The organism is Actinokineospora spheciospongiae, from assembly GCF_000564855.1.
Taxonomy (GTDB): domain Bacteria; phylum Actinomycetota; class Actinomycetes; order Mycobacteriales; family Pseudonocardiaceae; genus Actinokineospora; species Actinokineospora spheciospongiae.
In genome coordinates this window covers 1-57,671 of record NZ_AYXG01000016.1, presented here as the reverse complement: position 1 = coordinate 57,671, position 57,671 = coordinate 1, and the positions used below count along the sequence as shown (strand labels likewise).

48 protein-coding genes (1 of these 48 running past the window's edge) are annotated in these 57,671 nt (G+C 73.6%); 27 read left to right on the top strand and 21 right to left on the bottom strand.

Features of this window, described 5'->3' with window-relative positions; all coding sequences use genetic code 11:
* From UO65_RS02060 to UO65_RS01995, 15 genes are all read left to right on the top strand, one after another.
* Positions 1 to 793, top strand: the 3' portion of a protein-coding gene (locus tag UO65_RS02060; RefSeq protein ID WP_035278157.1) for a TauD/TfdA family dioxygenase. The gene continues 236 nt to the left of window position 1, outside the view; 793 of the gene's 1,029 nt are visible here — the last part of the coding sequence; its start codon lies beyond the left edge, outside the window; it ends in the stop codon at positions 791 to 793.
* A gap of 1 nt (position 794) precedes the next feature.
* Entirely contained in the window at positions 795 to 2,486 is a 1,692-nt protein-coding gene (locus UO65_RS02055) for a non-ribosomal peptide synthetase (RefSeq protein ID WP_052020485.1), read from the top strand.
* A 52-nt stretch (positions 2,487 to 2,538) separates the two neighbouring features.
* Positions 2,539 to 15,843: a non-ribosomal peptide synthetase gene (locus UO65_RS02050; RefSeq protein ID WP_052020483.1), complete on the top strand. Its 13,305-nt coding sequence runs from the start codon at positions 2,539 to 2,541 to the stop codon at positions 15,841 to 15,843.
* Between the two features lie 55 nt (positions 15,844 to 15,898).
* Entirely contained in the window at positions 15,899 to 16,105 is a 207-nt protein-coding gene (locus UO65_RS02045; RefSeq protein WP_035278156.1) for an MbtH family protein, read from the top strand.
* Positions 16,106 to 16,156: 51 nt separating this feature from the next.
* Positions 16,157 to 17,005, top strand: a complete 849-nt coding sequence (locus UO65_RS37810) for a GNAT family N-acetyltransferase (protein WP_052020481.1) — start codon at positions 16,157 to 16,159, stop codon at positions 17,003 to 17,005.
* Between the two features lie 5 nt (positions 17,006 to 17,010).
* Positions 17,011 to 17,514, top strand: a complete 504-nt coding sequence (locus tag UO65_RS02035) for a GNAT family N-acetyltransferase (protein WP_035278155.1) — start codon at positions 17,011 to 17,013, stop codon at positions 17,512 to 17,514.
* 54 nt (positions 17,515 to 17,568) lie between these two features.
* On the top strand, positions 17,569 to 17,988 hold the full coding sequence (locus UO65_RS02030) for a cobalamin B12-binding domain-containing protein (RefSeq protein WP_035278154.1): 420 nt from the start codon (positions 17,569 to 17,571) through the stop codon (positions 17,986 to 17,988).
* Positions 17,985 to 19,187 carry a methylaspartate mutase gene (locus UO65_RS02025; RefSeq protein ID WP_035278153.1) on the top strand — a complete coding sequence of 401 codons (1,203 nt, stop codon included), beginning with the start codon at positions 17,985 to 17,987 and terminating at the stop codon, positions 19,185 to 19,187. Before UO65_RS02030 ends, UO65_RS02025 begins: the two co-directional genes overlap by 4 nt.
* A 12-nt stretch (positions 19,188 to 19,199) precedes the next feature.
* A complete protein-coding gene (locus UO65_RS02020; RefSeq protein WP_035278151.1) occupies positions 19,200 to 20,186 on the top strand; it encodes an asparagine synthetase A in 987 nt (328 codons plus the stop codon).
* Entirely contained in the window at positions 20,183 to 21,451 is a 1,269-nt protein-coding gene (locus UO65_RS02015) for a glutamate synthase-related protein (protein WP_233427402.1), read from the top strand. Before UO65_RS02020 ends, UO65_RS02015 begins: the two co-directional genes overlap by 4 nt.
* Positions 21,452 to 21,461: 10 nt before the next feature.
* Positions 21,462 to 21,815, top strand: coding sequence for a hypothetical protein (locus UO65_RS02010; RefSeq protein ID WP_146241369.1), 354 nt, complete (start codon positions 21,462 to 21,464; stop codon positions 21,813 to 21,815).
* Between the two features lie 105 nt (positions 21,816 to 21,920).
* Entirely contained in the window at positions 21,921 to 22,064 is a 144-nt protein-coding gene (locus UO65_RS36495; protein WP_161784406.1) for a hypothetical protein, read from the top strand.
* A gap of 326 nt (positions 22,065 to 22,390) precedes the next feature.
* A complete protein-coding gene (locus UO65_RS02005; RefSeq protein WP_161784405.1) occupies positions 22,391 to 23,542 on the top strand; it encodes an MFS transporter in 1,152 nt (383 codons plus the stop codon).
* Between the two features lie 211 nt (positions 23,543 to 23,753).
* Complete coding sequence (locus UO65_RS02000) at positions 23,754 to 24,122, top strand: YciI family protein (RefSeq protein ID WP_035278147.1); 369 nt, start codon at positions 23,754 to 23,756, stop codon at positions 24,120 to 24,122.
* Positions 24,119 to 25,366 carry an RNA polymerase sigma factor gene (locus tag UO65_RS01995; protein ID WP_052020477.1) on the top strand — a complete coding sequence of 416 codons (1,248 nt, stop codon included), beginning with the start codon at positions 24,119 to 24,121 and terminating at the stop codon, positions 25,364 to 25,366. The genes UO65_RS02000 and UO65_RS01995 overlap by 4 nt, the downstream gene beginning before the upstream one ends.
* On the opposite strand, the gene UO65_RS01990 is transcribed toward UO65_RS01995, so the two are convergent.
* Positions 25,363 to 27,612 carry an MMPL family transporter gene (locus tag UO65_RS01990; RefSeq protein ID WP_084175230.1) on the bottom strand — a complete coding sequence of 750 codons (2,250 nt, stop codon included), beginning with the start codon at positions 27,610 to 27,612 and terminating at the stop codon, positions 25,363 to 25,365. The two genes, UO65_RS01995 and UO65_RS01990, sit on opposite strands and share 4 nt — an antisense overlap.
* A gap of 412 nt (positions 27,613 to 28,024) precedes the next feature.
* Between UO65_RS01990 and UO65_RS01985 the strand changes: the two genes are divergently transcribed.
* Both UO65_RS01985 and UO65_RS01980 read left to right on the top strand, forming a co-directional pair.
* Positions 28,025 to 28,648 carry a DUF6801 domain-containing protein gene (locus UO65_RS01985; RefSeq protein ID WP_035278146.1) on the top strand — a complete coding sequence of 208 codons (624 nt, stop codon included), beginning with the start codon at positions 28,025 to 28,027 and terminating at the stop codon, positions 28,646 to 28,648.
* 392 nt (positions 28,649 to 29,040) lie between these two features.
* On the top strand, positions 29,041 to 29,841 hold the full coding sequence (locus tag UO65_RS01980; protein ID WP_035278192.1) for an MOSC domain-containing protein: 801 nt from the start codon (positions 29,041 to 29,043) through the stop codon (positions 29,839 to 29,841).
* Here the strand turns inward: UO65_RS01980 and UO65_RS34170 are convergent.
* Positions 29,810 to 30,550, bottom strand: coding sequence for a carbonic anhydrase family protein (locus UO65_RS34170; protein WP_052020475.1), 741 nt, complete (start codon positions 30,548 to 30,550; stop codon positions 29,810 to 29,812). The genes UO65_RS01980 and UO65_RS34170 overlap by 32 nt on opposite strands.
* A gap of 123 nt (positions 30,551 to 30,673) precedes the next feature.
* On the opposite strand from UO65_RS34170, the gene UO65_RS35360 reads away from it, so the two are divergent.
* The 4 genes from UO65_RS35360 (at position 30,674) to UO65_RS01955 (ending at position 33,294) form a co-directional block, all read left to right on the top strand.
* On the top strand, positions 30,674 to 30,904 hold the full coding sequence (locus tag UO65_RS35360; RefSeq protein ID WP_035278144.1) for a DUF2630 family protein: 231 nt from the start codon (positions 30,674 to 30,676) through the stop codon (positions 30,902 to 30,904).
* A 110-nt stretch (positions 30,905 to 31,014) separates the two neighbouring features.
* Positions 31,015 to 31,881 carry an RNA polymerase sigma factor SigJ gene (gene sigJ / locus UO65_RS01965; RefSeq protein WP_200873277.1) on the top strand — a complete coding sequence of 289 codons (867 nt, stop codon included), beginning with the start codon at positions 31,015 to 31,017 and terminating at the stop codon, positions 31,879 to 31,881.
* Positions 31,878 to 32,336, top strand: coding sequence for a carboxymuconolactone decarboxylase family protein (locus UO65_RS01960; protein WP_233427401.1), 459 nt, complete (start codon positions 31,878 to 31,880; stop codon positions 32,334 to 32,336). Before sigJ ends, UO65_RS01960 begins: the two co-directional genes overlap by 4 nt.
* 46 nt (positions 32,337 to 32,382) lie before the next feature.
* Entirely contained in the window at positions 32,383 to 33,294 is a 912-nt protein-coding gene (locus UO65_RS01955) for a hypothetical protein (RefSeq protein ID WP_152551932.1), read from the top strand.
* A gap of 20 nt (positions 33,295 to 33,314) precedes the next feature.
* On the opposite strand, the gene UO65_RS01950 is transcribed toward UO65_RS01955, so the two are convergent.
* The 4 genes from UO65_RS01950 to UO65_RS01935 all read right to left on the bottom strand — a co-directional run bounded on the left by UO65_RS01950 (position 33,315) and on the right by UO65_RS01935 (position 36,534).
* Positions 33,315 to 33,905 (bottom strand): class I SAM-dependent methyltransferase, encoded by a 591-nt coding sequence (locus UO65_RS01950; protein WP_200873279.1) that lies wholly within the window; start codon positions 33,903 to 33,905, stop codon positions 33,315 to 33,317.
* Positions 33,906 to 34,026: 121 nt separating this feature from the next.
* Complete coding sequence (locus UO65_RS01945) at positions 34,027 to 35,661, bottom strand: adenylate/guanylate cyclase domain-containing protein (protein WP_035278136.1); 1,635 nt, start codon at positions 35,659 to 35,661, stop codon at positions 34,027 to 34,029.
* 70 nt (positions 35,662 to 35,731) lie between these two features.
* Positions 35,732 to 36,211, bottom strand: coding sequence for a DUF6328 family protein (locus UO65_RS01940; protein ID WP_052020473.1), 480 nt, complete (start codon positions 36,209 to 36,211; stop codon positions 35,732 to 35,734).
* Positions 36,212 to 36,282: 71 nt separating this feature from the next.
* Positions 36,283 to 36,534 carry a hypothetical protein gene (locus tag UO65_RS01935; RefSeq protein ID WP_035278134.1) on the bottom strand — a complete coding sequence of 84 codons (252 nt, stop codon included), beginning with the start codon at positions 36,532 to 36,534 and terminating at the stop codon, positions 36,283 to 36,285.
* A gap of 137 nt (positions 36,535 to 36,671) precedes the next feature.
* On the opposite strand from UO65_RS01935, the gene UO65_RS01930 reads away from it, so the two are divergent.
* Positions 36,672 to 37,940: a cation:proton antiporter gene (locus UO65_RS01930; RefSeq protein WP_035278132.1), complete on the top strand. Its 1,269-nt coding sequence runs from the start codon at positions 36,672 to 36,674 to the stop codon at positions 37,938 to 37,940.
* Positions 37,941 to 37,944: 4 nt separating this feature from the next.
* Here the strand turns inward: UO65_RS01930 and UO65_RS01925 are convergent, their stop codons facing one another.
* The 3 genes from UO65_RS01925 to UO65_RS01915 form a co-directional block, all read right to left on the bottom strand.
* The gene (locus UO65_RS01925) at positions 37,945 to 38,871 is read right to left on the bottom strand and encodes an NAD(P)/FAD-dependent oxidoreductase (RefSeq protein WP_035278131.1); all 927 of its coding nucleotides are present in this window, start codon (positions 38,869 to 38,871) and stop codon (positions 37,945 to 37,947) included.
* 14 nt (positions 38,872 to 38,885) lie between these two features.
* Positions 38,886 to 39,623: a maleylpyruvate isomerase family mycothiol-dependent enzyme gene (locus UO65_RS01920; protein ID WP_035278129.1), complete on the bottom strand. Its 738-nt coding sequence runs from the start codon at positions 39,621 to 39,623 to the stop codon at positions 38,886 to 38,888.
* A gap of 367 nt (positions 39,624 to 39,990) precedes the next feature.
* Entirely contained in the window at positions 39,991 to 40,641 is a 651-nt protein-coding gene (locus tag UO65_RS01915; RefSeq protein ID WP_052020471.1) for a helix-turn-helix transcriptional regulator, read from the bottom strand.
* Between the two features lie 123 nt (positions 40,642 to 40,764).
* Between UO65_RS01915 and UO65_RS01910 the strand changes: the two genes are divergently transcribed.
* Both UO65_RS01910 and UO65_RS01905 read left to right on the top strand, forming a co-directional pair.
* A complete protein-coding gene (locus UO65_RS01910) occupies positions 40,765 to 41,346 on the top strand; it encodes a TetR/AcrR family transcriptional regulator (protein ID WP_052020469.1) in 582 nt (193 codons plus the stop codon).
* Between the two features lie 63 nt (positions 41,347 to 41,409).
* Positions 41,410 to 41,919, top strand: a complete 510-nt coding sequence (locus tag UO65_RS01905; RefSeq protein ID WP_035278126.1) for a hypothetical protein — start codon at positions 41,410 to 41,412, stop codon at positions 41,917 to 41,919.
* Positions 41,920 to 41,967: 48 nt separating this feature from the next.
* Here UO65_RS01905 and UO65_RS01900 read toward each other — a convergent pair whose 3' ends face one another.
* The 3 genes from UO65_RS01900 to UO65_RS01890 form a co-directional block, all read right to left on the bottom strand.
* A complete protein-coding gene (locus UO65_RS01900; protein WP_035278123.1) occupies positions 41,968 to 42,318 on the bottom strand; it encodes a PRC-barrel domain-containing protein in 351 nt (116 codons plus the stop codon).
* 42 nt (positions 42,319 to 42,360) lie between these two features.
* Positions 42,361 to 42,714: an anti-sigma factor antagonist gene (locus UO65_RS01895; protein ID WP_052020466.1), complete on the bottom strand. Its 354-nt coding sequence runs from the start codon at positions 42,712 to 42,714 to the stop codon at positions 42,361 to 42,363.
* Between the two features lie 72 nt (positions 42,715 to 42,786).
* A complete protein-coding gene (locus UO65_RS01890; RefSeq protein ID WP_052020464.1) occupies positions 42,787 to 43,263 on the bottom strand; it encodes an ATP-binding protein in 477 nt (158 codons plus the stop codon).
* A gap of 256 nt (positions 43,264 to 43,519) precedes the next feature.
* Here UO65_RS01890 and UO65_RS01885 point away from each other — a divergent pair, with 256 nt between their 5' ends.
* Positions 43,520 to 45,520 carry an SEL1-like repeat protein gene (locus UO65_RS01885; protein ID WP_152551931.1) on the top strand — a complete coding sequence of 667 codons (2,001 nt, stop codon included), beginning with the start codon at positions 43,520 to 43,522 and terminating at the stop codon, positions 45,518 to 45,520.
* Positions 45,521 to 45,617: 97 nt separating this feature from the next.
* On the opposite strand, the gene UO65_RS01880 is transcribed toward UO65_RS01885, so the two are convergent.
* The 9 genes from UO65_RS01880 to UO65_RS01840 form a co-directional block, all read right to left on the bottom strand.
* Positions 45,618 to 46,220 (bottom strand): DUF6801 domain-containing protein, encoded by a 603-nt coding sequence (locus UO65_RS01880; protein ID WP_052020462.1) that lies wholly within the window; start codon positions 46,218 to 46,220, stop codon positions 45,618 to 45,620.
* A gap of 779 nt (positions 46,221 to 46,999) precedes the next feature.
* Positions 47,000 to 47,926, bottom strand: a complete 927-nt coding sequence (locus tag UO65_RS01875; protein WP_035278172.1) for an LLM class F420-dependent oxidoreductase — start codon at positions 47,924 to 47,926, stop codon at positions 47,000 to 47,002.
* 17 nt (positions 47,927 to 47,943) lie between these two features.
* Positions 47,944 to 48,333 carry a hypothetical protein gene (locus UO65_RS35355; protein ID WP_052020459.1) on the bottom strand — a complete coding sequence of 130 codons (390 nt, stop codon included), beginning with the start codon at positions 48,331 to 48,333 and terminating at the stop codon, positions 47,944 to 47,946.
* A gap of 2 nt (positions 48,334 to 48,335) precedes the next feature.
* A complete protein-coding gene (locus UO65_RS01865) occupies positions 48,336 to 48,671 on the bottom strand; it encodes a methyltransferase domain-containing protein (RefSeq protein ID WP_035278116.1) in 336 nt (111 codons plus the stop codon).
* Between the two features lie 212 nt (positions 48,672 to 48,883).
* The gene (locus UO65_RS01860; RefSeq protein ID WP_035278113.1) at positions 48,884 to 49,684 is read right to left on the bottom strand and encodes a TetR/AcrR family transcriptional regulator; all 801 of its coding nucleotides are present in this window, start codon (positions 49,682 to 49,684) and stop codon (positions 48,884 to 48,886) included.
* 143 nt (positions 49,685 to 49,827) lie between these two features.
* The gene (locus UO65_RS01855) at positions 49,828 to 50,484 is read right to left on the bottom strand and encodes a hypothetical protein (RefSeq protein WP_035278110.1); all 657 of its coding nucleotides are present in this window, start codon (positions 50,482 to 50,484) and stop codon (positions 49,828 to 49,830) included.
* 184 nt (positions 50,485 to 50,668) lie between these two features.
* Entirely contained in the window at positions 50,669 to 52,801 is a 2,133-nt protein-coding gene (locus UO65_RS01850; RefSeq protein WP_084175226.1) for a bifunctional diguanylate cyclase/phosphohydrolase, read from the bottom strand.
* Positions 52,802 to 53,252: 451 nt separating this feature from the next.
* Entirely contained in the window at positions 53,253 to 54,455 is a 1,203-nt protein-coding gene (locus UO65_RS01845; protein ID WP_035278108.1) for a DivIVA domain-containing protein, read from the bottom strand.
* A 199-nt stretch (positions 54,456 to 54,654) separates the two neighbouring features.
* Positions 54,655 to 55,536, bottom strand: a complete 882-nt coding sequence (locus tag UO65_RS01840; protein WP_035278105.1) for a glycoside hydrolase family 19 protein — start codon at positions 55,534 to 55,536, stop codon at positions 54,655 to 54,657.
* 233 nt (positions 55,537 to 55,769) lie between these two features.
* On the opposite strand from UO65_RS01840, the gene UO65_RS01835 reads away from it, so the two are divergent.
* On the top strand, positions 55,770 to 56,423 hold the full coding sequence (locus tag UO65_RS01835) for a thiaminase II/PqqC family protein (protein WP_035278102.1): 654 nt from the start codon (positions 55,770 to 55,772) through the stop codon (positions 56,421 to 56,423).
* Positions 56,424 to 57,375: 952 nt separating this feature from the next.
* The coding region (locus tag UO65_RS01830) for a histone-like nucleoid-structuring protein Lsr2 (protein ID WP_035278098.1) at positions 57,376 to 57,671 on the top strand (296 nt) is incomplete at its 3' end.

Genomic DNA, 57,671 nt, shown 5'->3' with positions numbered 1-57,671 from the left:
GGCCTCGTACAAGGAGAAGGCCACACCGCGCAGCGACTTCGGCGGCGGTGTCTTCTCCTCCACCGACCTCCCCGCGGTCCAGCCCATCCGGCTGCACAACGAGAACAGCTACACCCTGGACTTCCCGGGCGCGCTGCTCTTCGGTTGCCTGGTGGCCCCCGAGGAAGGCGGCGCCACCACCGTCGGCGACATGCGCCGGGTGCTGGCGCTGCTGCCCGAGGACCTGCGCGCCCGCTGCGAGGAGGCCGGGTGGCTGCTGGTGCGCAACTTCTCGGAGATGGCGGGCCTGCCGTGGCAGACCAGCTTCGCCACCGAGGACAAGGCCGTCGCCGAGGCCTACTGCGACGAGCACACCATCGGCTACGAGTGGCTGGACGAGGACTCGTTGCGCACCACCCAGCGCCGGTCCGCGATCGTCAGCCACCCGGTGACGGGTGAGCGGGTCTGGTTCAACCACATGGCGTTCTGGAACTCCTGGACGCTCGACCCGGACATCCGCGACGTGCTGGTGGAGACCTACGGCGCCGACGGCCTGCCCTTCGCCACCTACCTCGGCGACGGAGCCCCCCTCACCGAGGAGGAGGCCGCGACCCTCAACGCCGCCTACGACGAGGTCACCATGCGCGAGACCTACCAGGTGGGTGACCTCCTGCTGGTCGACAACATCCTGTGCGCGCACGGCCGGGAGGCGTTCTCCGGTGCCCGCAAGATCGTGGTGGGCATGGGCGACCCGGTGGAGCTGTCCGACTGCGCCCCCACCGCGCAGCCCTCGACCACCCCGTACGGGGCCTGACATGGACCTCATCACCCGCCTCGCCCAGCAGCCCGCCGACCGGCAGGCGCTCGTCGCCGGGGACCGCGAGCTGAGCTTCGGGGAACTGCGCGCCGAGGCCGCCAGGGTCGCCGCCGCCCTCACCGCCCGGGGGGTCGGCCCGGAGAGCCTGGTCGCGATCAGCCTGCCCCGGGGCGCTGACCTGGTCGTCGCCCTGCTGGGCACGCTCACCGCCGGGGTCGCGTACCTGCCGGTCGACCCGGCGCTGCCGGAGCAGCGCAGGCGGTACCTCGTCGAGGACGCCCGCGCCGAGCTGGTCATCGGCCAGTCCGCGACCGCCGCGGTGCGGACCGTGTCCGTCGAGGCGCTGACCGCGGGCGTGGTCGCCGACTTCGCCCCGGTGCCGGTCGAGCCGGACACGCTGGCCTACGTCATCTACACCTCCGGTTCCACCGGCCTGCCCAAGGGCGTGGAGATCACCCGGGGGAGCGCGGCGTTGCTGCTCGACGCGCTGGAGTCGGCCGGGATCGCCGCCACCACCGCGGGTCGGGTCGGCTGGAACGCGTCCGCCTCGTTCGACGCGTCGGTGCAGCAGTGGACCCGGCTGTGCCGCGGGGACACCGTGGTCGTGCTCGACGACGCCACCCGGGCCGACCCGGCGTTGATGGCCGAGCTGGTCGTCGACCAGCGGCTGACCGACCTGGACCTGACCCCCTCGCACGCCGACCCGCTGCTGCCGCACCTGGCGGAGATCGCGTGGCCGCTGACGCTGCTGGTCGGTGGTGAACCGATCAGCCCGTCGCTGTGGCAGCGGATGGCCGCGCAGGAGAACCTGCGCGCGGTCAACCTCTACGGTCCGACGGAGTGCACTGTGGACGCCACTGCCGGGTGGGTCACCGCGGAGCACGAGCCGCACATCGGCACCGTGCTGCCCGGCCTGGAGCTGCACCTGCTCGACGAGAAGCTGAACCCGGTGGACGACGGCGAGGTCGGCGAGATCCACCTCGGCGGCGAGCGGGTCGCCCGCGGCTACCGCAACCGCCCCGGCCTCACCGCCGAGCGGTTCATCGCCGCCGCGGACGGCAGCAGGGTCTACCGTTCGGGTGACTTGGCCCGCAGGCACGCCGACGGTCGCCTGGAGTACCTGGGCCGCCGCGACGGACAGGTCAAAGTGCACGGTCACCGGATCGAGCTGGGTGAGATCGAAGCCGCCTTGACCCGGTGCGAGGGCATCGAGGAAGCCGCCGTGCTCTACCGGGACGACTCCCCGACCGGTCCGGGCCTGGTGGGCTACTACCGTGGCAAGCCCGGGATCTCCCCCCTGTGGACAACTGAACGCCTGAAGGAAACTCTTCCGGTATACATGGTCCCGGGGGTCCTCGTCGCAGTGGAATCCTTCCCCCGCACGGTGAACGGCAAGCTCGACCGCCGAGCACTGCCCGCACCAGTGGTCACCGCCCCGGCCGACGCCGGGACGACCGGACTGGACAGTCCGGTCGAGCGGCTGATCGCCGAGGTGTGGTCGTACGTGCTCGGCGTGCAAGACCTGTCGGCGGACGCGAACTTCTTCAAGCTCGGCGGGCACTCGCTGCTGGCGATCAAGCTGGTGGCCAAGGTGCGCGCGGAGTTGGGGGTCGCCCTGCCGGTCAAGGCGGTCTACCAGAACCCGCGGCTGCGCGACCTCGCGCAGGTCATCGAAGCCCTCTTCTCCTGACCGAACCCCTCTTGTCCCAAGGGTCCACCCACCACAGCCGAAGGAGTTGGCAATGATCCCGTTGTCCTACGCGCAGCGCAGGCTGTGGTTCGTGAACCGCCTGGAGGGGCCCAGTTCGTCCTACAACGTGCCGGTGGTGCTGCGGCTGACCGGCGCGCTGGACACCGGCGCGCTGGCCGCGGCACTTGCCGACGTGGTCGAGCGCCACGAGGTGCTGCGCACGGTCTACCCGGCGGTCGACGGCGAGCCGCTCCAGCGGGTGCTGCCCGCCACCGCGCCCGCCTTCACCGTCGAGGAGTGCTCCGCCGACGAGGCCACGGGGAGGGTGGCGGAGTTCGCCAACTCGACCTTCGACCTCGCGGCGGACCTCCCGGTGCGGGCCACCGCGTTCCGGGTCGCGGCCGAGGAGCACGTGCTGGTCGTGCTGCTGCACCACATCGCCGCCGACGGCTGGTCCATGGCCCCGCTGCTGCGGGACCTGGCCGAGGCCTACGCAGCCCGCCGCACCGGCACGGCCCCCGGGTGGGAACCGCTGCCGGTGCAGTACGCCGACTACGCGCTCTGGCAGCGGGACGTGTTGGAGTCCGAAGAGGACTCCGGGACGCTGGCGGAGGTCCAGTCCGCCTTCTGGCGGGACGCCCTCACCGGGGCACCCCCGGTGCTGGCCCTGCCCGCCGACCGGGTGCGCCCCGCGTCCCCCACCAGCCGGGGCGGCCGGGTCATCCACGCGCTCGACGCCGACCTGCACGCCGGTCTGCTCGGGTTGGCGCGTTCACACGGGGCGACCCTGTTCATGGCGTTGCAGGCCGGGCTCGCGGTCGCCCTGGACCGGCTGGGCGCGGGTCAGGACATCCCGATCGCCACCGCGGTCGCCGGTCGTGGGGACGAGGCGCTCGACGACCTGGTCGGGTTCTTCGTCAACACCCTGGTCACCCGCACCGACACCTCCGGCGACCCCACCTTCGCCGAGTTGCTCGGCCGGGTTCGGGAGGCCGACCTGGCCGTGTTCGAGCACCAGGAGTTGCCGTTCGACCTGGTCGTGGAGGCGCTGAACCCGGTGCGCTCGCTGGCCTGGCACCCGCTGGTGCAGGTGATGCTCACGTTGCAGAACAACGCCGCGGCCGTGGTGGACTTCCCCGGGCTGACCGCGGTGGAGGAACCGTCGCGGCTGGAATCGGTGAAGTTCGACCTGTCGGTGTCCTGCGCGGAGGCGTTCGGGCCGACCGGGGCGCCCGCCGGGGTCGAGCTGTGGTTCGAGTACGCGACGGACCTGTTCGACGAGTGGACCGTCGCCCTGGTGGCGGACGTGTTCGCCCGGGTGCTGCGGACCATGGTGACCGCGCCGGGCACCCGGATCGGCGACGCCCGGGTGGTCACCGAGGAGGAGTACCTGCTGCTCGTCGCGGACCGCGCCGCCGTCCGGGCGGAGTCGGCGCGGCTCGTCGAGTCCCTGTCGGCGCCGGAGGCGGTGGTGGGGGAGCACGTCCTGACCCCGCGCCAGGAGATCCTCAGCGGCCTGTTCGCCGAGGCGCTCGGGCGGCCGGTCGCGGCCACCGACAACTTCTTCCGGCACGGCGGGCACTCGCTGCTCGCGGTGCGGCTGACCAGCCGGATTCGCGCCGTGCTCGGCGTGGAGGTCGGGGTGCGCGACCTGTTCCGGGCGCCGACCGTGCTCGGCCTGGACGCCCGGGTCGGCGAGCTGTCCGGCGCCCCGGTGCGCCCGGCACTGGTGCCCGCCGAGCGCCCCGAGGTGCTGCCGCTGTCCTACGCGCAGCGCCGACTGTGGTTCGTGGACCGGATGGAGGGCTCCGGCTCCTCGTACAACCTGCCGATGGTGCTGCGGCTCGGCGGGCCGGTGGACGCGGTGGCGCTGGAGTCGGCGCTGGCCGACCTGGTGGCCCGGCACGAGGTGCTGCGCACGCTCTACCCGGCCACCGACGGCGAGCCGTGCCAGCTCGTGCTGCCCGAGGCGCGCCCCGAACTGGTGGTCGACGACTCCGCCGAGGTGGAGGCGTTCGCGAACCTGCCGTTCGACCTGGCCGGTGAGCTGCCGGTGCGGGCGCTGCTGACCGGTTCGACGCTCGTCCTGCTGCTGCACCACATCGCCGCCGACGGCTGGTCCTTGGCGCCGCTGCTGCGCGACCTGGCCACCGCCTACGACGCCCGCCGCTTCGGCGCCGCGCCGCGGTTCGCGCCGCTGCCGGTCCAGTACGCCGACTACACCCTCTGGCAGCGCGACCTGCTCGACCGGTCCGCCGCCACCGAGCTCGACTTCTGGCGGACCGCCCTCGACGGCGCCCCCACCGTGGTCCACCTCCCCACCGACCGCCCCCGCCCGCAGACCCCCACGCAGCGCGGCGCGGGCCTGGCGGTCACCCTCGACGCGCGGGCGCACGCCCGGCTGACCGCCGTGGCCGCCGAGTCCGGCGCGACCCTGTTCATGGCGTTGCAGGCGGGCCTGGGCCTGCTGCTGTCCCGGCTGGGCGCCGGTGCCGACGTCCCGATCGCCACCGCGGTCGCCGGGCGGTCCGACGACGCGCTGGACGAGCTGGTCGGGTTCTTCGTCAACACCCTGGTCATGCGCACCGACACCACCGGCAACCCGACCGTCGGGGAGCTGCTGGCCCGGGTCCGCGACGCCGACCTGGCCGCGTTCGACCACCAGGACCTGCCGTTCGACCTGCTCGTCGAGGGGCTCAACCCGGACCGCTCGCCGTCGTGGCACCCGCTGGTGCAGGTGATGCTGACCCTGCAGAACACCGCCAAGGCCGAACTGACCCTCGGTGGGCTGGCGGTCACCCTGGACCAGGCGCGGCTGACCGCCACCAAGTTCGACCTGACCATCTCCTGCACCGAGACCGGGTCCGGGCTGGCCGTCTGGTTCGAGTACGCCACCGACCTGTTCGACGCCGCGACCGTCGAGGCGTTCGCCGGGATCTACCTGCGCCTGCTGACCGCGATGGGCGACGCCCAGGCCCCGGTGGACGACCTGGTGCCGCTGACCGAGGCCGAGCGGTCGGCGTTCCGGAGGCGGGTGGCTGTGGAGCAGGCCGCCGAAGTCGCGGTCGCGGGATCGGTGTCGCCGCGGGCGGAGATCCTGTGCGGGCTCTTCGGCGAGGCGCTGGGCAGGCCGGTCGCCGCCACCGACAACTTCTTCAAGGTCGGCGGGCACTCGCTGCTCGCGGTCCGGCTGGTGGCCCGCATCCGCGCCGTGCTCGGGGTGGAGGTCGCGGTCCGGGACCTGTTCCGCGCACCCACCCCGGCCGGTCTCGACGCCAGGGTCGGCGAGCTGGCCGGGCTGCCGGTCCGCCCGGCGGTCGTGGCCGCCGAGCGCCCGGAGGTGCTGCCGCTGTCGTCGGCGCAGCGCCGCCTGTGGTTCGCCAACCGGATGGAGGGGCCGAGCACGTCGTACAACGTGCAGGTCGCCAAGCGGATCACCGGCCTGCTCGACCACGCCGCGCTCGCCGCCGCCCTCGGCGACGTCGTCGCCCGGCACGAGGCGCTGCGCACGGTGTACCCGGCCGTGGACGGCGAGCCGAGGCAGGTGCTCCTCGACGCCGCGCCGAGCCTGCTGGTGCGCGACTGCCCGGCCGTGGCCGTGCCCGCCGAGGTCGCCCGCGCGCTGACGCACACCTTCGACCTGGCCACCGAACTGCCCGTCCGCGCCTGGCTGTTCGCGGTCGGCCCGACCGAGCACGTGCTCGTCCTGCTGGTCCACCACATCGCCACCGACGGCTGGTCCACCGGCCCGCTGCTGCGCGACCTCGCCGACGCCTACACCGCCCGCCGCGCCGGGGGCGCTCCACAGTGGACTTCGCTGCCGGTGCAGTACGCCGACTACGCGCTCTGGCAGGCCGACCTGCTCGCCGACATCGGCCCCGGGCAGCTCGACTTCTGGCGGACCGCGCTCGACGGTGCCCCGGAGGTGCTGGCCCTGCCGCACGACCGGGTCCGCCCGGCCGCGCCGACCTTCCGCGGTGACACCGTCCCGTTCGCCCTCTCCGCCGAGACCCACGCCGGACTGCGCCGGATCGCCGCCGAAGCCGGGGCGACGCCGTTCATGGTGTTGCAGGCCGGGTTCGCGCTGCTGCTGTCGCGGCTGGGAGCGGGTACCGACGTGTCGATCGGCACCGTGGTGGCCGGGCGCACCGACGCCGCGCTGGACGAGGTCGTCGGCTTCTTCGTCAACACGCTGGTGCTGCGCACCGACGTGTCCGGCAACCCCGGCTTCGCCGACCTGGTCGCCCGGGTCCGCGACGCCGACCTGGCCGCCTTCGATCACCAGGACCTGCCGTTCGAGTCGCTGGTGGAGGCGCTCAACCCCACCCGCTCGCTGGCCTGGCACCCGCTGGTGCAGGTGCTGCTCCTGCTCAACGATGCCCCGGCGCCCGCGCCCTTCGCGGACCTGGCGGCGACCGACGTGCCGTTCACCACCGGCGCGGCCAAATTCGACCTGACCCTGGCCGTGCACGAGACCGCGCACGGCGTGGAAGGTGTGCTGGAGTACGCCACCGACCTGTTCGACCGCTCCACCGTGCTGCGGGTGGCCGACGCGCTGGCGCACCTGTTCGACCAGCTCGCCGCCGACCCCACCCGCCCGGTCGACCGGCTCGACGTGCTCACCCCGGGCCTGCGCGGGCAGGTCCTCGACGGGTGGAACCCGGCGCCGGTCTCCCTCGGCGAGGTCACGCTGGTCGACCTGGTCGAGCGGCACACCACCGGCGACGCGCTCGCCTTCGACGGCACCCGGGTCACCTACGCCGAGCTGAACGCCCGGGCGAACCGGCTGGCCCGGCACCTGCTCGCGCACGGTGTCCGGCGCGGTGACGTGGTCGGGGTGCTGCTGGAGCGCGGGGTCGAGTTCGCCGTGGCCGTCGTCGCGGTGGCCAAGGCGGGCGCGGGCTACACCGTGCTCGACCCCGACTTCCCCGACCAGCGGCTCGCCGTGGTCGTCGAGGACACCGGGGTCGGCGTGGTCGTCACCGACTCGACATCGGCCGCCCGGGTGTGCGTACCGACCCTCGACATCGCCCGGGTCCCGGCGCTGTCCGAGGCGAACCTGAACCTGCCGATCTCGCCCGACGACGTCGCCTGCGTCATGTTCACCTCCGGCTCCACCGGCCGCCCCAAGGGCGTGGTGGCATCGCACCGGGCGCTGGTCGGCAGCCTGCTCGGCCAGGACTACGCCACCTTCGGCCCCGACGAGGTGTTCCTCCAGTGCTCCCCGGTCTCCTGGGACGCTTTCTCGCTGGAGTTCTGGGGGGCGCTCGCCTTCGGCGGGCTGTGCGTGCTGCACCCCGGGCAGCGGCCCGAGCCCGCGGTGGTGGAGCGGCTGGTGGGCGAGCATGGGGTGACCATGCTCCAGTTGTCCTCCAGCCTGTTCAACTTCCTCGTCGACGAGACCCCGGCAGCGTTCGAGGGCGTGCGGATCGCCTTCACCGGCGGTGAGGCGGCCTCCGCCGTGCACGTCGCCCGGGTGCTCGCCCGGTTCCCGGACCTGGTGGTGGCCAACGGGTACGGCCCGGCGGAGTCGATGGGCTTCACCACGACGCACGTGGTGCCCGCCGACGTCGAAGGCTCGGTGCCGGTCGGGCGGGCCGTGGTCAACAAGCGCGCCTACGTGCTCGACGCCCACCTGCGGCCGGTCCTGCCCGGTGTCGTGGGCGAGGTGTACCTCGGCGGTGTCGGCCTGGCCCGTGGGTATGCCGGTCGGCCCGGTACGACGGCGGAGCGGTTCGTGGCTGATCCGCATGGGGAGCCCGGTGAGCGGATGTACCGCACGGGTGATTTTGCCCGGTGGACCGCTGACGGGGTGTTGGACTTCGTGGGTCGGGCGGATGACCAGGTGAAGATCCGGGGGTTCCGGGTCGAGCCCGGGGAGGTCGAGGCCGCGTTCGCCAAGCACGACGCCGTCGCCCAGGTCGCCGTGGTGGCCTGGAAGACCGAGGGGGAACCGGCGCGGCTGGTCGCCTACGTGGTTCCCCGGGCCGCGGTCTCCGGCCGCGACCTGCGCACCTGGGCGGCGGGCGCGCTGCCCGAGCACCTGGTGCCCGCGGCGGTCGTGCTGCTGGACCGGATGCCGATCACCAACAACGGCAAGCTCGACCGCGGGCAGTTGCCCACCCCCGAGTTCACCGCCACCGGCCGCGCCCCGCGCACCCCGCGCGAGGAAATCCTCTGCGGGCTCTACGCGGAGGTCCTGGGTCTGGCCGAGGTCGGCGCGGACGACGACTTCTTCGCCGTCGGCGGGCACTCGCTGCTCGCCGCCCGCCTGGTCAGCCGGGTCCGGGCCGCGCTCGGCGTCGAACTGGGCGTGCGCGACGTGTTCCGCACCCCGACCGTGGCCGACCTGGCCGCGCGGGTCGGTGAGCTGGCGGGCGCCCCGGTGCGCACCGCGCTGGTCCCGCAGCCGCGCCCGGACGTGCTGCCGCTGTCCGCCGCCCAGCGCCGCCTGTGGTTCCTGGCGGAGCTGGAGGGTTCCAGCCACTCCTACAACGTCTCCACCGTGCTGCGGCTGACCGGCGCGCTCGACGTGGCGGCGCTGACCGCCGCCGTCGGCGCGGTCGTCGCCCGGCACGAGGTGCTGCGAACGGTGTTCCCGTCGGTCGACGGCGAACCGATGCAGGTGGTGCTGCCGGTCGAGGAGGTCCGTCCGATCGTCACCGTCGCCGACTGCACGGACGTCGTGGCCGCGGTCGACGCCGCCACCGCGCACACCTTCGACCTGGCGGGGGAGATTCCGATCCGGGTGACGCTGCTGCGGGTCGCCCCGGCCGAGCACGTGCTCGTGGTGCTGCTGCACCACATCGCGGGCGACGGCTGGTCCACGGCCCCGCTGCTGCGCGACCTGGCCGCCGCGTACTCCGGCACCGCCGCCGACCTGCCGCCGCTGCCGGTGCAGTACGCCGACTACGCGCTCTGGCAGCGCGACCTGTTGACCGACCTCCAGCCCGCGCAGCTCGACTTCTGGCAGCGGGAGCTGGCGGGTGCCCCCGAGGTCCTGACCCTGCCGACCGACCGGCCCCGGCCCGCCGTGGCCTCGCACGCGGGCGACGTCGTGCCGTTCGCACTCGACGCCGACACCCACGCCCGGTTGCGGGCGCTGGCCTCCGAGACCGGCGCGACCGCGTTCATGGTCGTGCAGGCCGGGTTGGCGCTGCTGCTGTCGAAGCTCGGCGCGGGCACCGACGTCCCGATCGGCGCGGCCGTCGCCGGGCGGCTGGACGCGGCGCTCGACGAGCTGGTCGGGTTCTTCGTCAACACCCTGGTCCTGCGCACCGACGTGTCCGGCGACCCCACCTTCGCCGAGCTGGTCCGCCGGGTCCGCGACGCCGACCTGGCCGCCTACGAACACCAGGACCTGCCGTTCGACCAGCTCGTGGAAGCCCTCAACCCGACCCGCTCGACCGCGCACCACCCGCTGTTCCAGGTGATGCTGGTGTTGCAGAACAACGCTGCCGCGGACACCGGCCTCACCGGGCTGCGGGTCGCCGAGGAGGCGTCGCGGCCCGGGGTGGCCAAGTTCGACCTGACCCTCGCCGTGGCGGAGTCCGAGGCGGGCCTGACCGGCGGCATCGAGTACGCCACCGACCTGTTCGACCGGGCGACCGCGGAAATCCTGTCGGCCCGGCTGACCGCGCTGTTCGAGGCGGTGCTGTCCGCCCCGGGCCGCTCCGTCGCCGACGTGGACGTGCTCACCGACGCCGAGTGGGCCCGGATCGGTGAGTCGTCCGAGACCGGTGCGCCGGACCTGCGTGTCCACGAGGTCTTCGAACGGCGGGTCGACGACAACCCCGACGCCACCGCACTCGTCTTCGACGGGCGGAGCACCACCTACGCCGAACTGGACGCCGCCGCCAACCGGCTCGCCCGGCACCTGGCGGCGCGCGGTGCCCGGCGCGGACGGCTGGTCGGCGTGCTGCTCGACCGGGGGACCGACCTGGCCGTGGCGATGCTGGCGGTGCTCAAGACCGGCGCCGGGTACGTCCTGCTCGACCCGGAGTTCCCCGACGAGCGGCTGATCGCGATGGCCGCCGACGCCGACCTGGCGCTGCTGGTCACCGCCGCCGACCGGCTCGCCCTCGGCCTGCCCGCGATCGCCGTGGCCGACGCCGCGCACGAGGACCCCACCCGGCTCGGGGGCACCGGGGACCCGGGTGACGCCGCGAGCGTCATGTTCACCTCCGGCTCGTCCGGGCGCCCCAAGGGTTCGCTCGCCTCGCACCGCTCGCTCGTCGGCACGCTCACCGGCCAGGACTTCGTCGACTTCGGACCCGACCAGGTGTGGCTGCACGCCGCCCCGGTGTCCTGGGACGCGGGCGCCCTGGAGTTCTGGGGTGCGCTGCTCAACGGCGGCACCTGCGTGCTGCAACCCGGCCAGCGCCCGGAACCCGACCGCATCACCGACCTGGTCGCCGCGCACGGCATCACCACGCTGTGGCTGTCGGCCGGGCTGTTCGCGCTGGTGGTCGACGAGTACCCGGAGGTCTTCACCCGGGTCCGCGAGGTCGTGACCGGGGGCGACAAGCCGTCGCTGGACCACGTGGACCGGGCCCGCGCGCTGTTCCCCGACCTGCGGCTGGTGCACGGGTACGGGCCGGTGGAGAGCATGGTCTTCACCCACACCCAGCAGGTCACCGCGCAGACCGGCGGCAACCCGCTGCCGATCGGGCTGCCCATGGGCAACCGCCGCGCCTACGTCCTCGACGAGCGGCTGCGCCCGGTCCCGACCGGTGTGGTGGGCGAGCTGTACGTGGCGGGCACCGGCCTGGCCGACGGCTACCTGGGCCGGTCCGCGCTGTCGGCGGAGCGGTTCGTGGCCGACGCGCACGGCGGGCCCGGCGACCGGATGTACCGCACCGGCGACCTGGCCCGCTGGACCGGGGACGGGGTGGTCGAACTGCTCGGCCGCGCCGACGACCAGGTCAAGATCCGCGGCTTCCGGGTCGAGCCGGGCGAGGTCGAGGCCCTGCTCGCCACCCACCCCGACCTGGCCAGGGTCGCCGTCGTCGTCCGCGAGGACACCGCAGGCGACAAGCGCCTGGTCGCCTATTGCGTGCCCCGCTCCGACATCACCCCGGAGCGACTGCGGGCCGACGCCGCGCTGACCCTGCCCGACCACCTGGTCCCGGCCGCGTTCGTGCTGCTCGACGCGTTGCCGCTGACCGCCAACGGCAAGCTCGACCGCCGCGCCCTGCCCGCCCCCACCCACCAGGTGGATGGCCGGGCGGCCCGGACGCCGCGCGAGGAAGCGCTGTGCGGGCTGTTCGCCGAGGTGCTGGGGCTGCCCGCGCTCGGTGCGGACGACAGCTTCTTCGCCTCCGGTGGGCACTCGCTGCTCGCGGTCCGGCTGATCAGCCGCATCCGCACCACCCTCGGGGTGGACGTGGCGATCCGCGACCTGTTCCGCGCGCCGACCCCCGCGGGGCTGGCCGTCCGGGTCGGTGAGCTGTCCGGTGCCCCGGTGCGGCCCGCGCTGGTGCCGGTGGCCCGGCCGGACGTGCTGCCGCTGTCCGCGGCGCAGCGGCGGCTGTGGTTCCTCGCCGAGATGGAGGAGTCCAGCTCCTCCTACAACGTGCCGGTGGTGCTGCGCCTGCCCGGTTCGGTCGACGCCGACGCGCTGCGGGCGGCCCTCGGCGACGTCATCGCCCGGCACGAGGTGCTGCGGACGGTGTTCCCGTCGGTCGACGGCGAGCCGTTCCAGGTCGTGCTGCCGGTTGAGGAGGTCACGCCGGTGCTCTCGGTGTCCACACTGGAACCCGGGTGCGTGGACGCCGCGGTCGCGCACACCTTCGACCTGTCCGGGGAGATCCCGATCCGGGCGTGGCTGTTCGGCGACGGCGACTCGTCGGTGCTGGTGCTGCTGCTGCACCACGTGGCGGGCGACGGCTGGTCGATGGCGCCGCTGACCCGCGACCTGTCGACCGCCTACGCCGCCCGACTCGCCGGGGACGCGCCGCGGTGGGCGCCGCTGCCGGTGCAGTACGCCGACTACGCGCTCTGGCAACGGGACCTGCTCGACGGGGTCTCCGCCGCGCAGCTCGACTTCTGGCGCACCACCCTGGCCGACACGCCCCCGGTGCTGGAGCTGCCGACCGACCGGCCGCGCCCCGCGGTCGCCTCCCACCGCGGCGACGTCGTGCCGTTCGAATTGGACGCCGACACCCACGTCCGGCTCGGCCGCGTCGCCGCGGGCCGCGGTGCCACGGTGTTCATGGTCTTGCAGGCCGGTCTGGCGGCGGTGCTGTCCCGGCTCGGGGCGGGCACCGACATCCCGATCGGCACCCCGGTGGCCGGGCGCCTGGACGAGGCGCTGGACGACCTGGTCGGCTTCTTCGTCAACACGCTGGTGCTGCGCACCGACGTGGCCGGGCAGCCGACGTTCGCCGAGCTGCTGGACCGGGTCCGCGACGCCGACCTGGCCGCCTACGAGCACCAGGACCTGCCGTTCGACGCGGTCGTGGAGGCGCTGAACCCGGTCCGGTCCACCGCGCACCACCCGCTGTTCCAGGTGATGCTGGTGCTGCAGAACAACGCCGAGGCCGCCGACGCCGCGCTCGACGCGGTCGAGGAGCCGTTCGCCGCCACCGTGGCCAAGTTCGACCTGACGCTGGCGGTGCGGGAAACCCCGGGCGGCGGGGTGCGCGGCACGGTGGAGTACGCCACCGACCTCTACGACCGGGAGACCGTCGAACTGCTCGTGCGGCGGTTGGGGCTGCTGTTCGACGCCGTCGCCGCGGACCCGGACCTGCGGGTCGGCGAGGTGGACCTGCTGGTCGAGGGGGAGCGGGCGCGACTGGTCACCGGGTTCAACCGGGCCCCGGTCGAGGTCCCGGACGGCTGCGTGCACGACCTGGTCGCCGCCCGCGCCCAGGCCGCCCCGGACGAGGTGGCGGTGTGCGACGGGACCCGGTCGCTGACCTTCGGCGATTTGGACGGGCTGGCCAACGCGCTGGCGCACCGGCTCATCGCCGACGGGGTCACCCCGGGGTCGGCTGTGGCTATCCGGATGGACCGCACCGCCGAGCTGCTGGTGGCCGTGCTCGGTGTGCTCAAGGCGGGCGCGGCGTACGTGCCGATCCCGGACGGGGTGCCCGAGGCGCGGCTGCGCACGATCATGGCCGAGACCGGCGCCTCGGTGCTGCTGGACGCACTCGGCGCCCTGACCCCGGCTCCCGCTCCCGCGATCCCGGTCGGCGCGGATTCGCTGATGTACATCATGTTCACCTCCGGCTCCACCGGCCGCCCCAAGGGCGTCGGCGTGACCCACCGGAACGTGGTGCAGTTGGCGCACGACGAGTGCTGGGACCCGGACACCCACCGGCGGATGCTGGTGCACTCGGCCTTCGGGTTCGACGCCTCCACCTACGAGATGTGGGTGCCGCTGCTGACCGGCGGGTCGCTCGTGGTCGCCGGGGGCGACGGCGCCGACCTGCGCCACCTGGCCACCGTCATCGCCGAGCGCGACGTCACCGCCGCCTACTTCACCGCGGGCCTGTTCGCGCTGATGGCCGAGGAGCACCTCGACGCGCTGGCCCGGCTGCGTGAGGTGTGGACCGGTGGGGACGTGGTCGCCCCGGCCACGCTGCAACGTGTGCTGTCGCACTGCCCGGACACCGTGGTCGTGCACAGCTACGGCCCCACCGAGACCACGTTCGCCTCCAGCCACCAGCGGTTCGGCACCGACACCCGCGCGGTCGACAGCGTCCACTTGGGAATCCCGCTGGACAACAACCGGCTCTACGCCCTCGACGACCGGCTCCTCCCGGTCCCGCTGGGCGGTGTCGGTGAGCTGTACATCGCCGGTGAGCAGGTGGCCCGCGGGTACCTCGGGCAGCCGGGGCTGACCGCGCACCGGTTCGTCGCCGACCCGTTCGGCCCGGCCGGGGCGCGGATGTACCGCACCGGCGACCGGGTGGGCTGGTCGACCTCGGGGGAGCTGCGGTTCCTCGGCCGGGTCGACGGTCAGGTCAAGCTGCGCGGGTTCCGCGTCGAGACCGGTGAGATCGAGTCGGTGCTGGCGTCCTCGCCGCAGGTCGGTGGGGTGGTCGTGCTGGTCCGCGAGGACCGGCCCGGCGACAAGCGGATCGTCGCCTACGTGACCGCCGCCTGGTCCACCGTGGACGTCGACGGGCTGCGGGCGCTGGCGGCGGCCGCGCTGCCGGAGTACATGGTGCCCTCGGCGTTCGTGGTGCTCGACGAACTGCCGCTGACCCCCAACGGCAAGCCCGACCGGCGGGCACTGCCCGCCCCCGCGGTCTGCACCGGGGTCAGCCGGGCGCCCCGGACCCCGCGCGAGCGAATCCTGTGCGACCTGTTCGCCGAGGTCCTGGGGCTGGCGGAGGTCGGTGTCGACGACGCGTTCTTCGACCTGGGCGGGCACTCGCTCCTCGCGGTGCGGCTGGTCAGCCGCGTCCGAGCCGCGCTGGGAACCGAACTCGCGGTGCGCGACCTGTTCCGGGCGCCCACCCCGGCGGCGCTGGCCGCGCTGGCGGACGCGCCGCTCGCCGACGGGCGGGCCCTGGACACCCTGCTGCCGCTGCGCCGCGGCGGCACCGCCACCCCGCTGTTCTGCGTGCACCCCGGGATGGGGCTGGCCTGGCCGTACGCCGGGCTGACCCGGCACCTGGGACCGGACCAGCCGGTCTACGGCCTGCAGACCCGGGCCCTGACCAACCCCGACCACGTGGCCCGCTCGGTCCCCGAGATGGCCGCCGACTACCTGACCCTCATCCGCCGGGTCCAGCCGCACGGCCCGTACCGGCTGCTCGGCTGGTCCTTCGGCGGGGTCGTCGCCCACGAGATGGCGGCCCAGTTGCAGGAGGTCGGGGAGGACGTCGACCTGCTCGCCCTGCTCGACTCCTACCCGGCCCAGGCCCCGACCGGGTCCGCCGCCGGGGGCGTGCCCCTGGACCTCCCCGGCGCCCACACGGCCACGATCTCGGCCGCTCCCGCCGAGCTGACCGAGACCATCACCCCGGACGTCCTCGGCGCCCTCTTCGAGGACCCGGGTTCCATCACCGACACCGACCCGGCGGCCCTGGCCACGGCCCTGCGCGACCGCGACCCGGTCCTGGCCGACTTCGACCACCGCGAGGTCACCACCCTCGTCCGCGCGGCGGCCACCCACACCGCCCTGCTCCGCGCCCACACCCCGCGCCTGGTCACCGGCGGCGCCCTGCTCTTCCGCGCCACCCGGGGCGACGGGCCCGCCCCCGACCGCTGGCACCCGCACCTGACCGGTGCCCTCACCGTCGTCGACGTCGACGCCACCCACCTCGGGTTGGCCGACCCGGCGCCGCTCACCACCATCGGCGAAACCCTCGCCGGGATCGTCCCCACCCAGCTCACCCGCTGAGCACCCGTTCGACCCACTGAAACCAGCCGAACACCGAGAACTGAAGGAGCACACCATGTCGAACCCCTTCGAGGACACCGACGCCACCTACCTCGTCCTGGTCAACGACGAGGGCCAGCACTCCCTGTGGCCGTCGTTCGTGACCGTCCCGGCGGGCTGGGCCACCGCCCTGCCGGAGTCCTCCCGCGACGAGTGCCTGGCCTACGTCGAGGCCAACTGGACCGACATGCGCCCCAAGAGCCTGGTCGCCCAGTACGCCTGAGGTCCGGAAAACCCCAGGACGCCCGCGGGCGTCCTGGGGTAGAACTCCACCATGCGCCCCTACACGGGACCGGCGGACCTGCGGCTGATGCAGGAGCTGGTCCAGCGGACCTGGTCGCACCGCAGCCAGTGGCACATCGGGGACCTGGCCTGGCAGCGCTTCCAACACCTGGGCCGTGAACCCGAGTGGCCGACCGCGCTGTGGGAGCGCGACGGGCGGGTGGTGGCGTGGGGATGGCTGCACGCCCCGGGTTCGCTGTCGCTGCTGGTGGACCCGGAGGCGCCGGAGCTGGTGGCCGAGGTGCTGGCGTGGGCGGACCCGAGCGAGGTGGAGGTCCTCGACGGTGCCGAGCACGTGATCACCGGTCTCGTGGCGGGGGGTTTCCACCGGGTGGACGCCCCGTCCTTCCAGTACCTGGCCCGTTCCCTGGTGGAGCTGCCCGCCGCGGTGGCGCCGCCCGGGTTCACCCTGGCGCCGGTCGGGGACGTCGCCGCCAGGGTGGCCTGCCACCGCTCGGTCTGGCACCCGTCCCGGGTCACCGAGGACAGCTACCGGCAGGTGATGGCGGCCTGGCCCTACCGGGCCGAGCTCGACTGGACGGCCGTCGCGGCGGACGGCACCGTGGCCGCCCAGTGCCTGATCTGGCCGGACGAGGTGAACCGGGTCGGCGAGCTGGAGCCCGTGGGCACGGTCGCGCGGTACCGGCGCCTCGGCCTGGGGCGGGCGGTCTGCCTGGCCGCGTTGCACGCCCTGCGGGACACCGGGGCCGTGGAGGCGGTGGTGTACCCGATCACGGACGAGGCGAAGGCGTTCTACCGGGACCTGGGGTTCCGCGGCTACGCGGAAACCCGCACCTATCGGAAATCCAGTGGCGAGCAGGGCGGTCCGGAACGAGAGTGAGGGGTATGCGCATCCGAACCGCGGTGGCCGAGGACTGGCCGCACATCTGGCCGTTCATGCACGACATCGTTGCCGCGGGGGAGACCTACACCCTCGACCGCGACCTGACCGAGCCGGACGCCCGCGCGCTGTGGATGGCGCCGAGCCCGGCCCGGACCCTGGTCGCCGTGCACGGGGAGGCGGTGGTGGGCAGCGCCCGGTTCGCCCGCAACCACGCCGGTCCGGCCGCGCACATCGCCAACGCGAGCTTCCTGGTCGACCCGGCGCACGCCGGTCGGGGCATCGGGCGGGCGCTGGGGGAGCGGGTGCTGGTCGAGGCCGAGGCCGCGGGGTTCACCGCCATGCAGTTCAACGCCGTGGTGTCGACCAACACGGCCGCGGTCCGGTTGTGGACCTCGCTCGGGTTCGAGGTCATCGCCACGCTGCCCGGCGGGTACCACCACGCCACGGCGGGGCCGGTCGGCCTGCACATCATGTACCGGGAGCTGTGGGCCGGGCAGGCTGCCTGAATACTGCCGGTGCAACTACCGCCCGCGCCGGGGCGGCGAACCTAGTTTTGCCGCATGTCCTCGCGGAGCGGTTGTGACGTCCTGGTCGCCGGAACGGCGTCGGATTCGCACACCTGGAACCTGATCTTCCTGCAGCTCTTCTGCGAAGAGCGCGGCCACCGGGTGGTCAACCTCGGCCCCTGCGTGCCGGACGCGCTGCTGGTGGCCGAGACCACCGCCCTGTGCCCGGAGCTGGTCGTGCTGAGCAGCGTCAACGGCCACGGGTTCACCGACGGGCTCACCGCCATCACCGCCCTGCGGCCGCGGGCCCCGCGACCGCGGATCGTGCTCGGCGGCAAGCTCGGCGTCGACGGGCGCAGGCACGCCGACCGGACCGACGCCCTGCTGCGCGCGGGTTTCGACGCCGTGTTCGACGACGGTGACCTCACCGCCTTCGACGCGTTCCTGCGGCTGCCGCAGGCGGTGGCCTCGTGAGCTTCGGGCGGTTCGTCAAGCGGGCCGCAAGCCTGGTGGTGCAGCCCAGGATGGGCTTCGGCGACCCGGTCGCCATGCGCGACGGGCTCCGGGCCACCCGCGACGCCGACGCCACCACCGTGGGGACGCTGACCCTGGACAGCTACACCCGCGTCGGCGACCACCAGGCCGCGGCGAAGGCGCTGCGCGAGCGGGCGCCCCTCAACGGCTACCCCATCGTCAGCCACAGCACCGAGACCACCGCGGCCCTCCTCGACGGCATCCGCGACAGCGGGTTCCCCGTGCAGGTGCGGCACGGTTCGGCGCAGCCGCAGGACATCGTCCGCGCCCTCACCGCCGCCGGGCTCGACGCCACCGAGGGCGGCCCCATCTCCTACTGCCTGCCCTACGGGCGCACCCCGATCCGCGAATCCATCGCGAACTGGCGGGAGACGTGCGAACTGCTCGCCGAGCGCGCGGACACCCCGCACCTGGAGAGCTTCGGCGGCTGCCTGCTCGGGCAGCTCTGCCCACCCGGGCTGCTCGTGGCGGTCAGCGTGCTCGAAGCGCTGTTCTTCACCCGGTACGGCATCACCAGCGTGTCCCTCAGCTACGCCCAGCAGACCCACCCCGCCCAGGACGAAGAGGCGATCCGCGCGCTCAGGACCCTTGCCGCGCGGTACCTCCCGGCAGGCACCGACTGGCACGTCGTCCTCTACGGCTACATGGGCGTCTACCCGACCACCCGGCGCGGGGCGCTCAGGCTGCTCCAGGCGTCCGCGGAACTGGCAGCGCGCACCGGAACCGAGCGGCTCATCGTCAAGACCGTCGCCGAGGCGCACCGGATTCCCACCATCGCCGAGAACGTGCAGGCGCTGGAGGTCGCCGCCACGGCGGCGCGCGAGACCGTCCCTACCGCCACCACCGCCGACACCGGCATCCTCGGTGAAGCGAAAGCCCTGGTCGAGGCGGTGCTCGACCTCGACGACGACCTCGGCAGGGCGTTCGCCGAGGCGTTCGCCCGGGGGCTGCTCGACGTCCCGTTCTGCCTGCACCCGGACAACGCCGGGCAGTCGCGCAGCACCGTCGGGGCCGACGGCCGGTTGCGCTGGACCGCCGTCGGCGCCATGCCGATCGTCCCCACCGAGCCCGACAGCGCCCTGACCTCGGACCGTCTGCTCACCGCCCTGACCCACGTCGCCCGCTCGTTCGACCGATAACCCGGAGGAGACATGTCCCACGAGTCCCCGCTCGCCCCGCTCGGCGAGCACCTCGCCGCCCGGTCGACCGCGGCCGCCATGCGCGTGCAGCAGGAGGCGTTGCAGGCCGCGCGCGACCACCTGCGCGCCCAGGGCTTCCAGGAGCTGCTGCCACCGCTGATCGGGCCGGTCACCGACCCCGGCGGGCGCGGCGCCAAGGCGCTCGACGTCGACTTCTACGGGCACCGGTACAAGCTGATGACCAGCGCCATCCTCTACAAGCAGGCGTCGCTGCGCGGGTTCGGCAAGCTGTTCTACATCGCCCCGAACGTGCGCGTCGAACCGGCCGAGACCGCGGGCACCGGCAGGCACCTGGTGGAGTTCCACCAGATCGACGTGGAGGTGGCGGGCGCCACCCGGGCCGACGCGATGGCGCTGGCCGAGGGGCTGCTGACCCACGTCGTCGACCACATGTGGCGGGCGGTGCCGGACGTGCTGCGCGAACTCGGCCGCGACCGGGAGTCGTTCACCGAATTGCTCGCCGGGCCGTTCGACCGGATCACCCACACCGAGGCCGTGGAGCGGCTGGTGTCGGTCGGGCACCCGCAGAACCCCGACGGCGAGATCGACTGGGAGGGCGAGGAGATGCTGTCGCACAAGGCGGAGCGGCCGTTCTTCGTCACCGGCTACCCCAAGGGCTCGCGCGGCTTCTACGACCGCGAGGACCCCGACCGCCCCGGTGAGCTGCGCAACTTCGACCTCATCGCGCACGGCGGGTTCGGCGAGCTGGTCAGCGGCAGCGAGCGCGAGGCCGACTACGCCACCATCGTCACCCGGATGCGGGAGAGCGGCGAGAACCCGGCCAAGTACAAGTGGTACCTCGACACCGCCCGCGACGGCATCCCGGCCAGCGCCGGGTTCGGCATGGGCGTCGAGCGGCTCGTCCGCTTCCTCACCGGGCTGGACGCGCTGTGGCAGGTCAGCGCTTACCCGAAGCTGCCGGGGGTGGCGACGCCGTGAGCACCCCCGGCAGTTCGATGACGACCGGTGCCACGGCAGCCGGGTTCCCGGAGGAGCAGGTCCGCGCGCGGGCCCGCAACGGCACGGCGGAGGCGTTCCCGCCCGCCGCCGGCTACGGCCGGGCGATGTTCGGCGCGGTCCCCGACCCGGCCGCGGGCCCGGTGGACGACCTGGACGCCGCGCGGCTGGTGCCACCGGTGTTCATGCCGCGGCGGCTGGAGAAGCTGATCGACCTGGGTCGCGAGCCGGAGCACACCGACGTGGACCTGTCCACTGTGGTCGGTGGGTTCCGCTCGGCGCTGCCGGTGTTCCTGTCCGCCTTCGGGTCGACGGAACTGGGCAGCCGGGAACTCGGCGTCGCCGCGAGCACCCAGGCCGGGCAGCTCGGCGTGCCGATGGTGATCGGCGAGAACATGGTGCCGGTGCACGGGTTCGGCGGCTCGCCGATCCTCGCCCGCATCGAGGCGTACCTGGACGCGGTGGCCGACGGGCTCGGCGGGGTCGTGGTGCAGCAGAGCACCGAGGACGCCGACTCCGAGGTGTGGAACCTCGTCCACAGCTCACCCGCCGCCGCCCCACTGCTCGAAACCGGGCGGCTGGCCTTCGAGCTGAAGATCGGCCAGGGCGCCAAGCCGGGCCTGGGCGGCATGACCGTCCTCGACGCCGCCGAGGCCACCCGGCTGGCCGACCGGTTCTCCATGCACGACGTGTTCGGCTCCGGGGAACGGCTGCGCTGCGCCACCCCCGGCACGTTCACCGAGGAGATCGTGCGCCAGCAGATCCGGTTCATGCGCAACAACTTCCCCCGCGCCAAGGTGTGGGTGAAGTTCCACCCCGGCCGCGACATCGCCCGCGCCGCCGAGGTGGCCTGGGCCGCGGGCGCCGACTCGGTGACCGTCGACGGCGCCGAGGGCGGCACCGGCTGGGCGCCGACGGCGTTCCTGCGGCACGTGGGGCTCCCGCTGGCCGAGTGCCTGCGCCGGATCGGCCCACCCTCCGGGTGCCTGCTGGTCACCGGGCGGATGTGGGAGGGCAGCCGGGTGGTGCGCGGGCTCGCCCTGGGCGCCACCGCCGCCGGGCTGGGCCGGGCCGCGCTGCTCGCCGTCGCCGAGGACCCCCGGGCTGGGCTGGTGCGGCTGGCCGAGTGCCTGGCGCTGGAGGCGCGGCTGCTGATCAGCGCGCTGGGCAAGTACACCGCGACCGACCTCGACCCCGAGGACCTGTGGTGGCCGGGCACCCCGGCCGTCGAGCGGGTCCCGGTCTGAGGGGGCTGAGGTGCGCGAGCGAGTCGGGGTGGGCGAGGCGGAGTCGGGCGGTGCGGTCTCGCACGCCTTCTTCACCCCGTCGGACGACCCCGTGCTGACCGTGTGGCCACCGTGGTGCCGGGCGGGCGCCGGGCACGCCGCCCGCTGGTCGCTGGCCGCCCTGGGCCGGGCCCACCTCGGCGGCGCCCTGGTGGTGCTGTCGGACGGCAGGCACGACGCCGCCGCCCGGCTGGCCACCGTCATGGCCGTGGACGACGCCGCCCGGGGCGGTCACCGGGAGGACGCCCGCTGGCCCCTCCTCGACCGCCTGCTGACCGACACCCGAGCCCTCACCGACGTGGTGGACCCCAGGAGCGACCGATGACCACCATGGACACCGACACAGCCACCGACCCGATCGCCCACCCGACCGCCTGCCCGCCCACCGAGCCGCCTACCGCACTGCCCGCCGGACCAGGTGCCGGATTGGTTGCCGGGCCGGGTGCTGGGCTGGGTGCCGGGTCGCCCGTCGGGGCGGGTGCTGGAGTGGCCGCTGGGCAGGGCGCCGGATCGGCTGCCGGGCTGGGCGCTGGACTGGCTGCCGGACCGCCTGCCGCGCCGCCTACGGGACTGACCGCCGGGCCGGGGGCCGAGCCGGTCGCGGGGCCGGGTGCGGGACTGGCCGCCGGATCGCCTGCCTGGCCGCCTGCGGGACCGGCTGCTGGACGGAGCGCTGGGCTGCTCGCTGGGCCGACCATCGGCCCGCTCGCGGAGCCGGGTGCCGGGCCGGGCGCTGGGTCGCTTGCGGAGCCGGGTGTCCGGTCGGGCGTTGGGTCGCTTGCGGAGCCGGGTGTCCGGTCGGGCGTTGGGTCGCTTGTCGAGTTGGGCGTCGGGGCGGGGGGTGGGGGAGGGGCGGAGCGGGCCGCGCCTGCGCGGACCGACTGGTCGCGGTTGGGGTCGTTGATCGGCGGGCAGGGGATCTCGCTGGTCGGCGACAACATGCTGACCATCGCGCTCACCTGGAGCGCGGTGCGGCTGGGTGGGCCGGGGGCGGTGACGCTGCTGATGTTGTGCTCCACCATCCCCAAGGCGCTCATGCTGATCTTCGGTGGCGCGGTGGCCGACCTGGTGGGTCCGCGCTTCATGCTGCTGCGCACCACTTCCGGCCGGGTCGCGCTGCTGGCGGCCGGGGCGGTGGCGGTCGGGCTGGCCGAGTCGGTGCCCGTGTTGGCGGTGATCGCGGTCGTCGAGGGCGTCCTGGTGGGGTTGGGTGGGCCGTCCTTCGGGACCGTCCTGCCGAAGTTGGCGCCGGGGGACGACCTGGTGCGGGCGAATTCCCTGTACTCCATGGTGACCAGGTTGGCCCCGATCGCCGGGGCGCCGCTGGGGGCCTGGCTGATCGCCACCGGGCAACTGTGGATGGCCATGGCCGTCGTCGCGGTGACCTGTTCGGCCTCGTTCGGGTGTTTGTTCCACGTGACCCGGGGGATGGTGCGGCCTGCCGCGCCCGTTCGCACCGGGTTGCTGCGCCGGTCCCTCGACGGGGTGCGGGTGTTGGCCGTGAGCAGGCGGTTGCGCTGGTTGTTCGTGGCGGCGTTCGCCCTCGACTTCTGCTTCGGCTGGCCCATGCTGGCCGCGTTGCCGCTGCTGGCCGACAGCCGGGGGTGGGGCGTCGGCGCTGTCGGGGCGGTCATCGCCGCGTTCAGCGCGGGTGCGCTGACCTCCACCGGTCTCGGGGCGCTGTTCGGGCACCGGTTGCCGCTGGTCGTGCGGCTCGTGGTGAGCGGGGTCGTGCTGGCCGGGGGTGTGCTGGTCATGGCGCTGACCCCGACCGTGTTCGCGCTGGCCGTCACCGCCTACGCCACCGGTGTCGCGTCCGGGTTCAACGGGCCCGCGATCGTCAGCCTCTACCAGGCCGCCGCGCCGCCGGACCGGATGGGCGCGGCGATGGCGACGCTGGCCCTGGCGGGCATCGGGACCACCCCGTTCTCGGTGGCGCTGTTCGGGTCGCTGGCGCTGGCCGTCGGCGTGCAGGCGACGTGGCTGGTGTGCGGGGTGCTCGCGTTCGCCGGGCCGGTCGCCGCGGTCCTGGCGCTGCGCTCGCCGGAATGAGCCGCCCGGTCCGGTGGAGCGGGGCCGACCCCCGGCCCGGCGGTGTCGCGCCGGGTCGGGGCGGGGCCGCCGCGGTCGCGGACGGGGCCGCGGCGGTCGCGGGTGGGACTGCGGCGGCTGCGGGTGGGAGAATCCGCCGGGACGGGTGTAGGGATCGCGGGTCCGGCTCCGACCCCTTGGCGATCCGACACCGGCACACGAGGAGCACACCGTGAAGTTCCTGCTGATCATGCACATGAACCCCGCCGCCTGGGAGGGGCTCACCGAGGACGAGCAGAAGGCGATCATGGACGGGCACGACGGCTTCATCGCGGCCATCACCGGGTCCGGGGAGATGATCAGCACCCAGGCCCTCGGCGACCCGGCCACCAGCGCCGTCGTCCGCGTCCGCGACGGCGTCCCGGCGGTGACCGACGGCCCGTTCGCCGAGGGCAAGGAGTACCTGGCCGGGTTCTACCTCGTCGACTGCGAGAGCCGGGAGCGGGCGCTCGAACTCGCCGCGATGATCCCCGACGCGGCGGTCGAGGGGTTGGGCGTCGAGGTGCGGCCGGTGATGTTCTCGGCGGGCCCCGACCTGTGAGCACCGCGGTCGAGGACCTGCTGCGCGAGCACGCGCCGCGGGTCCTCGGCCTGCTCGTGCGCAGGCACGGCCGCTTCGACATGTGCGAGGACGCCGTGCAGGACGCCCTGCTCGCCGCGGGCACCCAGTGGCCGCGCGACGGCGTCCCGGACAACCCCTGGGGTTGGCTGGTCACCGTCGCCTCGCACAAGCTCACCGACGCCTTCCGCGCCGAGGCCGCCCGTGCCCGCCGCGAGGCCGCCGTCGCCGCCCTGGAACCCGGCGACGCGCCCGCGGTGCCCGACGAGGACGACACGCTGACGCTGCTGTTCCTCTGCTGCCACCCGGAACTCTCCGCCCCGTCGCAGGTCGCGCTGACCCTGCGCGCCGTCGGCGGTCTCACCACCGCCCAGATCGCCCGCGCCTTCCTGGTGCCCGAGGCCACCATGGGCCAGCGCATCACCCGGGCCAAGCTCCGCGTCCGGGCCACCGGGTTCACCGTGCCCCCGGCGGGTGCCCAGCGCGCCGAACGCCTGCGGGTCGTGCTGCACGTGCTCTACCTGATCTTCAACGAGGGCCACACCGCCAGCTCCGGCACCGACCTGCACCGGCCGGAGCTGACCGCCGAGGCCATCCGCGTCACCCGCCTGGCCCACTCCCTGCTCCCGGACGACGGCGAGGTGGCGGGCCTGCTCGCCCTGATGCTGCTCACCGACGCCCGGCGCCCCGCCCGCACCCGCCCGGACGGCTCACTGGTCGCGCTCGCGGAGCAGGACCGGGCGCTGTGGGACGCCGCCGTGATCGCCGAGGGGGCTGGGTTGATCACCGCGACCATGGCGCGTGCGCCGCTCGGGCCGTACCAGCTCCAGGCGGCCATCGCCGCGCTGCACGCCACCGCGCCGAGCACCCGGGAGACGGACTGGGCGCAGATCGCGCTGCTGTACCGGGTCCTCGAACGCCTGGCGCCGAGCCCGATGGTGACGCTGAACCGGGCGATCGCCGTCGCGGAGGCCGCGGGGCCGCGGGCGGGGCTGGCCTTGTTGGAGCCGCTGGCCGGGGATGCCCGGCTCGCTGAGCACCACCGGCTGGATTCGACGCGGGGGCACCTGCTGGAGATGGCGGGGGAGCACGGGGCTGCCCGGGAGGCCTACCGGCGGGCGGCTCGGCGGACTCTCAGCCCTCCCGAGCGGCGGTACCTGGAGGGTCGGGCTGCTCGGCTGGGCACCGCCGCGCCGGTGACCGACCGGGCGGGAGGCACGCCCTAGCCGACCTGGCCGGTGAGCTGCTTGGGTTCGGGCTGCTCCTCGGTGGCGGGGGAGAACCAGTCGAACGGGCCGGGGGGTTCCTCGTCGTCTTCCAGGCGGTGGCTGTGGCCGGTGCCCTCGACGTCGAGGCGGGGGAGGACGCGGCCCGCCCAGCGGGGCAGCCACCAGTTGGCCTTGCCGAACATGGCCATGATGGCCGGGACCAGGGCGATGCGGATGACCACCGCGTCGAGCAGGACCGCGACCGTCAGGCCGAGGCCGGACTCCTGCACGACGCGGTCGCCGGTGGTGACGAAGGAGATGAAGACCAGGGCCATGATCAGGGCGGCCGCGGTGATGGTGCGGCCGGTGGCGGCGAGGCCGTTGACCGTGGCCTCCACCGTGTCGCCGCGGCGGTGGTACTCCTCCTGGATTCGGCTGACCAGGAAGACCTCGTAGTCCATCGATAGGCCGAACAGGCCCGCGAAGAGGAAGACCGGGATGTAGGGCTCGATCGGGCCGGTGCCCGCGATGCCGAACCAGCCCCACTGGAACACCGCCACCAGCACGCCGAACATGGCCGCCGCGGCCAGCAGGTTCATCACGGCCGCGGTCAGCGGGATCAGCACGCTGCGGAACACCACGACCAGCAGCAGGAACGAGATGGCCACGACCGTGCCCAGGAACAGCGGCAGCCGGTCGGTGATGGCGCGGGCGAAGTCCGACTGCACCGCCGTCGAGCCGCCGACGTAGAGCTGGGCGTTGGTGCCGTCGGTGGCGCGGGGGATCACCTCGGCGCGCAGCGAGTCGACCAGGGCGTCGGTGGCCTCGTCCTGGGGGGAGGCCTTCGGGTAGACCACGACGGCGGTGATCTGGCCGCCGCCCTTGGTGGGGCTGACCACCGGGGGCACGGCCAGGGCGACGTCGGGGTGGCCCACCAGTTCGGCGTGGACCTCCTCGGCGGCCCGGCGCTCCTCGTCGGAGTCGGCGCGGCCCACCACGACCAGGGGGCCGGTGAAGCCGGGGCCGAAGCCCTTGGCGAGCATGTCGTAGGCCTGCCGGGTGGTCGCCGTCGGCGCTTGCAGACCCGCGTCGGGGATGCCCAGGCGCAGGGAGAACACCGGGACGGTCAGGGCGCCGATGATCAGCAGCGCGACCACCGTGCTCCAGACCGGCTTGCGGGTCACCACCCTGGCCAGCGCGCCCCAGCGCCTGCCCTCGGGCAGCACCTTGCGGTGGCGCAGGGTCAGGTCGCGGCGCACCGAGGCCGACAGGATGCGGATGCCGAAGAGCTTGAGCAGCGCGGGCAGCAGCGTCAGCGCGGCGAACATGGTCATCAGCACCGCGATGCTGGAGCTGATGGCGATGCCGTCGAGGAAGCTGATCCCCACGGTGAACTGCCCGAGCAGCGAGACGCAGACGGTCACCCCGGCGAAGAGCACGCTGCGCCCCGAGGTCGCCGCGGCCAAGCCGAGGGCGTCCTCCTGCCGGGCCCCGCCCACCAGCGCCTGCCGGTAGCGGGTGACCACGAACAGCGCGTAGTCGACGCCGACGCCGAGGCCGAGCAGCACCACGATCTCCTGGCTGACCGTGGGCACGTCCATCAGGTGCGTCAGCAGCCCCACCACGCCGATCGCGGTGCCGACGGAGATGATCGCGGTCAGGATCGGCACCAGCATGGAGAACAGCGAGCCGAAGGTGAACAGCAGCACCAGGGCGGCGGCCAGCAGGCCCAGCCCGGCGTCGTCGAGGTCCGGTGGGGCCAGGGTCCGCCCGGCCACCGCGCCGTCGACGGCGATCCTGAGCACCCCGCCCTGGGCCCCGGTGGCGACCTCGACGAACCTCTTGGCCTCCTCGATGGTCAGGTCGTCGGCCTTGACGTCGAAGGTGACGGTGGCGAACGCGACCTGCCCCTGCGGCGACACCTGCGCGGCGCCCTGCGGGCTGTAGGGGGAGACGACGGTCTCCACGTGCGGCAGCGCGGCGACCTCGGCCAGCATCGGCTCGATGCGCCCCTGCACGGACTGGTCGGACACCGGCACGCCGGTCGCCTCGAAGACCACCCGCTCGGTGGCGCCGCTGACCCCGCCCGCGCTCTCCTGCAGCAGCTCCTGCGCTGTCGTGCTGTCGGAGGTGGGCAGCGCCAGGATGTCCCGGAAGTCGACCCCCACCGACTGGGCCCCGAAGGTGACCCCGGCCAGCACGGCGAGCCACAACACGATGACCAATCGCGCGTGGCGGAAGCAGAAGATCGCAAGAGCCCGCACCCGCCCAGCCTAGTTGAGCTGGGGATTCGGGAATACGCACGGGGATGACAAAACTGCGCGCACGACTTGTGCGGACCCGATCGCCGGTGGGGGTCGGGTCCAGTCTGCCGCCCCCGCCCGGAAAAGTCACCCCGCGAGATCGCTGGTCAGCGGCCCGTCGCGGAGCGGCCTGTGGTCGGGGCCACATTTTGCTCCCGGTGCGATGAGGTGGCCCTCACGGCGTGACAAGGAAACGAGGATCGATTTTCCCCGATCCGCCATCGGTTGGTTTTCCCTTGCCCGTCCGGCTATTGCGTGGTTACGCTCCATTTGCACGCCGACCGGGTCGGGTTCCGGTCCGGCGTCCACGCTCCCGGCTCATCCCCCGCTGTTCTTTCCGTTCGCTTCGTGCGTATTCATCGAGGAGTTTCGCATGTCCCGGAACGTTCGTGTGAAGAGATTGCTCGCCCTCGCCGCGGGCACCGCCGGTGCCGTCGCCATGGTCGTGGCGCCCAGCACCGCCCAGGCCGACACCGTGCACACCACGGCTGTGGTGACCAAGAACGTCACCTTCAGCTGCGCGTACCCGCTCATCGGCAACCGCGACGTCCCGGCGACCGTCACCGCCACCTTCCCCAACAGCGTCGCAGTGGGCTCGCCCATCAACACCACCAACTTCTCCGTGGCGGTGTCGCTGGACGCGCTGACCCTGCAGGCCCTGACCCTGATCGGTTCGGCCACCGTCGAGGGCACCACCACCGCCGGGGTCGAGCTGGACATCAACGGCACCGAACTGGGCGTCACGCTGCCGGGCCTGAACATCCCGGTCACCAACGTCACCGGCCCCGCCCCGGTCGCGCTGAACATCAACGGCCAGGTCCCGTCGCTGACGGTCAAGGCCCCCGGGCAGGTCGACATCGCCATCGGCAGCACCTTCTCCGGCAAGATCACCCCGAAGCGCGCGGACGGCACGCTCACCGGGCTGGGCACCTTCGACTTGAACTGCTCGATGCTCCCGGGCCAGGACCCGGCACTGGTCTCGATCCCGGTCGTCTGACCGATCGGGGAAAGAAAGGGCCTCCCGGCGGCGCGGCCGGGAGGCCTTTTCCTGTGCGGTCATTTCCGAGATCGCTTTTCCCGGGCCCGACCTTTTCCGTTCGCGCGTTCCGCCGTCTGATTCCCGGACGGCGGAGCGCGATTCGCGCGGGCAGTCCACCCCGGGGCTCTGAGCCCCGGCCCGGGTCTCAGGTCGGGTTCGGCGGCTGCGGGGTGGGCGGCACCGGCGGCTCGGTGGCGGGTTCCGGGATGGGCTGCCCCGGTTCGGGCAGTCCCGGGTCCGGCACGGGCGGCGTGGGCACGGGGTTCGGTGTCGGCTGTGACATGGGTCTCGGGTACCCGGTCGCCACCGTCCGAACCCTCCACCCGCGATCCGATCGGTACAGTCCACCCGTGCTGACGGTCGCCGGGCTGAACACCTTCCCCGTCAAGGGATGCGCCCCGGTCCCGCTGACCCGCGCCAGGGTCGGTGCCGCGGGCCTCGAACACGACCGGGCCTGGATGGTCACCGATCCCGACGGCACCTTCCGCAGCCAGCGCCGCGATCCCCGCCTGGCCCTGGTCCACCCCCGGGTCGCCGACGACGTGCTGATCCTCTCCGCACCGGACGCCCCCGTCATCGAGGTCGAGGTGGACGACCACGCCCCCGCCCGCCCGGTCACCCTCTTCGGCGAACCCTTCCGCGGCATCGACCAGGGCGACCCCGCCGCCGACTGGCTCACCCGGGTCCTGGGCCGCCCCAGCCGCCTCGTCCGCGTGCCCCCCGACCACGACCGCGCCCCCACCGGCCTGACCCCCGGCACCTCCGGCTACGCCGACAGCAGCGCGGTCCACCTGCTCGGCCTGGCCTCCCACGCCGAACTCAACCGCAGGCTGACCACCCCGGTCCCGCTGGACCGCTTCCGGGCCAACGTCCTGGTCGCGGGCGGCCCCCCGCACGCCGAGGACGACCTGCGCGCGATCACCGTCGGCGGGGTCGCCCTCGGCTACACCAAACCCGCCATCCGCTGCGCGGTCACCACGGTCGACCAGGCCACGGCCGCCCGCACCGGTCCCGAGCCCCTGCGCACCCTGGCCACCTACCGCAGGACGCCCGAGGGCGTGGCCTTCGGCGTCAAGTTCGCCGTCACCACCCCTGGCTGGATCGAGGTCGGCGACGAGGTCACGGGTGCAGGACCACCGTCCGCCCGTTGAGCGGCTGGGTCCCCCGGGAGTTGCCCGCGGTGAACAGGTGCTGGAAGCCCGACACGGTCGCGGCCGTCACGTGCTGCTCGGGCATCAGGAACCACAGCACCCCCTCGGTGAACGGCGCGGTGGTCAACGACCCGGTGTAGCGCGCGGTGAGGTGGCTGGCGGGCAGCAGCGCGTTCAGGTCGATGTCGTCGAGGTGCCGGGGCGTCCCGCACTCCGGCGTCAGCCCGCTCAACACGCTGTCCACAACAGACGGTGCGCCGATGCGCAGCGGAACCCCGACCACCAGCACGCCCCCGGCGGCGCTGCGGTGCACCAGGTGCATCTCCAGCGGGTCGTGATGGCCCTGGAAGGTGTGCTCGGAGGGGGTGTGGAAGTGGAACTGCACCAGGTCGTAGCGGGTTCCGGCGTAGGTGACGTACGCCGACCCCGGCGCCACGTCCCCCTCCTCGGTCTCCTCGCCGCCCCTGGCGCCGCAGTCGGCGTCCTTCTGGACGTAGACCAGGTCCACCGCCGAGTGCCCGTAGTGGATGTCGAGCGCGGGGGCGAACGGGTCGAACCGGATGGCCGAGGCGGTGACGTCGATCGGGCTCTGCCGCGGTGGCGCGGACTCCGCCGCGGGCGCACCCGCCGCCAGCAGCGCCCCGACCGCCGCCAACGGGACCACCAGGGCGAACACCGCTTTGCCGACCACGACAGACCCCCACTTCACCGAAGGATGGTCCGGACCACTTTCCTCCCCGGCGCCCGCGCCCCCAATCCCCTGATCTCCGCGAAGTCGACGAAGCGGACGAACGAGTCGTGATCTCCGACACCGGGGACTACGTTGGGCCCCATGGACGACAACGAGATCCACGCCCGCATCAGCGCCCTGGTCGCGGAGGAGCACCGCCTGCGCTCGGGCTCCCCCTCCCCGGAGGAGCACACCCGGCTCTCGGAGCTGGAGGTGGCGCTGGACCAGTGCTGGGACCTGTTGCGCCAGCGCCGCGCCCGCCGCGACGCCGGGGAGGACCCGGACGACGCCCAGGCGCGCCCGGTGGGTGAGGTGGAGGGCTACCGCCAGTAGGGCACCGACCGCCCGGCCGCGCTGCTCCCCGGTCGGGTGATCGTGGGCACTGCGCCGACTCCACCCACCCGGGGCTGTCACATTCCCGGGGCCTGTCTCGTCCTACTGGTGTGGAAGAAGAATTCGCCCGGGCGCGCGAGCGGCTGCTGGCCGTGGCCTACGGCATCACCGGAGACCGGGGAGCCGCCGAGGACGTGGTGCAGGAGGCCTGGCTGCGCCTGGTCTCCAGCCGCGAACCCGTCGACGACGTGACCGGCTGGCTGGTCGTGGTGACCTCCCGGCTGGCCCTCGACGTGGTGAAGTCCGCTCGCCACCGCCGCGAGCAGTACGTCGGCCAGTGGCTCCCGGAGCCCCTGGTGGAACTCGACGCCGACCCGGCCGACCGGGTCACCCTCGACGAGTCGGTGACCCTGGCGCTGCTGGTCGTGCTGGAGACGCTTTCGCCCGCCGAGCGGACCGTCTTCCTCCTGCACGAGGTCTTCGGCCTGCCGTTCACCGAGGTGGCGGGCGTGGTGGGCCGCACCCCGGCGGCCGTGCGGCAGCTCGCGTCGCGGGCCCGGCGGCACGTGGCCGACCGGGCACCCCGGTTCGAGCCGGACCCGGTCCGGCAGCGGGCCGTCGTGTCCGCCTTCGCCACGGCCTGCGCCGGGGACGACCTGGGCGCGCTGCTGGCCCTGCTCGACCCGGACGTGGTGCTGCGCAGCGACGGCGGCGGGTTCGTCTCCGCCGCGCGCAACCCGGTCGTCGGCGCGGACCGGGTGGCCCGGTTCCTGGCGGGCGTGCAGCGGCGCAAGCCCGCCGAACTGCGCCCCGTCCGGGTGAACGGGTGGGCGGGCCTGCTGCGGGTGCACCAGGGTCACCCCACCGGCGTCATGGCCCTCACCGTCGCCGACGGTCGGGTCACCGCCGTCGACATCGTGCTCAACCCCGAGAAACTGGCCCGCGTGCGGGCCGCCCACGTGGAAGGAACACCGTGAACACGACCCCCCGGCTCGACATCTCCGGCCCCGCCGCCGAGGCGTACAAGCACATGTACGGCCTGGAGCGGTTCCTGGCGGGCAGCGCCCTGCCGAAGACCACCCGCGAGCTGGTGAAGCTGCGCGCCAGCCAGCTCAACGGCTGCGCGTTCTGCGTCGACATGCACGCCCACGACCTGCGCGCCGACGGGGAGACCGACGAGCGGCTGTTCTCCGTCGTCACCTGGCGGGAGGCGCCGTTCTTCACCCCTGAGGAGCGGGCCGCGCTGGCGCTGACCGAGGAGGCGACCGTGCTGGGCCGCGAGGGCGTGCGCGACGAGGTGTGGGAGGAGGCCCGCGAGTACTACGACGACGAGCAGCTCGCGGCGCTGGTCGTGGCCATCGCCACCATCAACGCCTGGAACCGGTTCGGAACGATCTTGCGGCTGGTCCCGGGGTCGATGCGGAAGAAGTGACCAGTGCATTCACCTGTTCGAGAGTGAGCCGTTACGCTATGTACCCGTGACGGACCTCAATACCCCCGAATGGGTTAATGGCGCGAAGCTTGCCGTCCGCCCGCGATCGGCGGGCACCGCGCTGCCGATGTTCCCGCCCAAGCCCGAGGACACCGTCCGGGGCCCGCTCATCGTCAGCGCGCTGCCCGCCGAACTCCCGCGCTCCCTGCGCGCCGCCGCCGCGCCGATCCCGGTCGCCGTCCCGCTGGCACGCCCGTCGGCGGACCGGACCCCGCCCGTCGGGGGTGGCTCGTCCGCCGAGGGGATTCGGCGTGGCGGGGAGGATCGGTCCACCGGGGAGGACCGGCGCCGTGGGGTGGAGCGGTCCGCCGGGTGGCGGCGCAAGTCGGTGGCGGTGGGTGCGGCGGGTGTTCTGGTCGTCGCGGTCGCGGTGCTGTTCGCCTGGGTGCTCCCCACGGGGGAACCCGCTCCGCCCGCCGCCGTCGCGCCCGCGCCGGTGGGGGAGTTCGACTTCCACCGCCTGCCCGACACCGAGGAACCCATCCGCGACAGCGACTGCGCGCCGCACGCCTACGGTCGCACGCAGGAGTTCCTCGTCGCCAACCGCTGCCTGCAACTGACCCGCGCGGTGTACTCGGCCGCGCTTCCGGGTGGGCGGACCGTGTTCACCTCGGTGGCCGTCGTCCGGATGCGCACGGAGGAGGCGTCGGTCCAGTTGACCGAACTGGTTCGGCAGGAGGGCACCGGGAGCGTCACCGACCTGCTCCGCGACCAGGTGGTCACCGTTCCCGGCCTCGACCGGCTCAGCCGCGGTGGGTTCGCCGCTGAGCGGGCGGGGCGGGACGTGGTGATCGTCGAGTCCGACACCGTCGAGCGCGATCCGGACGCGGTGCTGCACCGGGCTGTGATGAAGCGGATCAGCACGGACGCCGTGCGGCTGGGCGCGGAGCTGCGCTAGGCCGAGCCCGACCCGAGCCGTCAGCCGGTTCCGCGCATCAGCAGGTGGCCCCGGCGGAAGCGTTCGCCCCCGTGGGGTTCGCGCAGCACCCGGCCGACCTCCGCGAACCCCGCCTCGACCGCCAGTTCGGCCAGGGCGTCGATCGGCCACAGGTAGGCGGTTGTCACCTTGTGGTCGAACGGGGTGGTGGGCTCGCCGCCCGACTCGAAGAAGGCGAGCAGGAGGTGGCCGTCGGGGGCGAGCACCCGGCGGAACTCGGTGAAGTACGCGGGCACGGCCCGGGGCGGGGCGTGGATGACCGAATACCAGGACACGACGCCGCGCAGTCCGCCGTCGGGCAGGTCCAGGGCGTCCATGGAGCCGAGCTCGAAGCGCAGGTCCGGGTACGCCTCGCGGGCGAGGTCGACCATCACCGGCGACAGGTCGACGCCGAAGACGTCCAGGCCCAGGTCGCGCAGGTGGGCGGTCACCGGACCCGGGCCGCAGCCCAGCTCGGCGACGGTCCCGGGGCCGTCGGCCCGGACGGACTCGGCGAAGGCGGCGAGCACCGCCCGGTCGAGGGGGAAGCTGGCGAGGTCGTCGCGGGGGAGTGCGGCGTAGCGGACGGCCATGGCGTCGTAGGCGTCCGCTGTCGTCCGGTGGTGGGTGGCGGGTTCGGTCACAACCGGAAGACTGTAGGGCCGCGGAGTCGATCTCCTCAACCGCGGTGGGGCGCACCCGCGCGGGGTTGCCTCAGGGTTGGCCGATCGGGTCGTCCAGCGAGGCGACCGGGTCCGACCCGGCTGCCTCGGCGGGGTCGGTCGGGGCGTCCGCCGCGTCGACCGGGATGACCACGGTGGTTTCCCGGTTGCGGCCGCGGAGGGTGACCGTGTCCGCCGCCCGCCAACGCCCGGCCTCCTCGGGGGAGGCCGCGGCCAGGGTGTGCGCGGAGGCCACCAGCTTGCCGGGGAACGACTTGGCCAGCTCGGTCAGCCGGGCGGCCTCGTTCACCGGGTCGCCGATCACGGTGTACTCGAAGCGGCGGGCGTCGCCGATGTTGCCCGCGACCGCGGGGCCCGCGGCGACGCCGATGCCCGCCTCGCACTCGGGCACCTCGACCGGCAGCCGGGCGGCGATGGCCCTGGCGGCGGCCAGGGCCCGCCCGGCGTGGTCGGGCAGGTCGACCGGGGCGCCGAAGATGGCCAGCGCGGCGTCGCCGACGAACTTGTTGACCAGGCCGCCGTGCGCGTCGATCTCGTCGACGACCACGGCGAAAAAGCGGTTGAGCAGGTCCACCACCTCCGTCGGCGGACGGGTGGCGGCCAGCGTGGTGGACCCGACGATGTCGACGAAGATCACCGCCACCTCGCGCACCTCGCCGCCGAGGCGCTCCACCCCGGCGGCGACCGCGGCCTCGGCGACCTTCTGCCCGACGTGGCGGCCGAACAGGTCGCGGATGCGCTCGCGCTCGCGCAGGCCCGCCGCCATCCGGTTGAAGCCCGCCTGCAGCAGGCCCAGCTCGGTGCCGTCGTAGACCGGGATCTCGCTGTCCAGGTCGCCGCGCTGCACCCGGGCCAGGCCGTCGCGCACCGAGTCGATGGGGGCGATGGTGGCCCGCGCGTTGAAGATCATGACCAGCAGCCCGAACACCAGCACCACACCGCCGAGCACCACCACGGTCACCGCGAGCTGGTTGGTGGTGACGTTGCCGCGCACCATGGCGAACAGCGCCACCATCACCACCCCGGCGACCGGGACGCCGGTGCCCAGGCACCAGAACAGCAGCATCCGCACCTGCACGCCCGCGCCCACCACCCGCTGCGGCGGGTCGTCCTGCAGCGCCCGCGCCGACACCGGGCGCAGGGCGAACTCGCTGAGCAGGTAGGCGTTCGCGCAGACCACGATGCCCGCGAACGCCACGGTGAACCCGACCGCGAAGACCAGTTCGGGTTGCAGGAACGCCACCAGCAGGGTGAACAGCACCGTGGCCGCGCCCCAGAGCGCGGCCTGCATGAGGGTCAGCCCGAGCGGCACCCTGATCGTGGCGTGGCGGTCGGCCGCGGTCGGTTCGCGCTGGTCGATGGCCCAGCGCAGTTGCCGCAGCGCCCGCCCGGTGCCCCAGACGGCGCCGACGACCAGCGCCGCGAGCACGTACGCGGGGACCGCGATCGCCATGGCCAGCAGGGTCCGCCCGGTCATGTCCGGACCGGGGATCACCACCCCGGAGAGCACGACCACGACCGCGGCGCCGATGACGTTCGCGGTGACGAGGGTGATCGTCAGCAGGCTCTGCACCCGGATGCGCAGCGCCAGCCCGTGCTGCCCGGCCGGGCCGAGCAACTTCGACCCGAAGGGGGCCGCCGTCCCGGGCCGTCCCCGCTCAACCATGCTGTGTCCCCCAGGGCCGACGAGTTACCTACTCATGAGTAGGTTAGCCCGGTTGTCAATCCGGGTCACTCTAGTCGTCCCAGTGCCGCATCGGGAGCACGAACCACAGCACCCCCACGACCACCGCGCACACCCCCGCGATCACGAACGCCAGGGGCCCGCCCACGACCATCTCCGAGAGCAGCAGCAACGACGCCGTCACCGCCAGCGACAGGCAGACCAGCCCGGCGATCGTCGTGCGCGTGGCCAACCGCATGATCTGCTCGCGCTTGCCCTGCCCGATCAGGATGCGGTGCCACGCCGCGGGCGCGGTCAGCAGCGCCACCGCCCCCACGGCGAAGAACACCGCCACCATGTGGGTCGACCGCTCGAACGCGCCGGTCTCCTCCTGGTACACGTCGGTGAACGTGATGGACAGCAGGAAGCCGAAGAGGATCTGCACACCCGCCTGCGCCACCCGCAGTTCCTGGAGCAGTTCGTTCAGGTTGCGGTTCAGCTTCTCCCGCGGGTGTTCATCGTGCTCCACGTGCTTCGGGGATTCCTCGGTCATGGGGGCAGAGCCTGCCCGACACCTCTCGTCAACCTCGCACCCCGCGCCGTGCGGCGTCCGAACGGCCCTGATCAGGCACCCATCTGGTTCACTTGGACGTCCAACTGCGCCGCGACCTCGGCCAGCTCCCGGTCCTGCGGCTGCGCCCCGCCCAGGCGGGTGTCGAGTTCCTCGCGCGTGGCGATCAGCATCGCGCCCGCGTAGTCGGGGCGGCGCAGCACGCTGCCGTCGACGACCTGGGAGCGGCCCTCCAGGAACAGCAGCACGGGGTCGGGCAGGTCGGACTCGAGCAGTTGGTGCAGATCGTCCTTGGTGATGGTCACGGCGAGGAGGTACCCCCGGTTGTTGATCGCTACACCACCCGGCGGAGTGGTCGGCGGTCGCTGTCGGTCAACCGATGGGCCGGGTGTTTCACCTGGTCGGGTGGCGGGGTAGCCAGGCGGGAGCAGAAGGAGGTCCCGTGGGGGCTTTGATCTACGCGGCGGCCGGTGTCGCCACCCTGGGGGCGGCCCTGCTGCCCAGGGTGCTCGGCCGGGTGCCCGTCTCGATGCCCATGGTGTTCCTCTTCGCGGGCGCGCTGGCGTTCGCGGTCATCCCGGCGCTGCCCGACCCGGTGCCCGCCGAGCACCCCGAGGTCGCGCTGCACCTGACCGAGCTGTGCGTCATCGTCTCGCTGATGGGCGCCGGGCTGGCGCTCGACCGGCTGGTCGGGTGGCGGCGGTGGTCCACCACGTGGCGGCTGCTGGGGATCACCATGCCGCTGTCGATGATCGGGGTGGGCCTGCTGGGCTGGGGGCTGGGCCTCGGCGTGGCCGGGGCCGCGCTGCTGGCCGCCGTGGTCGCCCCCACCGACCCGGTGCTGGCCACCGAGGTGCAGGTGGGCGAACCCGCCGACGAGTCGGGGGAGGACGAGGCGCGGTTCGCGCTGACCTCGGAGGCGGGCCTCAACGACGGCCTGGCCTTCCCGTTCACCTACGCCGCCGTCGCCATCGCCGCCGCGTCCGCCGCCGCCCCGGCCGCCTGGGTGCCGCACTGGCTCGGGGTCGACGTGGCGTGGCGGCTGGCGGCCGGGGTCGCCCTGGGGCTGGGGATCGGGTGGGCGCTGCGCAAGATGTTCTTCTCCGCGCCCTCGGAGACGTTCCGGCTCGCCGAGCACGCGGAGGGCTTCGTCGCCCTCGCCGCGACCTTCCTCGCCTACGGGATCACCGAACTGGTCAACGGCTACGGGTTCGTGGCCGTCTTCGTCTGCGCGTGCACGATCCGGGCCGCGGAGCACTCCCACGGCTACCACAAGGTGCTGCACCAGTACGTGGAGCAGGTCGAGCGGATGGTGACCGTGCTGGTCATCTTCCTGCTCGGCGGCGCCGCGGTGAGCGGGCTGTTCGCGGGCACCACCTGGCTGGAGGTCGGTGCCGTGGCCGCGGTGCTGCTGGTGGTGCGGCCGGTGGCCGGGCTGATCGGGTTGGCGGGCGGCAAGACCGGGCCCCGGGAGCGGGCGGTGATCGCGTTCTTCGGCGTGCGCGGGGTGGGGTCGCTGTTCTACCTCGCCTACGCCCTCGGCGAGGCCGAGTTCACCGACCCGGACCGGCTGTGGCGGCTGGTGGGGCTGGTCGTGGTCGGGTCGATCCTGCTCCACGGCGTCACCGCCACACCGGTCATGCGGTTCCTCGACCGCAAGCGCGAGCGCGAGGCGCCCAACGACGAGGCGGTGGAGCGGACGCCGGTGTGAGCGGTCACAGACCGTCCACAATGGCCTTGCCCAGGGCGGTCCCGGACAGCCACGCCGTCTCCACCCTCGGCCTGCCCCAGGCGTCACCGGCGATCCCGATACCGTCGGCCAGCAGGAACGGCGCGTCGGCCGGGGTGTTGGGCGTGGCGTGGGTCCAGCGGTGGACGTGGGCCTCGGTGGGCGCGGGCAGGTCGAACAGCGCACCCACCGCGTCCGCGATCTCCGCGGTGGCCGCGGCGGGGGACTCCAGGTGGCGGGCGGCGAACTCCGCGGTGGTGTGGGCGACCAGGACCGGCGCGTCGTCGCCGCGCCGGGAACCGTCGTCGAAGACGGCGGCGAGGGTGGGGTGGTCGTTGACGAACGCGCCGTGGAAGGCGGGCCACGTCCGGGCCGGGTGGCGCAGCGTGGCCACCAGGGCGGGGGACCAGGACTGGTGCGCCGCCGCGTGCCGGGCCGGGGAACCCGCGGGCAGCAGGCGGGCCGCCTGCGGACCGGGCACGGCCAGGGCGACCGCGTCGACCCGCTCCCCGTCGACCAGCCCGGTGTCCACTGTGGTCACCGGGTGCTCGGTGACCACCTCCAGCCCCTCGGCCAGGTCGGCCACGAGCGAGCGCAGGCCGCCCGCGGCCGCGTAGCGCACCGGACCGGTGGTCGGCGCACGCCCGGACCCGTCCACCGCCAGCAGCGTGTCGGTCCACGGGCGGGCCAGGCCGCGGTCGCACCACGAAGCCACCACCGCGCCGAAAGCCCCGTCCCGGGCGGTGAAGTAGCCCGCGCCGATGTCCGCCGGGCGCCCGCCGTAGCGCTTGGTGGCCATCCGACCACCCACCACCCGACCGCGCTCCAGCACCCGCACCGGCACACCGGCCCCGGCCAGCACCCGGGCGCAGGCGACCCCGGCGATGCCCGCGCCCACCACCACGACACCCATGCCCGCCCCCCGGCTCAGAACGCCAGCTCGGCGGCGAAGGCGTCCCACACGGCCCGGTCGCCGATCACCTCGACCGAGTCCGCCCGCGCCCGGCCCAGCGCGACGAGCAGCAGGTCCGCCGAGTGCCCGCGCAGGGCGACGTCGCCCTTGCCGTGGCCGTGCTCCCAGCGCAGGCCACCCGCCCCCGAGGTGATCAGCCACTCGCCCGCGGCGCCCAGGCCCTCGTCGTGGGCGTGCAGGTGCACGGTGGCCTCCGGCAGCGCCCGCTGCTGCGGGATCTCGGCCATGAGGGTCAACCACTCGGACAGGGCGTCCGCGGCGACCTCGGGTTCGACCTCGTAGGGCACCCCCGAGGCGAGGGCGGCGTCGGCGAGGTGGACCACGGTCTCGTGCAGGCGCCTGCGCACCCACCACCCGGCCGGGCGCGGCCCGGTGAACGTCCACACCGGCACCTCGGCGCCGGTGTGCGCCACGGCGTCGAACAGCTCGCGCGGGCCGTCGCCGAGCCACTCGACGAGCCTGCCGTCCTCCGGCTTGCCGCCGGGCACGGCCTTCGGGTCCAGCGGGGCGGTCGCCCGCTCGCGCACCATGGTCGCCGCCCAGCGGTCACCTCGGCCGACGTGCCTGCCGAGCTGGGTCAGGGTCCACCCCGGGCAGGTGGGGACGGGCGCCCGCGGGTCTCCCGCGGCGATCACCGCGGCGAAGCGGCGGTTGTAGTCGGTGAACGTCGCGGCGTGGTCGAGGTCGGTCATGCCCCCGATCCAACCGCATCGACCCGGTCTCCCGCCCGGTCATTCCGGAAGGGCCCACGGCCAGTCAGGCGGTGACCCGGGTCCCGCGGCCGGGGGAGCGGTGGGTGAGCACGACGGCACGGTCGGTCCCCTTCCTCACCGGGACCCGCCGGTGCTCGCGGGGACGGGTGCCAAAGCCGGGCTGGGGGACATCTGCCGCTCCGATCCGTGGATTCGAGGTCCGGCGCCGGTGCGGGGACCGCAACGCCGACCGGGAAGCCGACCGGGTCACCGGTCCACCCCCCACCGCGTGAATCGTGCACAGAGGACGGTCCGTTGACCAGAGCACCACCGCGGAACAGGGGTGCTCTGGCGCAAGTGCGCCGCACTACAGCCAACCGCGCTGCGCGGCCTGCACGCCCGCCTGGAACCGGGTGGTCGCCCCCAGCCGCTCCTGCAGCACCGCGACCCGGCGCACCACCGTCCGCCGGGACAGGCCCAGCCTGCGCGCGATCGCGTCGTCGGTGGCGCCCGCGGCCATCAGCGTGACGATCCGCCGGTCCCGCTCGTCGAGGTCCCGGCCCCCGGCCACCGACACGGTCACCGGCACCGCCAGCGCCCACAGCGACTCGAACGTCCGGGCCAGCGCGGTCAGCAGCGCCGAAGCGCCCACCAGCAGGCTGGTCCCGTCCACGTGCACCAGCGCCCGGTCGTCGTCGGCCACCAGCAGGCCCAGCGGCGGCGCGGCCAGCGTGCGCAACTGCTCCCCGGACACCGGGGCGATGCTGTCGGGGGTGTACCCGGGGTGGATCGTGCGGTAGCGCACCCCCGCGGCGATGCGCGCGGTCCGCGACTCAGCCCGCAGCTCGCGCAACCCGGGGGCCGCGCACGGGGTGCCGGGCCGCGACGGGTCGCACTGCTCGATGGAGCGCACCTGCACCCGCGCCCCGGCGTGCAGGGACCGCAGAGCGGCGAGCTGGTCCCCGGGGTCGGACAGCGTCTCGACCGCGGGGTCCCGGGACAGCATGTGGGGGTCCACGCCGCCGGTAACCTCCCGGAACGCAAAGTGGATACGCGGATGTATCGGGCACCGTAGGCGGGAACCCGCCGCGGGTCAACAACCCGGCCTCGCCGCGGCCCCATACCCGGTACGGTCGCGGCCATGGCACGCCCCACACGCGCCGAGGTCCGGCACCGGGTGGTCGAGGCGGCGGCCGCGGTCTTCGCCGAGAAGGGCATCGCGGCCACGCGCATCCAGGACGTCGCCGCCACCGCCGGGTTCACCAGGGGCGCGGTCTACTCCAACTTCGCCGACAAGGCCGACCTGCTCGCCGCGGTGGTCGACGCCACATCGGACCGGATGGCCGTCGACGGCACCACCGTGTTCGACCCGGCCGTCCCGCCGAGCGCGCTGCGCGCGGGCATCGGCCGCCTGGTGGCCGACTGGGTGCGGGAACTGCCGGTGCACCGCAAGCTCCAGTTGGAACTGGTGGCCCAGGCCACCAGGGACGAACGCCTGCGCGCCACCCTGGTCGAGCCGCGCCGCCGCAGGCGCCGCGCCGTCGCCGCCGCGGCGACCGCCTACTTCGACAGCCGGGGGATGCCGCTGCCGCTGCCCGCCGACACCTTCGCCACCACCCTGCTCGCCGTGGTCAACGCCTTCGCCATCGAACTGCTCATCGACCCCGAGGGCACCACCCCGACCGCGGTGGCCGACGCGCTGAGCGTCCTCGTCCCGGGGTGACCCGCCGGTAGCGATTCGGCCTCGATCGCCCGGGAAACGCGCGGACGACCGTAGGATCGCGCCGTGACCGACCGCAGCCCGCTGCTGGACCCCCTGGGCTGGCCCCGCTGGCTGGCGCGCGACGCCGAACGCCGCCGCCTGGTGGAACCCGAGGCGCTGTCCAGCATCGAACAGTCCGTTCGAGACTTCCCAGCAGCCGCCTTCACCGCGGGCCTGCTGCCGATCCCCCTGCCCGTGGAGCGGGTGGAGAAGCTGCCGCGCGGGGAGGTCCGCGACACCGCCGACGGCGTGCGCATCCGCTTCCGCGCGCAGAACACACCGGGCGAGACCCGCGGCTGGGTGCTCGGCAACGGCCTGGTGATCGGCATGAACCAGGCCACCATGCGCCCCATCCACGTCCCGGTCGCCCGCGGCGACAGCGCCGCGCTGCGCCTCGACGGCGTCGTGGTCCGAGCGCTGATCAGCGGCTGGGAGCCCTACCCGCCGCCGGTCGAGGTGGAACTGGAGCAGAACCGCTCCGTGCCCACCGACGAGTACCTGCGGCGCGTGCTGGCCGGGCGCGGGCGTCCATAGAGGCCGGACCCCGGTCGGCTCTCCCGCGAGGCCGCCTCGGGAAACCGGTCAGCGGCGGGCGAGCCTGCGCTCCACACCGGAGCCGTAGTCCAGGTCGAAGTGCGCGAACAGCCTGGGCTCGTCGGCCGCCAGCAGCTCGCCGTCGGTGTCGATCGACGGCGAGTTCTTCACCAGGTCCTTGGGGAAGCGCACCCGGATGAACTTCGGCGCCACCGTCGCCCCCACCGCCGGGGCGAAGGCCAACCGGTGCTTGCCGATGAACCCCACCTTCACCGTGAGGAAACTCGGCTCGTCGGTGATGGTGTCGACGTACACCGCCTCCAGCGAGCCGATGGTCTTGCCGTCGGGGTCGACGATGTCGTAACCGACCCAGTCACGCAGGTTCTCCGCGGGAAACATGACCCCCGGCTTCCCGGCCCGCCCCCTGGTCAAACCCCGACTTCACCGCGCCAGGGCGAGCAACCCGTCCGCCACCGTGTCGACCACGGGCAGCGCCTCCAGCACCCCCGACACCTGCAGGGTCCGGTGGGCGGCCGTGCCCGGGCCCGCGACGACCACGAACCGGCCGCGGTCGCACGCGGCGAGCAGCACGGTCAACCCGACCGAACCGAAGAACCCGACCCCCGTCAGGTCGCACACCACGCCGGTCACGCCCGGTTGCGCGGCGAGTTCGGCCAGTTCGGCGTCCAACTCCGCACCGGTGTTGAGGTCCACTTCACCGGTGGCGCGGAAGACGACGTCCTGCTCGGCGTGGCCGACCCGCAGGACACGGGTGGTGAGCAGGTTGGTACGCATGGGAGCCCCTCCATCGCGCGGTGGATATCGCCACCGGGCGGCTGGTTGCTCAACCGATCCCGAGCCCCCAGCCTAACCCCTGCACCCGGCGTCCCGCCGGAAGTGCGCTGTGACGGTGGTCCTCCCGTTGGCGTGCACCACGTCGAGCCGCTCCGCCAGGGCCGCCACCATCCTCAGCCCCCAGCCCCGCGCGTCCTCCCGGTCGGGCGCGGGCGGCTTCCAGGCGCCGTGGTCGACGACCACCAGCGTCACCGACTCCTCCAGCACCGTCACCGTCACCCCGACCAGACCGCCGAGCCGCTCGCGGTAGCCGTGCTCCACCGAGTTGGCGACGGCCTCGTCCGCGGCGAGCACCACGTCGTCGCGCAGCGGCCCGGTCACCCCGCGCCCGTCCAACCACCGGCCCAGCCGCCTGCGCAGGGCGGGCAACCGGGTGCTGTCCGCGGGCACGGTCACCACCAGCACCCGCGGATCGCCCGCGGCCGGGTCGGCACCCGCCACGCCCCCGGTGCCCGGGTGCTCCGCATCCGGGGTGTGCGCGTCGATCATCGCCAAGTCCCTTCCCCGGTCCGCCGTGGTTCCCGATCACCGTACCGCCGGACGGCGGTCCGACCACCCCCGGCGACCGGGGGTGCGTACGATCCGGCGACCGGACCGGTGCGCCGCGCCCGGTCGAATAACGATTCAGCCCGAGCACCCGCGCCCGCCCGTCTGGGGGTGGTGTCCCCGCCCCGTTGCTCCCACGATGGGACAGGGCGGGAGCGGGTGTGACGGTGTGGTGGGCGAGTCGACGAGGAGGGGCGGGATGCGGGGCTTGAGGCGCCTCGGCAGGCGCGGTCGGGGGCCGCGGGTGCGCGACCTCGGCCCCGAGCAGCTCGGGGCGCACCCCGCCGCGCCCGCGCCCGGCGCCGCCGCGGGCCCACCGCCGTACGTGCCCCGCGACGTCGACCCCGAACTCGACGCCCTGCTCGTCGACGGCGGCCTGGTCGTCGTCGAGGGCGACTCGGCCTCCGGCAAGACCCGCACCGCCGCCGAGGCCGCCCGCCGCACCCTGCCCGACCGCACCCTCGTCCAGCCCCGCGACGCCGCCGACCTGCGCGCCTGGGCCACCACCGACCCGGCCCCCACCGACACCGTCGTCTGGCTCGACGATCTGGAGCGCTTCCTCGTCCCCGGCGGCCTCGACCAGGACCTCCTGACCCGCCTGGTCCCCGCCGGTCGCACCGACGTGCTCCTGCTCGCCACGCTGCGCTCCCGGGCCAGGCTCACCCTCACCGCCGCCGGTTCGCAGGCCGAGGCCGAACTGGCCCGCCGCGCCGCCGACGTCCTCGGCCCGGCCACCACCGTCACCCTGCGCCGCGCCTTCTCCGCCGCCGAACTCGACCGCGCCGAGACCCTGCGCACCGACCCGCGCATCGCCGACGCCCTCGACCGCAGCGAGGACGACGCCCTGCCCGAACGGCTGTGCGCGGGCCGCTCCACCGCCGCCCGCTGGCACCGCGGCTTCGACTCCGACGACGTCACCGCCCTCACCGGCGCCGCGATCGTCGCCGCGGCCGTGGACGTCAAGCGGGCCGGGTGCACCACCCCGGTCTCCCGCAAGGTCCTCGCCGAGCTGTACGGGCACTACCTCGACAACGCCCCCATCGGCCCGGCCGCCTTCGACGCCGGGCTGGCCTGGGCCACCCAACCGGTGCGCGGCACCGGCGGCTGCCTGCTCACCCGCCCCGACGACACCTTCGAGGCCTTCGACTACCTCGTCGACGGGGCCGAGGCACCGGTGCCGGAATCGGTGTGGGAGGTGCTGCTGCGCCACCTGGCGCCAACCGACCTGCCCCTGGTCGGACTCGCCGCGCACCGGGCCAAGCAGGAGGACATCGGCCGCCGCATCCTCGTCCGCTGGGCCGACTCCTCGGCCGACCCGGCGGTCTGGAGCCTCGTCGGCGCCATGCTCTTCCGCGGCGGCACCGACGTCTCCCCGCCGCGCCGGGCCTCCGAGGCCATCCCGTGGCTGGTGCGCGCGGTGGAGGCGGGCAACGCCGACGCCGCCGGGCACCTGGTGCAGCTCTACCGCGAAACCGGCGACGTCGACTCGATGGAGCTGTGGGCCCGCCGGGGCGCGCACGCGGGCAACGCCGAGACCATGGTCGCCCTGGGCCGCAGGCTCATCGAACGCGGCGAACGCGGCGAGGCCGACCGGTGGCTGCGCAAGGTGATCGAGGGCAACCGCCTGGAGGTCGAACTGCTGCCGCTGACCGACGGCCTGCCCCTGGAGGTGCCCGCGGGCTCAGCCCGCCCCGGCGTGGTGGCGGGCGACTTCCTGGAGTTCTCCTGCCCCCGCTCGGACGCGATGATCCTGCTCGGGATGCTCCTCAACCGCCCCGGCCGCCACGACGAGGCCGAGCACTGGCTGCGCCGCGCCGCCAACACCGGCCTGATGGACGCCCTGCTGGTCTACGGCCACTTCGCCAACGACCGCAAGGGCCGCGTCGCCCTGGGCGAGTGGTGCGAACTGGCCCACCGGCTGGGCAGGTCGGACGCGGTGGAGGAACTGGGCGTCCGCCTCCGCAAGACCGACACCTTCAGCGCCCAACTCCTCTTCCTCTCCGCCGCCGACGCGGGCAGGCTGCGGGCGGTGGGCTACCTGGGCCAGATGTCCGAACAGCGCGGCGCCTTCGACGAAGCCGAGGCGTACTACCTGGAAGCCGAGGGCGAGTACCCGGAGGTGTCGCGGTTCCTGGCCCGGGTGCGGGCGGCCCGGGCGCAGAACCCGTGGCCCCCCATCAGGTTCCGCCTCCCGCAGTAGCCCCCTGCCTCCGACGGAAACGGCGGGCGTGGTCCCCACGCCCGCCGTCCCCATCGGAATCACTGCCGTCCCGGGTCCTCGTCGACCCGGGCTGTCGTCAACTGGTGATGTTGCTGGTCCCCAGGGTCGTGTTCTGGGAAGCCGGGCTCAGCGTCAGGGCCACGTCGAACGTGCCCAGGGCGCTGTTGGTGACGATGTGCGACGACGCGTTCGGGTTGACCGACACGGTGGCCGGACCCGTGGCGGCGCTCGCCGGGAGGGCGAAGGCCACCGAGCCGGAAGCCGTGAACGTCAGCGGACCCGTCGCCGGGACCGGGGTCGCGCCGATGGGCAGGGAAACCGGCACGTTGTACACGGTGTTGTTGCTGGCCTTGACCGAAACCGACGCCGTGATGGTGCCCGAGATCTGGGTGGCACCGACCAGCCGCAGGCCGTCGGCCGCCGTCTGACCCGCGTTGACGTCGATGCTGAACGGCACCGTCACCGTCGTCCCGCGCTTGACCGACGCGGGCACGTTCACGTGGGTCACCGTCGCCACGCTCTGCGTGCCGATCAGCGGGAACGAACCGGAGAAGGTGAGGCTCTTGTCGACGGCGAAGGCGTTGCTGGTCCCGAGAAGCGTGAGGGCGAGAGCGGTGAGCACGGCGACGATGCCGCCGCCGGTCACCGCGCGCTTCGCCTTGGCCAAAGTGGTCGTCACTGGCAGGTCCTCCTCGACACTGAGTGAACAGACGAGTGATGCAGGGGTTGAACACACAGGTGGAACCGGTGAATCCCGCGCGCCGGGCTACCGAAAGTGAGAGTAGGTCGTTCTCACTGACTGTGACAAGGTGAACATTCTCCGTCACTAAAAGATCTTCAAATTTTGTCACGGAAGTTTCATAACGCTGATTTGGTATTGAGTGAGGATGAGTAGAAGCGTGTGGGCCGCCCGCCGCGCTGGACACCATCGGCGCAGTGGCCGACCACCTGGCCACATGCCCGCCCACCACCCGCAAGCCGGTGCGGCCACCGGCCAACCCCTCAAACCGGCGGCCCGCCCATCGCTGCCCGAACGCAACCCGGTGTAGCCACCGGCTAACCCCGAAACCGGCGGCCCGCCCATCGCCGCTCGAACGCAACCCGGTGTGGCTGTCGACCAACCCCGAAACCGGCGGCCTGCTCGCCAACCGCTCGAACGCAACCCGGTGTGGCCATCGACCAACCCGAAACCGGCGGCCTGCTCGCCAACCGCTCGAACGCAACCGACCAACCCGAAACCGGCTTGCCCACCCACCGCTCCGAGGCGAACCGGCGCAGCGGCCACCCGCCCGGGCGCCACGCAGATCCCGGGCTCCGAACACGCACCCGGTGGCGAAACCGCCCACCAACCCCGGTGATCGGCGGCGCCTGGGCAGGGCAGGTCCGTGCCGGACCAGTCCGGCGAACCGACCCGCTCGGAGCCACGCCGAACCGCCTGGTGAACCGCGCCCAGCCTGCTCAGAGTTGCGGCGCCACCTCAGCGGCAACCAGGTCAAGATGCTCGAGGTCGGACAGGTCCAAGAACTGCAGGTACAGCTTGCTGATCGCCGTGGCCTCCCGCCAGCGGCCGATCTCGTCCACGACCTCCCCGACCGTCCCCGCCACCCCGTTCTCCCGCAGCTCCCCGGGTTCCCGCCCGATCGCGGCCGCACGCCGGACGAACTCCGCCTCGTCGCGCCCCACGCAGACCACCTGCGCCACCGAACGCTCCAACGGCCCCCGCCCCACGGCGGCGCAGGCGGCGTCCACCCGCGCGAACTGCTCGACGCACGCGTCGATCCCCGCGAACGGCAGGTTGAACTCATCGGCGTACTTCGCGGCCAGCCGTGGTGTGCTGCGCGCCCCGAAGCCGCCGATGATCACCGGCGGGCCGGGCCGCTGGGCCGGCTTGGGCAGGGCGGGCGAATCGGTCAGCTCGTAGTGCTTGCCCCGGAAGGAGAACCGCTCCCCGTCCGGCGTGCGCCACAACCCGGTGATGACGGCCAGTTGCTCGGCGTAGCGCTCGAACCGCTCACCCAGGTCCGGGAACGGAATGCCGTAGGCGGTGTGCTCGTCGCCGTACCACCCACTGCCGACGCCGAATTCAACGCGTCCACCGGACATCCGGTCGACCTGGGCCACCGAGATCGCCAGCGGACCCGGCAGGCGGAAGGTGATGGCCGTCATCAGGGTGCCCAGCCGGATGCTGCCCGTCTCGCGCGCCAACCCGGCCAAGGTGATCCACGCGTCGGTGGGACCGGGCAGGCCGTCGGCGCCACCCATCGGCAGGTAGTGGTCGGACCGGAAGAACGCGTCGTAACCGGCGTCCTCGGCCCGGCGGGCCACGGCGAGCAGGTCCGCGTAGTCCGCGCCCTGCTGGGGTTCGGTGAAGACGCGCAAGCGCAGTGGGGGGTGTGCGGTGGTCACCCGGCCACGGTAGTCCGCCCGCGCGAACAGCGCCGGAACCGGCACCCACTCCGTGAACCGCCCACCGCCCACCGCCACCGCCGCGCCACCACCGCCACCACCGCCGCCGCCGCGCCGCCGCCGCCGCGCCACCACCGCCGCCGCCGCGCCGCCGCCGCCGCCGCCGCTGCCGCCGCCGCTGCCGCTGCCGCGCCGCCGCTGCCGGGGCGGAGCTGGGTGTGGGCCTCGGCGAAGAGGCGGTCGTGGTCCATCCGGTGCAGGGCGTGTGTCACGGTCAGTGTGCCGACCGTGGCCGGGCCGAGCACCTGGGCCAGTACCGGCAGGTCGGCATCGGAGCCGAGGGCCCAGAGGATGTTGTCCGCCCCCGCGCGCCATTTCCGACTCAAGCTTACCGACGACCACCGACAATCCGCGGCCTCCGGCGGTGAGCCTGTGGACAACTCCTCGGACAGCCACCGGGGGTGCCCGTGGGCGTGGTGTCCTCGGTGGTCGTTGCCCTGACGGCGACCGCCATGTCCGGCTCCGGGTCGACCCCCAGGACGACCCGGAGCCGCCGGGTGAGCGGGCGGGTCAGTTGGCCGATTCCGCAGCCGAGGTCCACCGCGCTGTCGCGGTGGGTCAGGTCGAACTCCGCGCACACCGCCTCCACCAGCGACGGGGGGTACCCGCGCCGGTACCGGTGGTGGAAGTCGACGACGTCGCCGCTGGACCCCGGTTCGCTCACCGGGTCATCGTGGTGGGCATCGGGGGTGGTGCGCAGTGGATTTCACCCTCGGCTCATTCCGCTCACAGCGGACCGGACCCGAGGCGTCGGAGGGAGACCGGTCCTGTCCCGAGGATTCCGGGTCAGGACCGGTCGCCTCCACTCAGGCCGGTGGGTGAGCCGCCGCGCACCGGGCCCGCCGCGCACCGGACACAGTGGACCGGGTGGCCGGATCAGTCGCCGGTGGGGGTTTTGCGGGTGGCGAGCAGGGCCTCGACGCCGTCGAGGATGCGTTGGAGGCCGAAGTCGAAGTTGTGGGTGGCGTCGTAGGCCGAGCCGTACGCGGTGCCGACCGCCTCGCCGACGGCGGCGGCCGTGGGGTAGCTGGCGAAGTCGATGAGGGCGGCGAGCGCCTGGCCGTTGGCCTGCCACCACTCGACGTCGGTCAGGCCGGTGTCCTTCTGCACCTGGCGGGCGTCGAGCGCCCGGCGCGCGGTGTTCTCCGCGTGGCCGACCACCAGGTTGAGCACCGTGTCCATCTCGATCTCGCCCAGGCCGATGTCGGCGACGGCGCGCAGCTCGTAGTCGTACTTGACCATGACGTTGGGGCCCAGCGGCGGCCGGGTGATGCCCAGTTGCAGCATCCACGGGTGCCGGTGGAACAGCGCCCAGTTCTCCTTGGCCACCTGCTCCAGCCGCGCCCGCCAGCCGCCCGGCACGTGCTCGGGCTTGTCGGTCTCGGCGTAGACGGTGTCGAGCATCAGGTCGATCAGCTCGGCCTTGCCCGGCACGTAGGTGTAGAGCGACATCGTGCCCACGCCGAGGGAGTCGGCCACCCGGCGCATGGACAGGGCCACCACGCCGTCGGCGTCGGCGACCTCGATGGCCGCCGCGACGATCCGGTCGACGCTGAGGTCGCGCCTGCCGCTGCGCGCGGGGCGCTTCTGGTCCCGCCACAGCAGCGCCAGGCTCCGCGCCGGGTCGCCGCCGCCGCTGTGGTCCCTGGTTTGACCCTTGGTCCCGTCCTTAGCCATGGTTCTCCGATCGTACTGGGTACCAGGGCCCGGCGTCGCCGTGCGCGACCCCTATCGGTCGGAGATTTCCCATTTGCGCCACATATCCTCCGACCTGCGAGTTCCCGAGGTCTCCTCGGGGTTGTCGTCCAGTGTGGACCAGCTCACGCCGGAGCCGGTGCCACTGGGTCCACTGAGGACGCGGCGGCCCGCCTGCCGACCGCGACCACCACCGTGACCAACGACAGTAGCGGCATCGGGTTACCCAGCACAGTCGCGATCGCGATGTCGGCGGGGACCACGGCGCAGGCGAGCGCGAACACCCAGGTCGGTGCCGTGCCCGGGGCGGCCCCGCGCCCGCCGGGCACGCGCCCGCGCGGTTTGGCCACCGACAGCCAGGCCTGCAAGGCGATCGCGCCCGCCATGAGCGCGGGCCCGACCAGCAGGGCGGGCGGGGCCGGGGTGCCCGCCGCGGCCGCGTCGACGGCCGCGTGCAGCTTTCCGGATAGCACGAATATCCCGATATACAACTGGATCAGGGTGATGGCGAACTTCGCCGCCACCCACCAGTGCCGGAAGAAGCCCCACGAGGTGGCCGCCGCCAGCACGATGCCGGTCATCGCCGACGCGTTCGCCATCGGCGCCAGCAGGGCCAGGTCGAGCTTCTCGGCCATGGTGGTGGCCGCGATCCGCACCGCCCGGTCGTCGGTCGCCTCGCTCGCGGACAGCAGGACGAACAGGCTCAGCGCCTGCGCCATCCAACCGACCGAGGTGAGCACGTGCAGCCACACGAGCAGGTGTCGCCATCTCTTCGTCGCCATGGGCGCACACCCTGCCGCGCGGGCGGGTGTTCCCACCTCCTGGGAGAACCCGGAGATCACCCTGATCCCACCCGGGGTCGGACCGGGGGCCACTCGACTGCGCGAATCGGGCGGCTGGGGGGCCGAGCGGGTGGTCGCGCCCGACACCGGCACCGGGATCGAGCACCCCGGCACCGCCGACACCTCAGGAGGGGCCGCGGTGCACCAGGTGCAGGTCGGCGATGGCGCCGCGGTCGTGCAGCCGCAGGAACAGGTCGGCGACGTCCGGGTCGAACTGGGTGCCCCGGGCGGCGCGGATCTCCTCGCGGGCCTGGTCGGCCGACAGCGCCGCCTGGTACGGCCGCTGCGACCGCATCGCCGCCCAGGAGTCGCACACCGCCACGATCCGGGCCTCGACCCGGATGTCGCGCCCGGCCATCCGGTCGGGGTAGCCGCGCCCGTCCCACCGCTCGTGGTGCTGGCGGATCACGTGCGCCACCCCCAGGTGCCCCGGCAGCAGCGAGGTCATCCGGAACCCGTGCTCGGGGTGCTTGCGCACCAGCTCCCACTCGTCCTCGTCGAGCCGCCCCGGCTTCACCAGCACCGAGCGCGGCAGCAGGATCTTGCCCACGTCGTGCAGCCGCCCGGCCAGTTCGGTGCGGCGGACCAGGTCGGAGTCGTAGCCGAACTCGTGCGCCAGCATCCGCGCCCACCTGGCCACCGCCCGGCTGTGCCCGTGGTCGTCGAGCAGGTCGTCGACCGCGTCGGCCACCAGGTGCAGGTAGTCGGTGCCGTGCGGCTCCGGCCGCTCCTGTTCCTCGGGCACCTCGGGGTTGCTGTCGCTGGCCACCACCACCCGGTCGCGGCCCGCGGCCTTGGCGCTGTAGAGGGCGCGGTCGGCGATGGCCACCAGCTCGGCCGGGCTGGTGCCGTGGGTGGGGTAGCGCGCGGTGCCGATGGAGACGGTGACCGCCACCCACCGCTGCTGGGTCACCACGATCGGGGCGCTGGCCACCTGCTCGCGCAGCCGGTCGGCCAGCACCGCCAGCGAGTCCAGCTCGGCGTTGGGCACGATCAGGGCGAACTCCTCGCCGCCGTAGCGGACCAGCACCTCGCCGCCGCGCACGGTCGAGCGCAGCCGGGCGGCGATCTCCACCAGCACCCCGTCGCCCGCCGGGTGCCCGTACCGGTCGTTGATGGACTTGAAGTGGTCCACGTCCACGATGAGCACCGCCACCGACCCGCCCGAGCGGCGGGCCCTGGCCATTTCCAGCGGTAGCTGCGCCTCGAAGAAGCGCCGGGTGTGCAGGCCGGTGAGCACGTCGGTGATGGCCAGCCTGCGCTGGTCGGACACCAGGATCGCCAGCCGGGTGATGGTCAGCAGGAACAGCAGCGCGCAGGCCCCGGCCACCACCGGGATGTCGCGCAGCGCGCCGGAGAAGTACTGCGCCAGCAGCACCGCGGGGGCCAGCAGCGCCACCCCGGACAGCAGCGCGATCCGGATCGGGTTCAGCGGCCCCTCGTGCACCTGGGCCCGCTCGCTGACCCGCCCCATCGTCGGATGCAGCGCGCTGGCCCCGAGCAGGAGGTTGCCGGTGAGCCAGATCGCGTCCAGGTAGTTGCCCGCCGCGTAGGTGCCGGTCACCTGCTGCGCCACATAGATCGTGTCGGCGGTGAGGATCAGCGCCAGCCACCCGACCAGCAGGAAGAACGCCTTCGGCCGGGCGCCCGCGCCCAGCAGCAGCCCGAGCGCGACGGTCAGCAGCACCAGGTCCATCACCGGGTACCCGACCGAGGCCAGCTCGACCAGCACCGGCGCGTCCCGCCTGCTCTGCGGGCCGATCAGGTACACCCACGACAGCATCGCCGCGACCACGGCCAGCGTCCCCGCGTCGAGCAGCCCCGGCAGGTCGCGCCCCGGCGCCCGCCTGCGGATGAGCAGCAGCAACCCGAGCGCGGCGGGCAGGTAGTGCCCCAGGTAGAACACGTCCGCCCAGGACGGGAACGCGGTGATCCCGAAGGTGTAGTGCGAGACGTAGAAGACCGCGTCGGCGGTGAAGTAGGTGGCCTGGCTCACCGCGATGAGCGCCCACGGCAACCGGTCCCCGCGCCGCGCCCGGGCCGCCCCCGCGCCCACCGCCACGGCCGCCGACCCGCTCAGCAGGCTGTAGAGCACGACCCGGACGGGGAAGCCGTCGGCGCGGACGGGTGTGAGGTAGTACACGACGACCAGCGCGAATCCTGCCAGCAGGTACACCAGCCAGGCACCGCGCGCGGTGCCGGTCCCGTTGTCGGGCCGGGTGCCTCCCCGGTCGCCCGCGCCGTTCTCCGTCTCCATCACCCCGGACGCTCATCCCGCTCCGGCCCGCCCGGCCGTCGCGCTGTGTCGGCAGACAGCGATCATGCCGCATCGGGTGGGGTCCGCGCGGGAACCATCGGTATCCGACTCATCGCCCGTTCGGCCCAACATCATGGCACAACCGCACAACGATGACCGCCTGCCGAGGATACGGGGCGGAAAGCCGCTGCCCCGTGCTCTCACCCGGTGCGGGCGGTGGCCGGGAGGGCTGCGTGGACCTGGGCCGCGGTGAACCCGCAGGTCAGCCTGACGGGGGCGGGCGGGTGCCCGTGACGTGGGCAGGAGCGGGTTTGCCCGCTGTTCATGTCGGCGCGGGCCTGCTGTCGGAGCGCGGGCTCGCCGGGCGGCGCGGGGGTGTGGTCGCGGGGTGGCGGGGGCTGCCCGCGCGGGTCTCGGTTCACCCGCGCGGGTCAGCGGGAAGTGGTGCCGGTCAGGCTCCCGCGGTGACCGGGATGCGGGGGAGGGTGCGGTCCGGGTCGTCGTCGTCCACCGGGGCGGGCGGGGTGCGGGGGGAGGTGGTCGGGGTGGGCACCGGGTCCGAGAGGAGGTCCAGGCCCGCTTCGCGGACGGTGGCCAGGCTGGCCACGAGCTGCGCGTGGACCCGGCGCTTGCGGTCCACCAGCTCGGCGAACTCGGCGCGGGCGGCGGCGAGCACGCGGTTGGCCCGCTCCCGGGCGCCCTCGGTCATCGCGGCGCACTCGCGTTCGGTGGCGGCGGTGCGTTCGGCCAGCTCAGCGGTGGTGCGGGCGCGCTCGACGTCGAGTTCGACGGCCAGCCGCACGCGCAGTTCGGCCATCTCCTCGGCCACCCGCTCGCGCTCGGCGGTCAGGTCCGCCCCGGTGCGGGCGCGGAGTTCGGCCAACTCGGCCTCGACCCGCTCGCGCGTGCGGGCCAGCTCGGCGTCGGTCCGCTCCCTGGCCCGGACCAGGTCCGCGCTGGTCTGCTCGCTGTCGGCGGCGGTTTCCGCGCGCGCCGCGGCGAGGTCGGCGTCGGTGGCCTGCCGGAGCCGGGTCAGCTCCGCCTCCGTGCTCGCGCGCAGCTCGGCCAGCTCGGTCTCGGTGCGGAGGCGGTCCGCGGTCAGTTCGGCCTGGGTGCGGGTGCGCAGTTCGGCCATCTCCGAGGTGGTCCGGGTGCGCAGCTCCGCCAGCTCGGCGGTGGTCTCGGTGCGGAGTTCGGCCAGCTCAGCGGTGGTGCGGGCACGGTCGGCGATCAGCGCCTCGCGCTCGGCGACCAGGGCCGCCCGCTCGTCGGAGAACTCCGCGTCGCGGGCCGCGGCGGCCCGCGCGTCCAGGCGGGCGCGTTCCCGGCGGGCGTGCTCGTCCTCCGCGCGGACCCGGCCGCGGATGTCCGCCGCCTCGGCCGAGGCGCGGGCGACGATCTCCTCGGCTTCCTCCCTGGCGATCTCGACCATGCCCGTCAGCCGCTCGGTCAGCGACTCCGCCGACAGCGGTGCCCGCCTGATCCGGGCGAGGCGGCCGCGCAGGAGTTGGTTCTCCTCGCGCAGGGTGGTCAGCTCCGCACCGAGGCGCTGCCCGGCGCGCTGGTGCTCGGCGGCGGCGGCGCGGAGTTCGCCGATGGCTCGGTCCACCTGACCCCGGTGGTACCCCCGCCAGGAGCTGTCGAAGACGGTCATGGGTGTCTCCTTCCGGGAGTCGGCGGCAATTTCCATTACTACCAACATTGTTGCCCGGTGGCGAACAGCGGAAACCGTCGCGGTGGTCACTCACTCCACAAAGGACCTGCAAACGGTCCTGGTCGGAACGCCGCGGACGACGGGGCCCGCGGCGCGTGCGCCGCGGGCCCCGTCACTCAATCGTCACAACGCGCGCGTGTCAGCAGCCGAGGTTGTTGCCCGGCGTCGTGCCCAGGGCCGCGGTGAACCTGCGGTAGGCGTCGATGCGGCTCTGGACCTGGGCGGGGTTGCCGCCGTTGCACTCCAGGGCGCCATTGATGCTGCGGATGGTCTCGCCGAAGCCCGCGCCGGTGACCATGGCGTTGTGCGGGGTCATGGTGCCGGGGCCGGACTGGGTGTTCCAGTACCAGAGGCCGGTCTTCCAGGCCACGGCCGAGTCGCGCTCCACCAGGTACGGGTTGCGCAGCAGGTCGATGCCCAGGGCGTCGCCAGCCGCCTTGTAGTTGAAGTTCCACGAGAGCTGGATCGGTCCGCGGCCGTAGTAGGCGGCCTGGCCCGCCGGGCAGCCGTAGGGCTGGGTCGCGTCGCAGTAGTGCGGGTAGTTCGCCTCGTTGATCTCCTTGACGTACACCAGGCCGCCGGTCTCGTGGTTGACGTTGGCCAGGAAGGCCGCCGCCTCGCGGCGCTTCGTGGTGTCGTCGCCGGTGTTGGCGAAGCCGGGGTAGGCGCTGATGGCCGCGGTCAACCCCGCGTAGGTGTAGAAGGGGTTCCGGCTGGGGAACATCGAGTTGAACTGCTGCTCGCCGACCACGAACCCGGAGGGGTTGTCCGGCGGGGTCGTGCCGCCGCAGCCGCCCGCGTCGGCCCAGACCTGCGCGGAGCCGGGGGTCTCCCCCTGCGTCCACCACTTCGCGGACCAGTTGTGCCCGTTGTGCGAGGCGGTGTTGCCGCCGACGTAGACGGTGCCCGGGTTCCATGGCGCGGCGCAGTCGGCCGCGGTGGCCGGGCCCGCGCCCGCGACGGCGAGGCCCGCGGCGGCGGCGAGGGCGGACAGGAGGGCGAGGAAGCGGGTTCTCGACACGTGATCACTCCGTTTCGTGGACGGACCGGCACGTGGTGGGCACGGTGACCCACCGTGTGGTGAGGATTACTCAAGCTGACCGGGGTTGGGCGCGTCAAGGTCTAGACCATTATTTTTGGTTTAGACCTCTCGCGTCGGTCGATGCCTGGTCGGCGTCGTGCCACCGCCGTTGATCTACGCTTCGTGGTGCCCGGGTGGTCCGCAGGCGCCCGGTTTCCGCCGAAGGGAATGCGATGACGCGATCCGCGAGTGAACTGCTGGCCCGGGCGCAGCGGGAGCTGCTCCCGGGGGAGCACGAGAACCTGTTCGTCCCCCGGGTGGCCTCCGGCGCCGCGCCGCTCGCGGCGCTGCGCGCGCTGGCCGAGGAGGAGCTGCGCATCGTCCCCAGCGACTGGCGCACCTTCCTGACCCTGGCCGCCCAGGCCGTCGACCCCGCCGCCCGCGACGTCTTCTCCGCGCTGGCCGGTGGCGAGGGCGTGGCCCTGGCCAGGCTGCGCGACTTCGCCACCGCCGCGGGCCTCGACCCCGACGCCCCCACCGAGCCGCGCGCGGGCTGCCAGGCCTACCCGTCCTACCTCGCCTGGCTGGCCCTCAACGGCAACCCGCGCGACGCCCTGCTGGCCATCCTGGCCAACTTCGCCGCGTGGGGCGGCTACTGCGCGTCGATCTCCGCGGGCCTGCGCGAGCACTACGGCTTCGACGAGACCGGCACCGCGTTCTTCGACTTCTTCGCCACCCCCGTCCCCGAGCTGGAGGCCCAGTACGTCGTGGCGCTCCAGCAGGCCTTGGACGACGGGTGGACCGAGGAGCGCGCCATGGGCTACGGCCGCCTGCTGCAGAATTACGAGCTGCTGTTCTGGAACACCCTGGGCGCCGTCACCGATTGACGACCACCCGGGGCCGGGCCGCGCGGTCCGGCCCCGGATCGCCGTCGAAGTCCCTTCCCCGCCCGCTCGTCACCGCGTCCGTGCCGTCGAGTGGGCGTTCCGGAATGCGCGGGCACCGGCTCGGCCACCCGATCGCCGCTCCGCGAGCCGATCCCCCTTCGCCGCTGGAGTCGCCGGAGAACAACGCGCCCGGGAACACCTCCACCGCGTCCACGTCCCGCGCGTGCGGTTCCGGTCATGTCCGCGTGCGGGTGGCCGCCTGATTTCGCACCCGGCTCATTGGCGTTCCCGCCGGGGCGCGCGGGCGACGCTGCGTCCGGGAACCGACACTTTCCGCCGAACTGCCCGGGAAATCGACCGGGAAGGCGGGCTGTCGCGCGGTGATAAAGCGGGGTGGTATGGCGGTGGGCGCGGTGTGCTCGGCGGGGTGCGGGCGAGGCGGTGGCACCGCTTCCCATTCCCACTTCTCGGTCCGGCGCGGTGCTCGCACGGGTCTCGCCCACCGGCATCCGCCGATCCGATACCCGCCGGTACGGTCGGCGTGGTTCCGCGGTGCCGGTTCGGCCGCCCGAAGTGGGACCTGCGCCGGGTCGGGGGTCTGACCTGCCCCGAGCCGTCCACGTCCTGTTTCCGCCGGTTCACCTGCCGCGTTGCGCCCGCGTGGGCAATGGGGTTTAATCGCCGGTGGCGGATATCGCGTGCGCGAAAGGGAAAGCGGCTGCTTTCCCCCAGGTGGGCTCCCTGTGTGGGCGGGAGCCGGACAAAGCCCGAGGGCGCGTCAAGGTACCCCTATCCGGCCCAGGGGTGGTAAATCAGTCGAACACGACCGGGTGTGAGTTGCCGGATGGTGGACGAACCGTATCTTTTTCGGCGGGTCAGCTTTCCGTCGAATGCTTCTTGCTGCTAACTTCCCGTCCACAAGCAACAACCATGCTCACACGAGGTGCCCCCCATGGCTCAGAAGACAATTGTCCAGCTCTTCGACGACCTGGACGGTTCGACCGGTGACGACATCCGCTCCGTCGAGTTCAGCCTCGACGGGGTGCGCTACGAGATCGACCTGAACGAATCAAACGCGAGCAGGCTGCGCGACGAGCTGGCCGAGTTCATCGAGGCCGCGCGCCGCACCGGCGGGCGCGTCAAGCGCTCGGCCGCCGCGTCGAGCCCGGTCAAGGCTGCGGGCGAGGGGCGCTCCAAGGAGCAGACCAAGGCCATCCGCGACTGGGCCAGGCAGAACGGCCACGAGAT

Coding starts and splice junctions, on each gene's coding strand:
- UO65_RS02055 (WP_052020485.1), top strand. CDS start 795: ATGGACCTCATCACCCGCCTCGCCCAGCAGCCCGCCGACCGGCAGGCG.
- UO65_RS02050 (WP_052020483.1), top strand. CDS start 2,539: ATGATCCCGTTGTCCTACGCGCAGCGCAGGCTGTGGTTCGTGAACCGC.
- UO65_RS02045 (WP_035278156.1), top strand. CDS start 15,899: ATGTCGAACCCCTTCGAGGACACCGACGCCACCTACCTCGTCCTGGTC.
- UO65_RS37810 (WP_052020481.1), top strand. CDS start 16,157: ATGCGCCCCTACACGGGACCGGCGGACCTGCGGCTGATGCAGGAGCTG.
- UO65_RS02035 (WP_035278155.1), top strand. CDS start 17,011: ATGCGCATCCGAACCGCGGTGGCCGAGGACTGGCCGCACATCTGGCCG.
- UO65_RS02030 (WP_035278154.1), top strand. CDS start 17,569: ATGTCCTCGCGGAGCGGTTGTGACGTCCTGGTCGCCGGAACGGCGTCG.
- UO65_RS02020 (WP_035278151.1), top strand. CDS start 19,200: ATGTCCCACGAGTCCCCGCTCGCCCCGCTCGGCGAGCACCTCGCCGCC.
- UO65_RS01985 (WP_035278146.1), top strand. CDS start 28,025: ATGTCCCGGAACGTTCGTGTGAAGAGATTGCTCGCCCTCGCCGCGGGC.
- UO65_RS35360 (WP_035278144.1), top strand. CDS start 30,674: ATGGACGACAACGAGATCCACGCCCGCATCAGCGCCCTGGTCGCGGAG.
- UO65_RS01950 (WP_200873279.1), bottom strand. CDS start 33,905: ATGGCCGTCCGCTACGCCGCACTCCCCCGCGACGACCTCGCCAGCTTC.
- UO65_RS01945 (WP_035278136.1), bottom strand. CDS start 35,661: ATGGTTGAGCGGGGACGGCCCGGGACGGCGGCCCCCTTCGGGTCGAAG.
- UO65_RS01940 (WP_052020473.1), bottom strand. CDS start 36,211: ATGACCGAGGAATCCCCGAAGCACGTGGAGCACGATGAACACCCGCGG.
- UO65_RS01925 (WP_035278131.1), bottom strand. CDS start 38,871: ATGGGTGTCGTGGTGGTGGGCGCGGGCATCGCCGGGGTCGCCTGCGCC.
- UO65_RS01920 (WP_035278129.1), bottom strand. CDS start 39,623: ATGACCGACCTCGACCACGCCGCGACGTTCACCGACTACAACCGCCGC.
- UO65_RS01910 (WP_052020469.1), top strand. CDS start 40,765: ATGGCACGCCCCACACGCGCCGAGGTCCGGCACCGGGTGGTCGAGGCG.
- UO65_RS01900 (WP_035278123.1), bottom strand. CDS start 42,318: ATGTTTCCCGCGGAGAACCTGCGTGACTGGGTCGGTTACGACATCGTC.
- UO65_RS01895 (WP_052020466.1), bottom strand. CDS start 42,714: ATGCGTACCAACCTGCTCACCACCCGTGTCCTGCGGGTCGGCCACGCC.
- UO65_RS01890 (WP_052020464.1), bottom strand. CDS start 43,263: ATGATCGACGCGCACACCCCGGATGCGGAGCACCCGGGCACCGGGGGC.
- UO65_RS01885 (WP_152551931.1), top strand. CDS start 43,520: ATGCGGGGCTTGAGGCGCCTCGGCAGGCGCGGTCGGGGGCCGCGGGTG.
- UO65_RS01860 (WP_035278113.1), bottom strand. CDS start 49,684: ATGGCTAAGGACGGGACCAAGGGTCAAACCAGGGACCACAGCGGCGGC.
- UO65_RS01855 (WP_035278110.1), bottom strand. CDS start 50,484: ATGGCGACGAAGAGATGGCGACACCTGCTCGTGTGGCTGCACGTGCTC.
- UO65_RS01850 (WP_084175226.1), bottom strand. CDS start 52,801: ATGGAGACGGAGAACGGCGCGGGCGACCGGGGAGGCACCCGGCCCGAC.
- UO65_RS01845 (WP_035278108.1), bottom strand. CDS start 54,455: ATGACCGTCTTCGACAGCTCCTGGCGGGGGTACCACCGGGGTCAGGTG.
- UO65_RS01835 (WP_035278102.1), top strand. CDS start 55,770: ATGACGCGATCCGCGAGTGAACTGCTGGCCCGGGCGCAGCGGGAGCTG.